The following is a 56,937-nucleotide window of genomic DNA, read 5'->3' as shown; positions in this document are numbered from 1 at the left end:
TCATGTATGGTCCCGACTGGGATGCCGGATGCCCCGGCTGCTCCTTCATGGCGGACCATGTCGATGGCATGCTGCCGCATCTCAACAACCACGACGTCACGATGATCGCCGTCTCCCGCGCTCCACTGGAGAAGCTTGAGGCCTACAGGAAGCGCATGGGCTGGAAATTCCCCTGGGTATCCGCCTATGGCAGCGATTTCAATTTCGACTATCATGTCTCCTTCACGAAGGAGGAGCTGGCGAGCGGCAAGGTCATCTACAATTACCGCGAGACGGACGCGGCCGATGCACATGACGAGCTTCCCGGCCTCAGCGCCTTCTTCAAGGACGGGGACGGCACCGTCTACCACACCTATTCCGACTATGCCCGCGGCGGCGAGGAGGCGCTCGGCACGCTCATGATCCTCGACCGTGCACCGAAGGGCCGCAACGAGACCGGCACGCTCAGCTTCGTCAAGCGCAAGGATGAATATGCAGGGGCGCAGAAGACATCATCCTGCTGCGACTGAACCCGCCGACCGAGAGAAGGCCAACCGAAAGAAGGGACCACCGCATGCACAAGGACTATGGCATGTTCTGCTGGTACGAGCTGATGACGCCGGATGTTCCGGCCGCCGAACGGTTCTACGCGTCGGTCGTCGGCTGGTCGATGCGCGATTCCGGCATGAAGGGCATGGACTACATCCTCGCCTATGCCGGCGAAAGCCAGGTGGCCGGCCTGATGACGCTGCCGGCGGAAGCGGAAGGCATGCCGCCGATGTGGATGGGCTACATCTTCACAGACCGGATCGAGGAGACGCTGCGGGACATCGAGGCCAATGGCGGAAAAATCTGTCGCCAGCCGCAGGACATTCCCGGCATCGGCCGCTTCGCCGTCGCGAGCGACCCGCACGGCGCCGTCTTCTCGCTCTTCTCCACCGAGGATGAAGGCCCCGACCGGCCCGCGATGATGACACCCGGCCACATCGGCTGGAACGAGCTGATGGCCGGCGATCTCGACAGCGCGTGGGACTTTTATGCCAGGACCTTCGGCTGGACGAAGGATACGGCCGTCGACATGTCCGACGCCGGCCTGGGCACCTACCAGACATTCGCCGTGCGCGGCGGCGACGCAATCGGCGGCATGATGACCAATCCTCCCGGCTCGCCCATGCCCTTCTGGGGCTATTACTTCGTCGTCGAAGGCCTCGATGCTGCCGGAAAGCGCGTGACGGACGGCGGCGGCCAGATCGTCATGGGCCCGATGGAGGTGCCCGGCGGCGCCTGGATCCTCAATTGCGTCGACCCTCAGGGCGCCTTTTTCTCGCTGGTCGCCATGGCGCGTTGATCGACGCAAGGCCGGGGTGCGCAGGTCCGCGCGCACCCCGCGCCATTCCCGCTTGCAATCTCTCTTCGCATTGCACAAACTCCCGTCGATGGCGGCAGAAGACCGTCACCGAGGGGAACAAGAGAGCGCATGTCGATCAAGGCCGGTATCTACCACCTCACCCATTACAAATACGACAACCCGGTCCGTCTCGGACCCCAGATCATCCGGCTGAAGCCGGCGGCGCATTCCAAGACCAAGGTCATCAGCCATTCGCTGAAGGTCTCGCCGGAAAACCACTTCGTGAACCTCCAGCAGGATCCCTACGGCAACTACCTCGCCCGCTACGTCTTCCCCGATCCGGTCACGGAACTGAAGATCGAGGTCGATCTCGTCGCCGACATGACGGTCTACAATCCGTTCGACTTCTTCGTGGAGGAGGAGGCGGAACACTGGCCCTTCGACTATCCGGAGGACCTGCGGGAAGACCTGAAGATCTACCGAACGCCCGAGCCGATGGGGCCTGCGCTGCAGGCCTTCATGGCGGGCGTCGACCGCTCGCGCCAGCGCACGGTGGACATGGTCGTCGGCCTCAATGCGCGTCTCCAGCAGCAGGTGGGCTACGTCATCCGCATGGAGCCGGGCGTGCAGACGCCGGAGGAGACGCTGACGACCGCAAGGGGCTCCTGCCGCGATTCGAGCTGGCTGCTCGTGCAGATCCTGCGCAATCTCGGCTTTGCCGCCCGCTTCGTCTCCGGCTATCTCATCCAGCTGACCCCGGACCTGAAGGCGCTCGACGGCCCCTCCGGCACCGAGGTCGATTTCACGGACCTGCATGCCTGGTGCGAGGTCTATATTCCCGGCGCCGGCTGGATCGGCCTCGACCCGACCTCGGGCCTTTTGACCGGCGAAAGCCACATCCCCCTTGCCGCGACCCCGCACTACCGCAACGCCGCCCCCATTTCCGGCGGCTATTTCGGCGTGGCGAACACCGAGTTCGACTTCGCCATGACGGTGGATCGCGTCGCCGAGCATCCGCGCATCACCAAACCCTTTTCCGACGAGAGCTGGGAGGCGCTGAACGCGCTCGGCCACGAGGTGGATTCGGTCCTCGCCGCAAACGACGTCCGTCTCACCATGGGCGGCGAGCCGACCTTCGTCTCCATCGACGATTTCGAATCCGACGAATGGAACACCGCCGCCGTCGGCCCGACCAAGCGGGAGAAGGCCGACACCCTCATCCGACGACTGCGGGAGCGCTTCGCCCCCGGCGGCTTCCTGCATTACGGCCAGGGCAAATGGTATCCCGGCGAGAGCCTGCCGCGCTGGACCTTCTCGCTCTACTGGCGGCGCGACGGCAAGCCGATCTGGCAGAACCCGGAGCTGATCGCCGAGGAAGGCAGCGATTCGGGCGTCGGGGAAACCGATGCGAAGGCCGTGCTCACCGGCATCGCCGAGGAGCTCGGCATCGAGCCGGACATGGTGCAGCCGGCCTATGAAGACCCCGCCGAATGGATCATCAAGGAAGGCAATCTTCCCGAAAATGTCGATCCGTCGAACTCGAAGCTCGAAGATCCGGAAGAGCGCAGCCGCATCGCCCGCGTCTTCGAACGCGGCCTCACCGCGCCGACCGGCCATATCCTGCCGGTCCAGGCGTGGAATGCCCGCGCCGGTGACCGGCGCTGGGTCAGCGAAAGATGGCGCACGCGCCGCGGCAAGATCTTTCTCGTACCCGGCGACAGCCCCGTCGGCTACCGCCTGCCGCTCGGCGCCCTGCCCTATCTTTCGCCCTCCAGCTACCCCTACATCAACCCGGCCGACCCTTCCGAGGACAAGCCGCCGCTGCCGGATTATTCCGAACCCGGCCGCACGATGGCCGCGGCCTCGTTCCAGGCAAGCGAGGCCGGGCAGGACCGCATCGAGCAGGTCCGCAGCGAAATCGTCGGCGCGGTGCGCACGGCGATGAGCGTCGAGGCGCGCGACGGCCGGCTCTCGATCTTCATGCCGCCCGTCGAGCGGGTCGAGGACTATCTGGAACTGGTGACCGCCACCGAGCGGGCGGCCGACCGGCTCGGCCTGCCCGTCCATATCGAAGGCTACGCACCGCCGCAGGATGAGCGCCTCAACGTCATCCGCGTCGCGCCCGATCCCGGCGTCATCGAGGTCAACATCCATCCTGCATCCGGCTGGCAGGACTGCGTCGACATCACCAGCGCCGTCTACGAGGAGGCGCGCCAGTCCCGCCTCGGCGCCGACAAGTTCATGATCGACGGCCGCCACACCGGCACCGGCGGCGGCAACCATGTGGTCGTCGGCGGCAGGAACCCGAACGACAGCCCGTTCCTGCGCCGCCCGGACCTCCTGAAGAGCCTCGTGCTGCACTGGCAGCGCCATCCCTCGCTCTCCTACCTATTCTCGGGCCTCTTCATCGGCCCGACCAGCCAGGCCCCGCGCATCGACGAGGCCCGGCACGATTCGCTCTATGAGCTGGAGATCGCGCTCGCGCAGGTGCCCGCGCCCGGCGAGGGCGTTCCCCCGCTGCCCTGGCTCGTCGACCGGTTGTTCCGCAACCTCCTGACCGACGTCACCGGCAACACGCATCGCTCGGAGATCTGCATCGACAAGCTGTTCTCGCCGGACGGACCGACCGGCCGGCTCGGCCTCGTCGAATTCCGCGGCTTCGAAATGCCGCCGAACGCCCGCATGAGCCTTGCCCAGCAATTGCTGATCCGCGCGCTCATCGCCCGGTTCTGGCTGAACCCGGCCAAGGGGAGCTTCGTGCGCTGGGGCACCACGCTGCACGACCGCTTCATGCTGCCGCATTACGTCTGGCAGGATTTTCTCGACGTCATCGCCGACCTCAAGGCGAATGGCTTCGACCTCAGGCCCGAATGGTTTTCCGCCCAGCTCGAATTCCGCTTCCCCTTCTGCGGCGAAGTCGAGTACGAGGGCGCGAACCTTGAGGTGCGCCAGGCGCTGGAACCCTGGCATGTCATGGGCGAGCAGGGCGCGATCGGCGGCACCGTGCGCTATGTCGATTCGTCCGTCGAACGGCTGCAGGTGAAGCTGGAGACCACCAATCCGGAGCGCTACACCGTTGCCTGCAACGGCCGGCCCTTGCCGCTGAAGCAGACCGGCACGAAGGGCGTTTCCGTCGCGGGCGTGCGATACAAGGCCTGGCAGCCGGCCTCGGGCCTGCATCCGGTGCTGCCGGTCAACACACCGCTTACTTTCGACATTTATGATACATGGTCGCGGCGGGCGATCGGGGGATGCATTTACCACGTTGCCCATCCGGGTGGACGCAACTATGACACGTTCCCGGTCAACGGCAACGAGGCCGAGGCGCGCCGGCTGGCGCGGTTCGAGCCCTGGGGGCACAGGACGGGCGGCTATACGCTGTGGCCGGAAACACCGTCGGCGGATTTCCCGCTGACGCTGGATCTGCGCCGGCCGCCCGGCATCTGACCTCCGTTAGGAGTGAATGGATTGAAAACCACGAGTGCGGAGGCGGAACGCAGGACGGCCGAGGCGGCACGCATCTACGCCCCGTTTCCTGGCGTGGCCGACGAGATGGTCGGCACCGAGGGCGTGGTCCGCCCCGTCTGGCGGCATTTCCTGAACGCGCTCGGCCGCATGGACGAGGCCGACCTTGCCGGCCGCTTCGCCCGTGCCGACCGCTACCTGCGCGATGCCGGCGTCTTCTACCGCGCCTATGGCAAGGAGGCGGGCAGCGACCGTGCCTGGCCGCTCTCGCACATTCCGGTGCTGATCGACGAAGCCGAGTGGGAAACCCTCTCGCGCGGCCTCATCCAGCGCGCCGAGCTGCTGGAAGCCGTCGTCGCCGACATCTATGGCAAGAACGAGCTCGTCGCGAACGGCCTGCTGCCTCCCGCGCTTGTCGCCTCCAACAGCGAGTTCCTGCGCCCGCTCGTCGGCGTGCATCCCGCCGGCCGGCATTTCCTGCATTTCGTCTCCTTCGAGATCGGCCGCGGGCCCGACGGCAACTGGTGGGTGCTTTCCGACCGCACGCAGGCCCCCTCCGGCGCCGGCTTCGCGCTGGAGAACCGCGTGGCGACGACCCGCGCCTTCTCCGACGTCTATGCGGAAACCCATGTCCACCGCCTCGCCGGTTTCTTCGGCGCCTTCCGCACCACGCTGCAGGCCAACAAATCGGCCGAGGACCGCATCGCCGTCCTGACGCCGGGCCTTGCCAACGAGACCTATTTCGAACACGCCTACATCGCCCGCTATCTCGGTTTCATGCTGCTGGAGGGCGAGGACCTGACGGTCGTCGGCGGCAGGGTCATGGTGCGCACCGTCGCGGGCCTCAAGCCCATCGGCGTGCTGTGGCGGCGGCTCGACGCCGCCTTCGCCGACCCGCTGGAACTGAACCAGAACTCGCATATCGGCACGCCCGGCATGGTCGAGGCGCTGCGCGCCGGCTCCGTCACCTTCGTCAACGCGCTCGGCGCCGGCATCGTCGAGACCCGTGCCTTCCTCGCCTTCCTGCCGAACATCTGTCGCCAGCTGCTCGGCGAGGACCAGCTCCTGCCGTCCGTCGCCACCTGGTGGTGCGGCCAGAAGGACGAGCGGGAGCACGTCGCGGCCCATATCGAGCGCATGGTCATTGGCCCCGCCTATTCGACCCGCCCCTTCTTCGACGACAACGAACAGTCCGTGCTCGGCTCGACGCTGCGCGACACCGCCAAGCAATCGATTGCCGAGTGGCTGGCGAGCGATGGCGCAAAGCTGGTCGGCCAGGAGGCCGTCACGCTCTCCACCACGCCCGCCTTCGTCGACGGCAAGCTCGTGCCGCGGCCGATGTCGCTGCGCGTCTTTGCCGCCCGCACGCGCGACGGCTGGCAGATCATGCCCGGCGGCTTCGCCCGCATCGGCGCCGGCGACAATGTTGCGGCCATCGCCATGCAGAAAGGCGGCTCGGCCGCCGATGTCTGGATCGTCAGCCAGAAGCCCGTCGAGCGCACCTCGCTGCTGCCCGCCGAAGAGGTCTTCATCCGCAACATGCCCGGCAGCCTGCCGAGCCGCGCGGCCGACAACCTTTTCTGGCTCGGCCGCTACATCGAGCGGGCGGAAGGGGCCTTGCGCATCCTGCGCGCCTGGCACGGCCGCTACGCCGAATATGCCAATCCCGAGCAGCCGCTGCTGAAGGACGTCACCGACTATCTGGAAGCGCTCGACATCGACACGTCGGAGGCCGTGCCGACGAGCCTCATCCGCAACATCGACAGCGCGGTCTTCTCCGCCAGCAATATCCGCGACCGTTTCTCGCCGGATGGCTGGCTGGCGCTGAACGACCTGTCGAAGACAGCCCGCCGTTTCCATGTCAACGTCCAGGCCGGCGACGACGCGACGCGCGCCATGACCGTCCTGTTGCGCAAGCTCGCGGGCTTCGCCGGTCTCGTGCACGAAAACATGTACCGCTTCACCGGCTGGCGTTTCCTCTCCATCGGCCGCTATCTCGAACGCGGCCTGCACATGACGCGCCTGCTCGGCCACATGTCCGGCGAGGATGCGCCCGACGGCGCGCTCGACATGCTGCTGGAGATCGGCGACAGCGTCATGACCCATCGCCGCCGCTACAATGTCGCGACCGCGCGCCTCACCGTCACGGACCTCCTCGCGCTCGACCCGCTCAACCCGCGCTCGATCCTCTACCAGCTGAACGAGATCAAGAACGAAGTCGAGCAGCTGCCGAACGCCTATGCCAACGGCCAGATGTCGCCCTTCTACCGCGAGGCGATGCGGCTGCATGCGGGGCTCGCGGTGATGACGCCGGAAACGATGACGGACGCGGTCTACAAACGCTTCGAGACGGAACTCGAGAAGCTGTCCGACATTCTTGCGCAAACCTATCTGAGCTGAGCGAGGGGGAGGCGCCGAAACCATGCTCTACGACGTCAACCTCCATATCAGCTACCTCTACGACACGCCGGTTTCCGGCGGGCGGCATATCGTGCGCGTGCTGCCGCTGTCGATCGGCGGGCGCCAGCGGCTGATTGCCGGCACGGTCGGCGTCACACCAAGCCCCGGTGAGCGGGTCGACCACACCGACTTCTTCGAAAACCCGATGAGCGCCATCCTCTTCCGCAACGCGCATGAGCGGCTCGACATCCGCATGCAGGCGCGCGTGCATGTCGACATGCCGGAGCCGGCCGCCGACTTCTCCCCGCGCGTCGCGGACCTGCCGGAGGATATCGCGAACTACTGGTCGCTCGATGCCGGCTCGCCGCACCACTATACGGGGCCGAGCCCGCGGCTGAAAGACTGCCCTGAAATCGCCGAATACGCCCGGTCCATCGTCAAGCCAGACATGACGATCCGGGCCATCGCGACGGCCATCTGCGCGCGCATCCACAAGGACTTCACCTACGACCCGAAGGCCACCAATGTCGACACGACCCCGCGCGAGGCCTTCAAGCTGAAACGCGGCGTCTGCCAGGATTTCAGCCATGTGATGATCGTGGCGCTGCGCAGCCTCGGCATCCCCGCCGGCTATGTCAGCGGGTTCCTTCGCACCATTCCGCCGCCGGGCAAGGAGCGGCTGGAGGGGGCGGACGCGATGCATGCCTGGGTGCGCTACTGGTGCGGCCGGGTGAACGGCTGGATGGAACTCGACCCGACCAACAACATCCCCGCCGGCACCGACCATATCGTCGTCGCCTGTGGCCGCGACTATGCCGACGTCGCCCCCGTCATCGGCGTCCTGAAGGGCTACGGCCAGCACAAGACGAACCAGGCCGTCGACGTCATCCCGGTGCGCCAGACGGCATGAAATCCCGTTTGGAAACAGCCGGAAAGGCCGGATTTTCAGGGTCCGCGCAATTTTACGAAAACTATACCACGCGCCCGAACCGTTAAATAACACTTCGCTGCTAGCGTCGCCCCACATTATGAAGATGGTGGGTGAACTCTCATGACGAAGAACACGGAAAGAAAGACCTGGATCTCCCGCCTCCGGCGTGACCGCGGCGGCAATTTCGGCATGATGACGGCGCTCGTCTTCCCGGTCATGCTGGCAGCCGGCGGTGTCGCCATGGACCTGACCAGCATGGTGCTGGCGAAGGCCGAACTGCAGGACGCGACCGATGCGGCCGCACTTGCCGCCGCCTCCGCCATGGCCAATGACGGCATGCTGGCCTCGGACGCCAAGCTCCTGGCCTTGTCGTTCATCAAAACGCAAATGGCGGGCGGCGCCGCCGTGGACGGTAGCGAAAAGGATCCGTCCGGGGACGATGACGCTGCCGATATCGGCGCCAACAGCGAAGTGCTCATAACCGAAGAAGCGACAGCGGGAACCGGCAAGTCCTTCAAGATCGAAGTGACGTCCAGCCGAAAGATTTACTTCACGCCCTTTACCCGGCTGCTCGGCCAGGAATCAGCGACGCTGACGACAAAGAGCTTCGCCGAGAGCGCGACCGAATCCAAGAACGCGCTTTCGATGTATCTCGTCCTGGATAAATCCGGCTCGATGCTCGCGAACACCACGGAGAAGAACACCTCCGTCAACAGCTGCTATCAATATGACGACACTGGACGGCTGATAAAGAACAACCCGATCAGCCCCTGCTACATCAAGAAGATCGAGGCATTGAAGCTGGCGGCGGCAAGTCTCTTCACCCAGCTCAATGCTGCCGACCCGAGTACGAAGTTCGTGCGAACAGGAACGGTGTCGTACAATATTGAAATGTCGACGGCCTACAACCTCGCTTGGGGTACGACGGCATCGCTCACCCAGGTCAACGCCCTCTCCGCCGGCGGCGGGACGAGTTCCAGCGACGCCATGGCCGCAGCCTACAACAAGCTCAACGCATCGACTGAAAACACCGAGCACAAGAAGAAAAACGGCCAGGTACCGACCAAGTACATCATCCTGATGACGGACGGTAACAACAACTACACCGCCGATGACACCACGACGAAGCAAACCTGCACCAAGGCGAAAGCCGCCGGAATGGTCGTTTATGGCGTGGCCTTCATGGCGCCGACCCGCGGCCAGCAGCTGCTGCAGGCCTGCGTGAGCTCGCCGGAGAACTACTTCGCCGCAGAGCGCATGGACGAGCTGGTCGCTGCGTTCAAGGCCATCGGCGAACGCGCATCGGCAGTTGTGTCCCGCTTGACCCGTTAAGCACAAAAGCCCTCCCGACAACGAACCCGCTGTGCCGGCACAGCGGGTTTTTTAGCATATTCAACGTGTTTCAGGCATGTCGAAAATGCATGCGGCCCTTCTTGAAAAGCATGTTGCAAGCGCTTCGGATAGATGCATAAATTGATTTAAACGCGACTTTCGCGAGAATAGACGCACAGAATGCGAGGGGGCAAAGTTCGCCGATGATGAACCGGGTTACCAACAACGATCTCGCCCCGGCCCTCCGATCGTCGGATCGCGAACAGCTCGCGACGGAACTCCTGGAGCGCCTCAAATACCGTATCGGCAAGGACCCGAAAGTCGCCAAGCCGCATGACTGGCTGACGGCGGCCATCCTTGTGGCGCGTGACCGCATCACCGACAAGTGGATGGATTCCACCCGCCGGACCTATTCGACGGGTGCGAAGCGGGTCTACTACCTCTCGCTCGAATTCCTCATCGGCCGCCTGATGCGCGACGCCATGACGAATATCGGTATCATGGACGAGATGCGCCACGCGCTCGCCTCGCTCGGCGTCGATCTCGACATCATCGCCGAGCTGGAGCCCGATGCTGCCCTCGGCAATGGCGGCCTCGGGCGCCTTGCCGCCTGTTTCATGGAGAGCATGGCGACCGTCGACGTGCCGGCCTATGGCTACGGCATCCGCTACGTGCACGGTCTCTTCCGCCAGCAGATGGCGGACGGCTGGCAGGTGGAGCTGCCGGAAACCTGGCTCGCCCACGGCAATCCCTGGGAATTCGAGCGGCGCGAGAGCTCCTACGAGATCGGCTTCGGTGGCTCCGTCGAGACGATCAATATCGGCGAGGACAAGCAGCGCTTCGTCTGGAAGCCGGCCGAGCGCGTCATCGCGACGGCCTACGACACGCCGGCCGTCGGCTGGCGGGCCAAGCGTGTCAACACGCTGCGCCTGTGGGCCGCCAACCCGATCGATCCGATCCTGCTCGACGCCTTCAATGCCGGCGACCATATCGGCGCGCTGCGCGAGAGCAACAAGGCGGAAAGCCTGACGCGCGTCCTCTACCCGGCCGACGCCACCTCCGCCGGCCAGGAGCTTCGCCTCAGGCAGGAGTTCTTCTTCTGCTCCGCCTCGCTGCAGGACATCCTGCGTCGTCATCTCCAGCAATATCCGGATTTCTCCTCGCTGCCGGATGCCGTGGCGATCCAGCTCAACGATACGCATCCGGCCATTTCCGTCGCCGAACTGGTGCGCCTGCTCACCGACGTGCACGGCATCGCGTTCGACGTCGCCTGGGACATCGCCCACCGCACCTTCTCCTACACCAACCACACGCTGCTGCCGGAAGCGCTGGAAAGCTGGCCCGTGCCTCTGCTCGAGCGGCTGCTGCCGCGCCACATGCAGATCGTCTACGCGATCAACGCCAAGATTCTCGTCGAGGCGCGCAAGGAGAAGGGTTTCGAGGACCAGCGCATCCGCAACATCTCGCTGATCGAGGAATCGGGCGAGCGGCGCGTGCGCATGGGCAACCTCGCCTTCGTCGGCTCGCACTCGATCAACGGCGTCTCGGCGCTGCATACCGAATTGATGAAGGAAACGGTCTTCGCCGACCTGCACAATCTCTATCCGGACCGCATCAACAACAAGACCAACGGCATTACGCCGCGCCGCTGGCTAATGCAGTGCAATCCGGGTCTCTTCAACCTGATCCGCGAAGCGATCGGCGATGCCTTCATGGACGACGCCGAAGCGCTGAAGGCACTCGACGCCTTCGCCGACAACCGGGATTTCCAGGAGCGTTTCGCAGCGATCAAGCGGGAGAACAAGAACCGCCTCGCCAATCTCGTCGGCAGCCGCATGGGCGTCAGGATCGACCCCGCCGCGATGTTCGACATCCAGATCAAGCGCATCCACGAATACAAGCGCCAGCTTCTCAATATCATCGAGGCCGTGGCGCTCTACGACCAGATCCGCTCGCATCCCGAACTCGACTGGGTCCCCCGCGTAAAACTCTTCGCGGGCAAGGCGGCGCCGAGCTACCACAATGCCAAGCTGATCATCAAGCTCGCCAACGACGTGGCGAAGGTGATCAACAACGACCCGGCCGTGCGCGGCCTGCTCAAGGTCGTCTTCGTGCCGAACTACAATGTCTCGCTCGCCGAGATCATGGTGCCGGCCGCCGACCTCTCGGAACAGATTTCCACCGCCGGCATGGAAGCGTCCGGAACCGGCAACATGAAGTTCGCGTTGAACGGGGCGCTGACGATCGGCACGCTCGACGGGGCCAATGTCGAGATGCGCGACCATGTGGGCGAGGAGAACATCGTGATCTTCGGCATGACGGCGGAGGAAGTGGCGAAGGTCAGGGCCGAGGGGCACAATCCGCGCGCCATCATCGAGCAGTCGAAGGAGCTGTCGCAGGCGCTCGCCGCGATCTCCTCGGGCGTCTTCTCGCCCGATGACCGCAACCGTTTCGCCGGTCTCGTCGACGGTCTCTACAATCACGACTGGTTCATGGTGGCGGCCGATTTCGACGCCTATGCCAAGGCCCAGCGCGATGTCGACGCCATCTGGACCGACAAGGCATCCTGGTACTCCAAGACCATCCGCAACACGGCCCGCATGGGCTGGTTCTCGTCCGACCGCACCATCCGCCAATACGCCAAGGAAATCTGGAGAGCTTGATGACCGCATCGCCAAAAACAGGCACGACGGGTGGGCCGTCAGAGCTTCTGGCGAAGGCGGACATCGACGCGATCTTGGAGAGCCGGCACTGGGACCCGTTCGCCGTGCTCGGCCTGCATGCGGCCGGCGGGGGCTATGTCGCCCGCTGCTTCCTGCCCGGCGCGGCTGAGGTGACCGCCGAGACGCTCTCCGGCAAGGAGATCGGCGAGCTGACGCAGGTCGATCCGGCCGGCATCTTCGCCGGCGAGGTCTCCGTCAAGAAGCTCCAGCCGATCCGCTACCGCGCCAGAAATGTCGGCGGCGAGTGGGTGGTGATCGACCCCTATTCCTTCGGCCCGGTGCTCGGCCCGATGGACGACTACTACATCCGCGAGGGTTCGCACCTTCGCCTCTTCGACAAGCTCGGCGCCCATCCGATGACGCTCGACGGCATCGAGGGGTTCCACTTCGCCGTCTGGGCGCCGAATGCCAAGCGGGTCTCCATCGTCGGCAATTTCAACAACTGGGACGGCCGGCTGAATGCGATGCGGCTGCGCCGCGACACCGGCATCTGGGAAATCTTCCTGCCCGGCATCACCATCGGCCACGCCTACAAATACGAGATCGTCGGCATCAACGGCGAGGTCCTGCCGCTGAAGGCCGACCCCTTTGCCCGCCGCTCGGAGCTGCGCCCCGCCAACGCCTCCATGACGACAGGGCCGATCGACCAGACCTGGGAAGACGCGGCGCACCTTGCGCACTGGGCCGCAGCCGACGCCCGCCGCCAGCCGATCTCGATCTACGAGGTGCATGCCGGCTCCTGGCAGAAGAACGACAATGGCGACTTCCTCACCTGGGACGAGCTGGCGAGCCGTCTGATCCCCTATTGCGTCGACATGGGCTTCACCCATATCGAGTTCCTGCCGATCACCGAATACCCCTTCGACCCCTCCTGGGGCTACCAGACGACCGGCCTCTATTCGCCGACCGCCCGCTTCGGCGAGCCGGAAGGTTTTGCCCGCTTCGTCAACGGCTGCCACAAGGTGGGCATCGGCGTCATCCTCGACTGGGTGCCGGCGCATTTTCCGACCGATGCGCACGGCCTGCGCCATTTCGACGGCACCGCGCTCTACGAGCACGAGGATCCGCGGCAAGGCTTTCACCCGGACTGGAACACCGCGATCTACAATTTCGGCCGCGCCGAGGTTCTGGCCTACCTCATCAACAACGCGCTCTACTGGGCGGAGAAGTTCCATCTCGACGGCCTGCGCGTCGACGCGGTCGCCTCGATGCTCTATCTCGACTATTCGCGCAAGCACGGCGAGTGGGTGCCGAACGAATATGGCGGCAACGAGAACCTGGAGGCCGTGCGCTTCCTGCAGTCGATGAACAGCCATGTCTATGCCGCCCATCCCGGCATCCTGACCATCGCGGAGGAATCGACCTCCTGGCCGAAGGTTTCGGCGCCGGTGCACGACGGCGGTCTCGGCTTCGGCTTCAAGTGGAACATGGGCTTCATGCACGACACGCTGCAGTACCTGTCGCGCGAGCCGGTGCACCGCAAGTTCCACCACAACGACATGACCTTCGGCCTCATCTATGCCTTCACGGAGAACTTCGTTCTGCCGCTCAGCCATGACGAGGTCGTGCACGGCAAGGGCTCGCTGATCGCCAAGATGGCGGGCGACGACTGGCAGAAATTCGCGAACCTGCGCGCCTATTACGGCTTCATGTGGGGCTATCCCGGCAAGAAGCTGCTCTTCATGGGCCAGGAATTCGCGCAATGGCAGGAATGGAGCGAGGCGCGCGCCCTCGACTGGAACCTGCTCGAATATCCGCTGCACGAGGGCATGCGCCGGCTGGTGCGGGATCTCAACGGCACCTACCGCCGCAAGGCGGCGCTGCATGCGCGCGACTGCGAGGGCGACGGCTTCGAATGGCTGATCGCCGACGACCGGGAGAATTCCGTTTTCGCCTGGCTGCGCAAGGCACCGGGCGAGAAGCCGATCGCCGTCGTCACCAACTTCACCCCCGTCTACCGCGAGAACTACGGGGTCCCGCTGCCGGTGGAGGGCCGCTGGCGGGAAATCCTCAACACCGACGCCGAGATCTACGGCGGCAGCGGCAAAGGCAATGGCGGCGCGGTGCAGGCCAAGAAAACCGCAAATGGAAGAATAGCAGCCACGATCACCCTGCCGCCCCTGGCGACGCTGATGCTCGAGCTGGACGCATAATTTCGACTGTCGGGAGGACACTATGGAGCAAAAGCGGATTCAACCCCTCGCCCGTGACGCGATGGCCTATGTTCTGGCGGGGGGCCGCGGCAGCCGCCTCAAGGAACTGACCGACCGGCGCGCCAAGCCCGCCGTCTATTTCGGCGGCAAGGCGCGCATCATCGATTTCGCCCTCTCCAATGCGCTGAATTCCGGCATCCGCCGCATCGGCGTCGCCACCCAGTACAAGGCGCATTCGCTGATCCGCCACCTGCAGCGCGGCTGGAACTTCTTCCGGCCCGAGCGCAACGAGAGCTTCGACATCCTGCCCGCCAGCCAGCGCGTGTCCGAAACGCAGTGGTACGAGGGCACCGCCGACGCCGTCTACCAGAACATCGACATCATCGAGGACTACGGCGTCGAATACATGGTCATCCTCGCCGGCGACCATATCTACAAGATGGACTACGAGCTGATGCTCCAGCAGCACGTCGATTCCGGCGCGCAGGTCACCATCGGCTGCCTGGAAGTGCCGCGTATGGAGGCGACCGGCTTCGGCGTCATGCATGTCGACGACAAGGACCAGATCATCGCCTTCGTGGAAAAGCCGGCCGATCCGCCGGCCATTCCCGGCAATCCCGACATGGCGCTCGCCTCCATGGGCATCTATGTCTTCCACACCAAGTTCCTGATGGACCTCCTGCGCCGCGACGCCGCCGACCCGACGTCGAGCCGCGACTTCGGCAAGGACATCATCCCCTATATCGTCGAGCACGGCAAAGCCGTCGCCCATCGCTTCACCGCCTCCTGCGTGCGTTCGGATTTCGAGCGCGAGGCCTACTGGCGCGACGTCGGCACGGTCGATGCCTATTGGCAGGCCAATATCGACCTCACCGACATCACCCCGGAACTCGACATCTACGACGGGTCCTGGCCGATCTGGACCTTCGCCGAGATCAAGCCGCCGGCAAAGTTCGTGCATGACGACGAGAACCGCCGCGGCTCGGCGATCTCCTCGCTCGTCTCGGGCGATTGCATCATTTCCGGCTCGACGCTGCACCGCAGCCTTCTTTTCACCGGCGTGCGCGCCAACTCCTATTCCCGCCTCGAAGGCGCCGTCGTGCTGCCCAACGTCCTGATCGGCCGCCATGCGAACCTCCGGAACGTCGTCATCGACCGGGGCGTCGTCATTCCGGAAGGCCTCGTCGTCGGCGAGGATCCGGTACTCGATGCCAAGCGCTTCCGCCGGTCGGAGGGCGGCGTCTGCCTCATCACCCAACCCATGATCGACAAGCTGGAGCTCTAGTCGTCCTCATGAACATCCTTTCGGTGGCATCCGAAGTATTCCCGCTGATCAAGACGGGAGGCCTCGCCGACGTCGCCGGCGCATTGCCGATCGCACTCGCCGGGCATGGAATGCACATGCGCACGCTCATGCCCGGTTATCCCGCGGTCATGCAGCGGCTGGGAAGCGTCGAGGTGGTTGCCACCTTCGACGACCTTCTCGGCGAACCCGCACGCATCCTCGCCACCCGGCACGAGGGCCTCGACATCCTCGTGCTCGATGCGCCCGGCTTCTTCGACCGGCCGGGCGGGCCCTATACGGATGCCACGGGCAAGGATTTCATCGACAACTGGCAGCGCTTTGCCGCGCTGTCCTTCGCGGGCGCCGAAATCGCCCGCGGCCTGCTGGCGGACTGGCGGCCGGACATCGTGCATGTCCATGACTGGCAGGCGGCGATGACCGCGGTCTACATGCGCTATACCGGCCTGCAGCACATTCCCACCGTGGTCACCGTGCACAACCTCGCCTTCCAGGGCCAGTTCGGTGCCGACATCTTCCCGGCCCTCGGCCTGCCGCCGGAAGCCTTCACCGTCGACGGGCTCGAATATTACGGCGACGTCGGCTTCCTCAAAGGGGGACTGCGCACCGCCTGGTCGATCACCACGGTCAGCCCCACCTATGCGCACGAGATCATGACAGCGGACTACGGCATGGGTCTCGAGGGCCTGATCAATGCCCGCGCCAGCGACCTCGTCGGCATCGTCAACGGCATCGACACCGCCGTCTGGAACCCCGAGGCCGACACGAACATCGCCCGCCCCTATGCCGCCGGCTCGCTGAAGCAGCGCGCGGTCAACCGGCGGGCGCTCGCCGAGCGCTTCAATCTCGAACAGGACGACGGCCCGGTCTTCTGCGTCATCAGCCGCCTCACCTGGCAGAAGGGCATCGACCTCATCGCCGAGGTCGCCGACTGGATCGTCGACCAGGGCGGCAAGCTCGCCGTGCTCGGCTCCGGCGACCAGGGCCTGGAAGGCGCGCTGCTCGCCGCGGCCTCCCGCCATCGCGGCCGCATCGGCATCGTCATCGGCTACAACGAGCCGCTGTCGCATCTCATGCAGGCCGGCGCCGACGCCATCCTCATCCCTTCCCGCTTCGAGCCCTGCGGCCTCACCCAGCTCTATGGCCTGCGCTACGGCTGCATCCCCATCGTCGCGCGCACCGGCGGCCTCGCAGATACCGTCATCGACGCCAACGAGGCCGCCCTTTCCGCCCGCGTCGCCACGGGCTTCCAGTTCACGCCGATCAATGCCGAGGGCCTGCGCCAGGCGCTGCGCCGCGTCTTCAAGGCCTGGCGCGAGCCGAAAATCTGGGCCCGCATCCAGAACCAAGGCATGAAGTCGGACGTTTCCTGGGAAAACAGCGCCGCGCGCTATGCCGACCTCTATTCCAGCCTGCTTTCGCGAGCCAACCCTTCCTGACGAGTATGAGCCGATGACCATCAAGACCGTATCGACCACGCCCTATTCCGACCAGAAACCCGGCACCTCGGGCCTGCGCAAGAAGGTCCCCGTCTTCCAGCAGACGAACTATGCGGAGAACTTCATCCAGTCGATCTTCGATTCCCTGGAGGGGTTTGCCGGCGAGACCCTGGTGATCGGCGGTGACGGCCGCTACTACAACCGCGAGGTCATCCAGCTCGCCATCAAGATGGCGGCGGCCAATGGCTTCGGCCGCGTGCTCGTCGGCCGTGGCGGCATCCTTTCGACGCCCGCCGCCTCCAACGTCATCCGCAAGTACAAGGCCTTCGGCGGCATCGTGCTGTCGGCCAGCCACAATCCCGGCGGCCCGACCGAGGACTTCGGCATCAAGTACAATATCGGCAATGGCGGCCCGGCGCCCGAAAAGATCACCGATGCGATCTTCGCCCGCACGAAATCCATCGACAGCTACAAGATCGTCGACGTCGCGGACGTGAACCTCGATCTTGAAGGCACGCACGAGATCGAGGGCATGACCATCACCGTCATCGATCCCGTCTCCGACTATGCCGAGCTGATGGAGCAGCTCTTCGACTTCGCCGCCATCCGCGCCCTGCTTTCCGGCGGTTTCCGCATCGTCTTCGACGCGATGAGCGCCGTCACCGGCCCCTATGCCAAGGAGATCCTGGAAAACCGCCTCGGCGCCACCAAGGGCTCGGTGCTGAACTTCATGCCGCTGCCGGATTTCGGCGGCCACCATCCGGACCCCAATCTCGTGCACGCCCGCGCCCTCTACGAGACGATGATGGCCGACGACGCGCCGGATTTCGGCGCGGCCTCCGACGGCGACGGCGACCGCAACCTCATCATCGGCAAGGGCATCTTCGTCACCCCCTCCGACAGCCTCGCGCTGCTCGCCGCCAATGCCCATCTCGCCCCCGGCTATGCCAAGGGCCTTGCCGGCATCGCCCGCTCCATGCCGACCTCCGGCGCGGCCGACCGCGTCGCGGAAAAGCTCGGCATCGGCATCTACGAGACGCCGACCGGCTGGAAGTTCTTCGGCAACCTGCTCGACGCCGGCCTTGCGACGATCTGCGGCGAGGAAAGCGCCGGCACCGGCTCCAACCATGTGCGCGAGAAGGACGGCCTCTGGGCCGTGCTGCTCTGGCTCAACATCCTCGCCGTGCGCAAGGAGAGCGTTCTCGACATCGTGAAGCAGCACTGGGCGACCTATGGGCGCAACTACTATTCCCGCCACGACTACGAGGAAGTCGACACCGAGGCCGCCAACGGCCTCATGGCGAACCTTCGCGACCAGCTCGCTACGCTGCCCGGCAAGACCTTCGGGGCCCTCACCGTCGCGACGGCCGACGATTTCGCCTACAACGACCCGGTCGACCAGTCCGTCAGCAAGAACCAGGGCATCCGCATCCTCTTCGAAGGCGGCTCGCGCGTCGTCTTCCGCCTCTCCGGCACCGGCACGTCGGGCGCGACGCTGCGCGTCTATATCGAGCGCTTCGAACCCGACGCCGCGCGCCACGACATCGACACGCAGGAGGCCCTTGCCGACCTTATCGCCGTTGCCGACACGATCGCCGGCATCAGGAGCCGTACCGGCCGCGATGCGCCGACCGTGATCACCTGAGATGGCGATGACCGCTCCCTCCTTCGCGCCGGGCGCCACGCTCTCCGGGGACGGGGTGGAGTTCGCGGTCTATTCGCACGACGCCGCCCGCGTCGAGCTTTGCCTGTTCGACAATGACGGCGACAGGGAGCTCGCCCGCCTGGCCATGGGACGGGACGAGAACGGCTTCCACCGCGTCTTCGTGGAAGGCGCGACCGCCGGCACGCGCTACGGCTTTCGCGCCGATGGCCTCTATTCGCCCGACCACGGCCTGTGGTTCGACCCGTCGAAACTGCTCGTCGACCCCTATGCCAGGGAGATCGACCGCCGCTTCGTCCATGACGGCCGGCTCGCCCGCTTCGGCGTCGAGACGGCGCAGATCGTGCCGAAGGCCATCGTCACGCGCGACCGGCCCGTCAGCGTGGCGCCGCCGCTCTTCCGCCCCGGCGGCTTCATCTACGAAATCGCGGTACGGGCCTTCACCATGCTGCACCCCGACGTGCCGGAGAGGATGCGCGGCACCGTGGGCGCGCTCGCCCATCCCGCCGTGCTCGCCCATCTCAAGCGGCTCGGCGTCGACGCCGTCGAACTGATGCCGATCACCGCCTGGATCGACGAACGCCACCTGCCGCCGCTCGGCCTTTCCAACAGTTGGGGCTACAACCCGATCGCCCTGATGGCGCTCGACCCGTGCCTCGTGCCCGGCGGCATGCGGGAGCTCGCCGACACGGTCGCGGCGCTTCGCGCCGAAAACATCGGCGTCATCCTCGATCTCGTCTTCAACCATTCCGGCGAGAGCGACCGCCATGGCGCCACGCTTTCCATGCGCGGCCTCGACAATCTCACCTACTACCGCCATGTGGAAGGCCGCCCCGGCGAACTGATCAACGACACCGGCTGCGGCAACACCATTGCCGGCGAGCACCCGGTCGTGCGCCAGCTCGTGCTCGACAGCCTGCGCCATTTCGTACGCCATGCCGGCGTCGATGGTTTCCGCTTCGACCTCGCAACGATCCTCGGGCGCGAGGCGGACGGCTTTTCCGCCCATGCCGCACTGCTCTCCGATATCTGCGCCGACCCGCTCCTGAAGGACCGCGTGCTGATCGCCGAACCCTGGGACATCGGCCCCGGCGGCTACCAGCTCGGCAATTTCCCGGCGCCGTTCCTCGAATGGAACGACCGCTACCGCGACGACACCCGCATGTTCTGGCGCGGCGACAGCCATCGGCTGGGATCCTTCGTCACCGCCTTTGCCGGCTCCTCGGACATTTTCTCCCGCCATGGCGGCGACATGACGCGCTCGGTCAATTTCCTCGCCGCCCATGACGGCTTCACCCTGATGGACCTCGTCTCGCATGCGGTGAAGCACAACGAGGCGAACGGCGAGGACAACCGCGACGGCCACAACGAGAACCACTCCTGGAACAACGGCGCCGAGGGCGAGACGACGGACGGCGCGGTGCTTTCCGCCCGCCGGGCGGACACGAAGGCGCTGCTGGCCAGCCTCTTCCTGTCGCGGGGCACGATCATGCTGACGGCGGGCGACGAGGGCGGACGCAGCCAGGAGGGCAACAACAACGCCTATTGCCAGGACAACGCCATCACCTGGATGCATTGGGACAAGCTGGACGAAGGGCTGATCGAACACACCGCCATGCTCTCGGCGATCCGCAAGCGCTTTCCCGCGCTCGGCGAAACGACCTTCCTCAGCGGCGCCGGCGATGTCGAATGGCTGACGCTCGCGGGCGTGCCGATGACGGCCGGCGACTGGGAAGCGCCGTTCGCCGGAACCCTGCTTGCCATCCTCAAGACGCCCGATCTACAGCAGCAGCGGATCGTTCATCTCGCGATCGCCATCAACCGGACGCACGGCGAGCAGGCGCTCGCCCTGCCGCCGCCGGAGGGGCGCGGCTGGACGAGCCTGCTTTCCGCCAACCGTCCCGCGACCAGCCTTCTTCATCCGCGCAGCGTCGAGATTTTTGTCGAAAAGCATTGATCTTCACAGCCCGGACAAACCGGGTCTTTAAGGATGTCGCGAATCGAGCGGCGGGAAAGCCTCATGCCAAGCAATATTCACCTGAAAGACATCGCCGCCCTCGTCGGCACGGAGCTCGGCCTGTCGCGCTGGTTCACCGTCGACCAGACGATGATCGACCGTTTCGCCGATGCGACCGAGGACCATCAGTTCATCCACACCGACCCTGTCCTTGCCGCAGAAACCCCCTTCGGCGGCACGATCGCCCACGGTTTCCTGACGCTCTCGCTGCTGTCGGCGATGAACTACGATTGTGTACCGCGCATCATCGAACAAACCATGGGCATCAACTACGGCTTTGAAAAAGTCCGCTTCATGACCCCGGTAAAAAGCGGGGCGCGCGTGCGCGGCCGCTTCGTGCTCGCCGAGGCCCGCTTTCGCGGCGCCGGCATGCTGACCATCCGCTACGACGTCTCGGTCGAGATCGAGGACGAGCGCAAGCCGGCGCTCACGGCCGACTGGATCACCATCATCCAGTTCGATCCGAAGGATCGGCCGGAAGACGTTTAAAGCGCCCCTCATCCGGCCTGCCGGCCACCTTCCCCCCGTAAACGGGGCGAAGGGGATATGCCGCACCGTTTTCCCCAATCACTCCCGTTCGTGGGGCACGTCCCCTCTCCCCGCTTGCGGGGAGAGGGCTAGGGTGAGGGGCGAACCCGTATCTCGGGCGTCAGAGCCCGGCATCCTCCGCGCCTTCCACCAGCAGGCCGAAGGCGTAGGGCGAGAACGAGCGCCAGCATTCCACGCGATAGTCTTCCTCACCCGAACGGAAGAGCACCACCTCGATCTTGCCGAGCACCGTGCGCGCGGCGGCGCCGACCGGGAAGATCGCGTTGCCGAGATCGAGCGGGCAGGCGCTGGCGATCGCCCCGGCCGCATCCGGGCCGGAGACGAGGATCGCCGTGTTGCGGTGCGAGACGTCCGTCGCCGAATGCAGCGCGGAAACGCCTGATGCGATCCCCATGAGATCCGCCCCGTTCTCGTCGATCAACAGCCATTCGTCCGGGCCGAGCCAGAGCGCATGACGGCCGCTGACGGAGGCCGAGGTCTTGGGCCGCCTTGGCAGTTCGAGGCCGAAGGCCAGCGAGAGCGTGCCGATGGCATCCTCGCCGGCACGCAGCGACAGGCGGGTTGCGGGAGCGGCGGGCGTGACGCGCGCACCGGCCGAGCCGCCATGGTGGCGGCCAAGCGGCGCCTTGCGAAGAGCGTGATCAGCCATTGAGGCGTCCTCCTTCCTTGTCGATGAAGACCATGTCGCTGACCTCGACCGCGATGGTGCGGTCGGGCATCGGCACGTAGAGCGTCTGGCCCATGCGCGACTGGCCGCCGGCGACGAGCGCCATGGCGATCGACCGGCCGCAGTTTTCCGACCAGTAGGACGAGGTCACATGGCCGAGCATCTTCATCGGCTTCGGCTCGTTCGGATCGGCGACGATCTGCGCGCCCTCCTCCAGAACCACCTTCGGATCCTTCGTCAGAAGGCCGACGAGCTGCTTGCGGCCTTCCTTGACGAGATCCGGCCGCTTCAGGCCGCGGATGCCGACGAAGTCCGTCTTCTTCTTGGAGACGGCCCAGCTCAGGCTGGCGTCGTGCGGCGTGACGGTGCCGTCCGTATCCTGGCCGACGATGATGTAGCCCTTTTCGGCGCGCAGCACGTGCATGGTCTCCGTGCCGTAGGCGCAGGCGCCGAGCGGTTCTGCACGAGCCCAGATGGCTTCCCAGACGGCCTCGCCGTAATCGGCCGGCACGTTGACTTCGTAGCCCGCTTCCCCTGTGAAAGACATGCGGAACAGCCGGGTCGGCACGCCGCAGATCTTCCCTTCACGCACGCTCATATGCGGGAAGGCTTCGTTGGAGATGTCGATGCCCTCCACGAGGGGTTCCAGAATTTCGCGCGCCTTCGGGCCCTGCACGGCGATGACCGCCCACTGTTCGGTGGTGGAGGTGAGCCAGACCTTCAGGTGCGGGAATTCCGTCTGGAGATAGTCTTCCATGTGGTGCATGACGCGCGGCGCGCCGCCCGTCGTGGTGGTAACGTGGAAGCGGTCTTCCGCCAGACGCCCGACGACGCCGTCGTCATAGACGAAACCGTCCTCGCGCAGCATGATGCCGTAGCGGCAGCGGCCGGGCTTCAGCGTGTCCCAGGCGTTGGTGTACATGAGGTTCATGAACGTGCCGGCATCCGGGCCGACGACCTCGATCTTGCCGAGCGTCGAGGCGTCGAACAGGCCGGCGGTATTGCGCACCGTGCGGCATTCGCGGTTGACGGCATCGTGCATGGTCTCGCCGGCGCGCGGATAGTACCAGGCGCGCTTCCAGTTGCCGACATCCTCGAAGACCGCGCCATGCGCCTCTTCCCAGGCATGCATCGGCGTCTTGCGGGCCGGGTCGAAGAGATCGCCGCGCGAATGGCTGATCAGCGCGCCGAAGGTGACGGGCGTATAGGGCGCGCGGAAGGTGGTGAGACCGATCTTCGGGATCTCGCGGTTGAGGACTTCCGAGGCGATGGCAAGGCCGTGGATGTTGGACAGCTTGCCCTGGTCCGTCGCCATGCCGTTGGTGGTGAAGCGCTTGATGTGCTCGATCGAGTGCATGCCCTCGCGCACGGCAAGGCGGATGTCCTTGGCGCAGACGTCGTTCTGGAAGTCGACGAAGGCCTTGACGGTCGTGTCGACCCCGGCCCCCTCGCCGCTGCCGGCCATGCCGCCGGTCCAGTCGAAGGCGTTCTCGCCGGAAAGCTCGACCTTGCCGCCGCCCTCGTTGCCGGTGGCGCGGGCCATCAGCTCGCCGGCTGCCAGCGATTCCTCGATGGTCGCCTGGAGAGCGTCCGTGCCGTTGCACGAACCGACCGAAAGGCAATCCTGCGCATAGGTGCCCGGCAGGAAGCGGCCGGAGGCAGCGTCATAGGCCACCTTGCCGCGCGACTGCGAGAAGAGGTGGACCGAGGGCGTCCAGCCGGCGGACATCAGGAGCGCATCGACCGGGATCGCGCGAGCCGAGCCGCCGCCATTGCGGGCAACGGACATGGAGGAGACGCGCAGCTTGCCCTTGGTATCGACCACCGAGTGCCCGGTCAGCACCTCGATGCCGAGCTTGCGGGCCTCGGCGAGCACGGCCTCGCCGGGCTTGTCGCGATTGTCGACGATGGCGGCGATGGTGACGCCGGCCCGCTTCAGGTCGAAGGCGGCCTCATAGGCCGAGTCGTTTGCCGTATAGACACCGACCTTGCGGCCGACCGCGACGCCGAAATGGTTGAGATAGGTGCGCGCCGCAGACGCCAGCATGATGCCCGGCCGGTCGTTGTTGGCGAACACCATATGACGCTCGATCGAGCCGGTGGCGAGGATGACGCGCTTGGCACGCACCTGCCACAGACGCTCGCGCGGCAGCTTCCTGTCGGGACGCGTCAGGTGATCGGTGACGCGCTCGACGAGGCCGACGAAATTGTGGTTGTAGTAGCCGAAGGCCGTGGTGCGTGTGAGGACGGTGACGTTCTCCATCGCCTCCAGCCTGGCGGCCGTCGCCTGCGCCCAGTCGTAGCCGTTCTGGCCGTCGATCTTCACCGACGTATCATAATGCAACGCGCCGCCGACTTCCGGCTGCTCGTCGCAGAGGATGACACGGGCGCCCGCTTCCGCGGCGGCAAGCGCTGCGGAAAGACCGGCCACGCCGGCGCCGGCGATGAGCACGTCGCAATAGGCGTAGCGGTTGGCATAATGGTCCGGATCCTCCTCCGTCGGCGCGACGCCGAGGCCGGCGGCACGGCGGATGAAGGGCTCGTAGACCTTCTCCCAGGCCGCCTTCGGCCACATGAAGGTCTTGTAGTAGAAGCCCGCGGCGAAGAAGGGCGACAGGAGGTTGTTCACCCCGCCGACGTCGAAGGCGAGCGAGGGCCAGCGGTTCTGCGATTCCACCTTCATGCCGTCGAAGACTTCCTGCACCGGCGCGCGCACGTTCGGCTGGCGGCGGGCGGCATCGCGCGAGACATCGACCAGCGCGTTCGGCTCTTCCGGTCCGGCGGAGAGAATGCCGCGCGGGCGATGATACTTGAACGAGCGGCCGACGAGGTGCACGCCGTTGGCGAGCAGCGCGGAGGCGACGGTATCGCCTTCCAGCGCGTCGAACGTCTTTCCGTCGAAGGTGAAACGCGCCGTCCTGGCAGGCGTCAGGCGGCCCTGACCGGCAATGCGATTGGCGCCGCTCATTTCGCGATTCCTTCCACGGCTTCATAGGTTTCGACGGTTTTTTCGGTGGCGGTCGGCTCACCGGAAAGGTTCGGCTTCGGTTCGCCGGCCTTGTAGCTCATGACGAACTTGTCGCTCACCGTGTCGCGCGCCGCGTTGAAGAAGCGGCCGCAGCCATGGATATGGCGCCAGCGTTCGAAGATCAGGCCCTTCGGGTTGTCGCGCAGGAAGAAGTAGTCCTGGAACTCCTCATCCGTGATATCGGCGATGTTCGCGGGCCGGGCGATGTGCGCGTCGCCGCCGTGGCGGAATTCGAGCTCCGAGCGCTCTTCCTCGCAGTAGGGGCAGTAGATCAGCAGCATTTTATCCTACCTGTTTAAAGCTCTGGTCCCGACACGAACGTGCCCGGAGCCTGATCGCAAAGTCGCTGGCCCATCGTGACGAAGGGAGCAATCCGCCTCACGAGTTGCTCGGCATTGTCGTAAGGGGCCAGAATGTCTGTCATTCCGAAATTGACCATGCTCATCGCAAAGACGTTCACATCGAGATTGAAGGCGCGGTTCATGTCCGTCTCGTCGGGAAGGAAATAGACCGCCCGACCGCCGAACACCTTCGCACATCCCAGCATCCCGCTCTTCGCGACGAAGGGCCAATCCGTCTCGCCCGCTGCCTTCTGGATCTTCTGAAAGCGAAAGTCTCCCGGCATCGGAAGAATGTCGCCAGCCGGCAGGATGCCGGCCGTCACAAGAAAGCCTGCAAGCAGCGCGCCGTTCATCAGTGGGCCACGGCCGCCGCCGCCGCCTCGTCGATGAGGCGCCCGGTGCGGAAGCGGTCCAGCGTCAAGCCGGCCGCCAGCTTGTGCGGCTCGCCCCTGGCGATGAGATGGGCGAAGAGATGCGCCGAACCGGGCGTCGCCTTGAAGCCGCCGGTGCCCCAGCCGCAATTGACGAAGAGGTTCTTCACCGGCGTCACGCCCTGGATCGCCGAACGGTCCGGCGTGTTGTCGGTGATGCCGCCCCACTGGCGCATCATCTTGACGCGGCGGAACATCGGGAAGAGTTCGCAGATCGCGTCGAGCGTATGCGTGATGATCTGCAGGCCGCCGGTCTGGGAATAGGAGTTGTACTGGTCCGTGCCCGCGCCGATGACGAGTTCGCCCTTGTCCGACTGCGAGATATAGGCATGCACCGAGTTGGACATGACCACGCAGGGGAAGATCGGCTTCATCGGCTCGGAGACCAGCGCCTGCAGCGGCACGGAATGCAGCGGCAGCTTGACGTCGGCCATCGCCATGATGACCGAGTTGTGGCCGGAGGCCGACACCGCGATCTTCTTCGCGCCGATGAAGCCCTTGGAGGTCTCGACGCCCGTCACCGCGCCGTCCGGCCCGCGGCGGATGCCCTTAACCTCGCAGTTCTGGATGACATGAACGCCCCGGTCCGAGGCAGCGCGCGCATACCCCCAGGCCACGGCGTCGTGGCGGGCGGTGCCGCCGCGGCGCTGAAGGGCCGCGCCGTTGATCGGGTAGCGGGCGGAGGCGGAGATATCGAGAACCGGCACGAAATCCTTCGCCTGCTGCGGCGTCAGCCATTCATTGTCGATGCCGTAGAGCCGGTTGGCGTGGACGTGGCGCTGGAAGGACTGCTTGTCATGCACATTGTGCGACAGCATCATCACGCCGCGCGGCGAGTACATGACATTGTAGTTGAGGTCCTGGCTCAGGCCCTCCCAGAGCTTCAGCGAGTGCTCGTAGATATCCATGCTCTCGTCATAGAGATAGTTCGAGCGGATGATGGTCGTGTTGCGGCCGGTATTGCCGCCGCCGAGCCAGCCCTTCTCGATCACCGCGACATTGGTGATGCCGTGCTCCTTGGCGAGGTAATAGGCCGCGCCGAGGCCATGGCCGCCGCCGCCGACGATGATCACGTCATAGTCCTTGCGCGGCTCGGGCGAGGTCCATTGCGCCTCCCACCCCTTGTGGCCGCGCATCGCCTCGCGGGCGACGGCGAAAACCGAATATTTGCGCATATCCAAGTCCTCAAAGTCTCGCCGGTCCGGCCGGCCTGTTTCCTGCCCCGATAGAAAGCAAATCCTGGCGCGGCGCGCCGTATCCTTTGCGACGCATTCAGGCGTACCTTGTACCACATGCGACATGCGCGTCATCGAAGGTTTTGCGATGGTTTCAGGAAGGCCTGTCGCAAATATCCTCAGCTTCCCGGCGCTTCAGGCTGGACTTCACTGCTGCGATCTGGTATCCGACACGCCAATCGTCAGCCTTCTGGGCTGCGCGAACGTCATCTGTTTGCCTGACGACCCATAGAATCGCCGGGCGGCAACAAACAAAGGAACGGGATTCTCGTGCAGGTACTTGTCCGCGACAACAACGTTGATCAGGCTCTCCGCGCTCTCAAGAAGAAGATGCAGCGCGAGGGTATTTTCCGTGAAATGAAGATGCGCGACTATTATGAAAAGCCGTCGCAGAAGCGTGCGCGTGAAAAGGCCGAAGCCGTTCGTCGCGTCCGCAAGCTGGCCCGCAAGCGCGCCCAGCGCGAAGGCCTCATCGGCGGTCGTCCCGGCGCCCGTTGATCGGCCGTCTTTTCGACGTTTTCGGATGCAAGACCGGGCGGGGGCGAACATTTCGCCGCCGCCTTTTTTGACGTGACCGGTCGTTTCTTCACGGATGTGAAAGACTTCCCGTGCAATTCCGGGCGCTATCGCTACGCCCCTTCGCCGGAATTGCCGGTTCGCTACGCTGGAATTCGACCGCGATTTCAAGCGTAACGGGCAGATCGAGAGGACCACAGCGTCCTTTGCGCGCCAAATGACGCGCGGGCTGTGGAGGCGTAGTGTTTTCATCGCGTATGAGGCGCGATAGAAGCCCACTTTGAGGATTCGCACTTGGACATGGCTGCATCTACCGGGTTCCCGACCGCTCGTTTCTCCTCCGCATCGGTCCGCCTGCGCCGTCCGCTGATGGCCGCCGTCGCCACCGCGTCGCTCGCGCTCCTCATGGCAGGCTGCCAGTCGACGACATCGACGGACGTGTTGAAGGTGGAGCGCGCGCAAGGCTCGGAAGAGAACATCTCCTCGCTCTCGGCCGTCATCGCCGCCAATCCGCAGGATCCCGCGGGCTACAATGTGCGCGGTTCTGCCTATGGCCGCGCCGGCCAGTACCGCCGCGCGGTCGACGACTTCAACCGCGCGATCGAGCTCAACCCGCGCTTCTACCAGGCCTATGCCAACCGCGCGCTCGTTCAGCGCAGCCTGGGCGATCAGGCGCAGGCGGCGAGCGACTACAACACGGCGCTGCAGCTCAACCCGAACTATGACGTCGCCTATATCGGCCGCGGCAACCTCTATCGCCAGGCCGGCCGCCTCGATGAGGCCTTCCGCGACTTCAACCGCGCCATCCAGCTCGACACGACCGATCCGCGCGCCTATCACAACCGCGGCCTGATCTACCAGGCACGCCGCCAGCACGACAAGGCGATCGAGGACTTCTCGAAGGCCATCTCGCTCTCGCCGAATTCGGCCGAACCCTATAACGGCCGCGGCATTTCCTATGCCGCGCAGGGCGACGACGACAACGCGTTCCAGGATTTCAATACGGCGATCAACCTCGACGGCAAGCTTGCCGAGTCCTGGGCGAACCAGGCCCTGATCTACGAGCGCCGCGGTGACATGGCGCGCGCCGCGAAGTCCTATTCGCATGCGCTGAAGCTCGACCCGAACTACAAGCCCGCCAAGGACGGCCTTGCCCGCACCCGCGGCGTCGCCAGCGCCGCCAAGCCGGCCTGATCCGGCAGGGATCCTTCCAACAAAAAGCCCGCGATCATCTCGCGGGCTTTTTCGTTCCGGGCTTTGCCGATCAGTGGTTCATCGCCTTGACGATGTCTTCGGTCATCTTCTTGGCGTCGCCGAGCAGCATCATCGTGCCGTCCTTGTAGAACAGCGTGTTGTCGATGCCGGCATAGCCCGAGCCGAGTGAGCGCTTGACGAAGAGGCAGGTCTTGGCCTTGTCGACGTCGAGGATCGGCATGCCGTAGATCGGCGAGGACTTGTCGTCGCGCGCGGCCGGGTTGGTCACGTCGTTCGCGCCGATGACATAGGCGACGTCGGCCTGGGCGAATTCCGAGTTGATGTCCTCAAGCTCGAACACTTCGTCATAGGGTACGTTCGCCTCGGCGAGCAGCACGTTCATGTGGCCAGGCATGCGGCCGGCGACCGGATGGATCGCGTATTTCACCTCGACGCCCTGCTTCTTCAGCGTATCGGCGAGCTCGCGCAGCGCATGCTGGGCCTGGGCCACCGCCATGCCGTAGCCCGGCACGATGATGACCTTGGAGGCGTTCGCCATCAGGAAGGCCGCGTCGTCGGCAGAGCCCTGTTTTACCGTGCGCTGCACGCCGTCGTCAGCCGCTGCCGCCGTCTCGCCGCCGAAGCCGCCGAGAATGACGGAGATGAACGAGCGGTTCATGCCCTTGCACATGATGTAGGAGAGGATCGCGCCCGAGGAGCCGACCAGCGCACCGGTGATGATCAGCGCGAGGTTGCCGAGCGTGAAGCCGATGCCGGCCGCAGCCCATCCCGAATAGGAGTTGAGCATGGAGACGACGACCGGCATGTCCGCTCCGCCGATCGGCACGATGAGCAGCACGCCGAGCGCCAGTGCCAGCACGACGATCAGCCAGAAGTCCATATGGCTTTCCGACAGCGTCAGGCCGACGATGAAGAAGACGATCGCGGCGAGCAGCACGACGTTGATGACATGCCGGTAGGGCAGCATGATCGGCTTGCCGGACATGCGCCCGTCGAGCTTGAGGAAGGCGATGATCGAACCGGTGAAGGTGATCGCGCCGATGGCGGCGCCGAGCGCCATTTCGACGAGCGCCTGGCCATGGATTTCGCCCACCGCGCCGATGCCGAAGGAGACCGGCGAATAGAGCGCGGCGGCCGCCACCAGCACGGCGGCAAGGCCGACGAGCGAATGGAAGCCGGCGACGAGCTGCGGCATGGAGGTCATCGGAATGGAGCGGGCGATCCAGGCACCCGCGCCGCCGCCGATGGCAAGGCCGAGCACGATGAGCACGAGGCCGCCGAAGGATGGGGTCGCGAGCAGCAAGGTCGTGCCGATGGCGATGCCCATGCCGACCATGCCGAGCATGTTGCCGCGCCGGCTGGTCGTCGGATGCGACAGGCCACGCAGCGCCATGATGAAGAGCACGCCGGAGACGAGATAGAGGAAGGCTGCGAAGTTTGCGTTCATCGGGCCGGCCTCACTTGTCTTTTTTCTTGTACATCGCCAGCATGCGCTGGGTGACGAGGAAGCCGCCGAAGATGTTGACGGAGGCGAGGATCAGCGCCACGAAACCAAAACCCGTAGCAACGCCCGAAAGCGAGATGCCGACGGCCAGCAGCGCACCAACCACGATGACCGAGGAGATCGCGTTGGTGACGGCCATCAGCGGCGTGTGCAGGGCCGGCGTCACCGACCAGACGACATAGTAGCCGACGAAGATCGACAGCACGAAGATCGCCAGGCGGAAGACGAAGGGATCGATCGCCCCGCCGGAAACGCCATGCGCCACGGCAGCGGCCGCGTCCGGCACATATTCGGAGGCGGTGCGCACAGCCTCCACGGCACGTTCCAGATCGGTGATCGCCTTGTCGAGAAGTTCGTTCGCCATCACTTGCCCTCCCCTTGCTGAACGGCGCCGCCGAAGTTCGGATGCACCACGGCGCCGCCGTTGGTCAGCATCGTCGCCTTGACCAGCTCGTCCTCGACATTGACCGCAACCGACTTCGTCTCCTTGTCGACCATGGTCTCCAGGAAGGTGAGAAGGTTCTTGGCGTAGAGCGCCGAAGCGGAGGCCGCGATGCGGCCGGGCACGTTGAGATAGCCGATGACCTTGACGCCCTCGACCTCGGCGACCTTGCCGGCCTCGGCGCCTTCGATATTGCCGCCGCGCTCGACCGCGAGGTCGACGGCGACGGAACCGGTGCGCATGGCCGCCAGCATCTGGCGCGTCACGAGCCGTGGCGCCGGGCGGCCGGGGATGAGCGCCGTCGTGATGACGATGTCCTGCTTGGCGATGTGGTCGGCGACGAGCGCGGCCTGTTTCGCCTGATATTCCTTGGACATTTCCTTGGCATAGCCGCCGGCGGTCTCGGCTGCCTTGAACTCGTCGTCCTCGACGGCGATGAACTTCGCGCCGAGCGAGGCGACCTGTTCCTTGGCCGCGGGGCGCACGTCCGTCGCGGAGACGGCCGCGCCGAGGCGGCGTGCGGTCGCGATGGCCTGAAGGCCGGCGACACCGGCACCCATGACGAAGACCTTGGCGGCCGGCACGGTGCCGGCGGCGGTCATCATCATCGGCATGGCGCGGTCGAATTCATGGGCGGCGTCGATGACGGCCTGGTAACCGGCAAGGTTGGCCTGCGAGGACAGGATGTCCATCGACTGGGCGCGCGTGATGCGCGGCATCAATTCCATGGCGAAGGTGGTGAGACCGGCATTGGCCATCTCGGCGATGGCCGCTTCGTTGCCATAGGGGTCCATCGTGGCAATGACGATGGCGCCGGGCTTGTAGGTCGCGATCTCGGCGGCGGTGGGCCGGCGGACCTTCAGGACAACGTCGGCGATATTCGCTTCGCCGGGGCCGACGATACGGGCGCCGGCGGCCTCGTAGTCCGCATCCAGGATGCGCGAGGCAAGGCCTGCACCGGCCTCCACCAGCACATCGAGCCCGAGGCCCTTCATTTTCTTGACCGTTTCGACGGAACCCGCGACGCGGCCTTCGGCCGGGTCACTTTCCCTTGCTACAAAAACACACTGACTCAAACCGTGGTCCTCCCCCCGAGACTGGCCGTGTTGGATCACGGCGCCGGGTGGCGCCGCATGACAAACCGCGGACGCGGTTGTTCAGGTCAACGCAGCAGGAAGTAGCCGACGACGTTGAGAATGATGAGGAGCAGAAGGCTCGAGAAGAAACCGGCGCTCGTGAAGAAGCCGGCGGCCATGGCGACCAGCAGCGCGACGCAGAACAGCGTGCCGTATTTGGCACCGGCGATGAAGAGGTCGTAGGTCTTCTCGTGCTCCGGGTAATCCATCGCAGCGCCCGTTTCGACCGGTCCGGAATGATGTTCAGCCATAGTCTACCTTCTCCTAAGCACCCGCACCCGTCAGCCGGAAAGCCCACGACGAGCGCCAAAACAGATTCCCTCAAGCGTGAAGACACGCGTCTTTCTGGCCATACACAATGGATCGGCAAAGCGCAACGGCAAGGCGGGCAGCGCGTTTCGACTTGTATCGTTTCCGAAACAGAACGGGCCGGTTTCAGACGAAACCGGCCCGGCATGCGACATCAGAACGCGGGCGCCTCACCCGGCATAGGCATTGCCGGAAAGCTCGATCCGCCCGCCGCCGAAATGCGCGCGGCGCGCCGTCGGGCGCACGGTTAGCGGGCTGAACGGCAGGTCGTCGCCGCGCGCGAACATCATGCGGCGCTCGTAGGGCTCCGACTTGAAGAACGGGAAGCGCTGGTAGAGCGAGGGCAGCGTCTCCTTGACGTTGGTCGCCAGCAGCATCAGGTCGATGATGAACTTGCCCTGGTTGCTCTTCGGCGAGGCGACGAAATCGGCATCGAAGACGCGCTTGTAGAAGGCCGAATGCGCGGGCTTGACCATTTGCACGCAGCGATCCGTCTGGAAATAGTCCGTCGCCATCGTGGCGATGCGCAGCGTCAGATACGGAATGGCCGGCATCTCGCTCCAGATCTCCGGGTCGGCGGCAAGGCGCACCGGATCGATCAGCGACATGCCCGCATCGAGGAAGGCATTGATCTCGTCCGGGAAGACCTTTCCCGACGAGGTGACGCGGTGCTCGGGCGTCACATGATGCAGGCGCACCGTGGAGATCAGCCGCTCCTCGTAATAGATGCCGAAGACATAGGCATGGCTGTCGAAATCCACCTCGTCGATGAGGACCGCCTGTTCATCGAGATGCATGACGGCGCCGGCCTTGTAGGCCTTGTAGCGGATGCGGGCGACGTCTTCCATGTCCTCGCCCGTCTCCACGCGGCGATACTCGATCCTGTCGAGCAGTCCCAGAAGCTTGTCCGAAAAGCGGTTGGTCGCCGTCTCTACGCTGGCCATTGTCCCCGTACCCCGATTGAAAAACACCGGCAGCCACCGCGCTGCCGTCACTACAATCGTCGATATAAGACAATTTGTGTAAAATACCATTCATTAACCTTAATATATGGTTAACACTAATTTTGAATAAGCTGATATATCGTGTCGAATTCACACGTTACGAGATTGGGCGTGGAAAGGATCAGGCGACGCGACGGCCGCGGCGGCGGGATTCGCCGGATTTGCGGGCAAGGGTCTCGTAGAGATCGCGCAGTGCATCCGGCGACATGGGTGCCGCAAAGACATAGCCCTGCACGAGATCGGCACACTGGTACTTGTTGATGAGGGCGAGCTGCTCGCGCGTCTCGACGCCCTCGACGACGATGCGCAGGCCGAGCTCGCGGGACAGGTTGACGGTGCCGCGCAGGAGCTTGAAGCGGCGCGCGTCCTCGCCGATGTTGCGCACGAAGGAGCGGTCGATCTTGATGACATCGAGCGGCAGCTGGTCGAGATAGCTGAGGCTGGAATAGCCGGTGCCGAAATCGTCGATGGCGATGGTGATGCCGCGGGCGCGCAGCTCCTGCAGGATCGCCTGCACCTTGACCGGCTCTTCCATGAGGCAGCTTTCGGTGACTTCCAGATGCAGCCGGTGCGGCGCGAGCCCGGCCGCCTCCAGCGCCTCGGTGACGAGGTCGATGATGCCGGTGCCGCGCAGGTCCTGCACGGAAAGGTTCACCGATATGCCCATATGCGCCGGCCAGCCCGCGCAGTCGGCGCAGGCGCGCATGATCATGAAGCGCGTGATCTCGGAGACGATGCCCATCTCCTCGGCGAGCTGGATGAAGACATTCGGCGGCACCGGGCCACGCTCGACATGCGTCCAGCGCGACAGGGCCTCGCAGCACTCGATGCGCGAACCGTCCGGCACGAACATCGGCTGGTAGGCGACGGAGAGCGTGTTGCTGGCGAGCGCCTCGCGCAGGTCGTCCTTGAGCTTCTGACGATCCATGTAGCGCGCGTCCATCTCCTGCTCGAAGACGGTGACGCTGCCCTTGGCGCGCGATTTCGTCTCGAAGAGCGCAAGGTCGGCGCGGATCTGCATTTCCTCCAGCCGGAAATCGTCGCTCGGCACCATCACGGCACCGGCACTGAAGGAGACGAGGAACGTCATGCCGTCGAATTCGTAGGTGCCGCGCAGTTGTTCGTGGAAGCGGCGCATGCGCGTTTCGAGGTCGCGGCGATTCGTCTCGTTGGGGAAGAAGAGGATGAACTCGTCGCCCATCAGATGGCCGACGAACACCTTGTCGCCGGCAAGCCGGCGCAGGCGCTCGGCAATGGCGCAGAGCAGCCGGTCGCCGGTGACGTGGCCCTTCATGTCGTTGACATGCTTGAAGTCGTCGATATCGAGCACCATGAAGCCGACCGTGCCCGGCTTCTTGCGCTCGCCCAGCGCCTCCTGCACGAGATCGGCGAAATAGGTGCGGTTAGGCAGGCCGGTGAGGCTGTCGTAGCGCACCATGTGCAGGATCTTGTTTTCCGCCCGCACACGTCCGGTCACGTCCTCGAAAATGAGGACGGCGCCGCCGTTCTCGCGCGGCGAGGCGGTGAATTCCAGATAGAGCCCGTCCGTGACCTGCACCAGCGCACGGGACCGCTCGCCCTTCAGGAGCTCGTCGAGCTGGCGCAGGATCGTCTTGCTCTGCTCGGCGTTGAGGAAGGTATTGCGCACGCCGAACCTGAGCACCACGTCGAGATGGCAGTCCTTCAGCCGCTCCTGGTTGCCGAGATGCAGGAGTTCGCAGGCCCGGCGGTTGGCGACGAGGATCCGGTGGTCGGCGTCCAGCATGAACAGGCCGTGCGGCATGTTGTTCAGCGCCGTGTCGAAACGGTCGGCGATGATGGAGACCTCGCGGGTCGCCAGCACGTTCTTGTAGAGGAATTCGCGCACGCCGTTCGCCATCATGCGCGTCGTCATCACGAAGGGCAGGATGAGCACCGCAAGCACCGCATGGTAGAAATCCTGCAGGCCCAGGAAGCCCACGACCATCGGGAAACAGGCGGAAAAGGTCATGTAGTCGACCGCCCGCTTCGAGCCGCAATTGCGCCCGACGACGGAAACCATGGTGGCGAGCGTCACCGCGATACAGGCGAGTTCCGCAAAGCTGTCGCGGCTGAAGAGCAGGCTGTAGCCGCAGGCCGTGCCGAGCGCCAGCGTCGTGCCGACGGCGCCGAGATTGTACCAGTTCTCCCAATAGCGGATGCCGTCCATGTCGAGCGCCGCATGGTCCACCCGGTCGAAATGGCGCATGCCGACGGCGCGCAGCGACCAGATGGCGACGACGAGGCCGCTCCAGATCAGGAAGAAGGGGTCGGCGGTCTTGGCGTAGACGAAGGAGAACGTGATGACATGGGAGATCATGCCCACGAAAAGGGTCTGGCGGTTTCCGTACAGCGAGCTGACGAACGATAGGTACACATCAGCCGGCAGTGTGTTTTGACCCTTATCCTTCATGGATTCGGCACTCCCTATACCAAGAGAGGGTTACCGACCAAAATTTAATGAATGATTTCGGGAAATTACCCAATAACAAGGGTAGTGCCCGGCATCATTGCACGCCCGTTCAACCCATGGAAGGTACATTCAACCCAATATTGCAATATTGCCGATTTTCGCGCAGCAAACTCAACCTGACATGAGTCATGCGTATAATTTCCTGTCTCCGGCACGACACAGTATTACGCAGCAGCGGGGCGAGAAAAATTTAGCGTGCAATCGCTGTTTGCAAGCCTTTGGTTAACGGAGCGTGGCTTGCGGACCTCGAATCCTGTCGAATCTCGATGGAGCCGCGAGCCTCCTGTCCCCTGGAAACAGGGCATCCGTCGTCATTTCGCCGAAATGGGGGAATTGACTGATGCTGGATTTGATAGCAAATCCTCATTTGGTATTTCTTTTTCCGGAGCCCACCATGTCGAAACCCGTCGTCGCCATTCCCGCCGATATCAGGGAAATCGAAGGCAACGTCTGGCAGGCCACCCCGAACCAGTATGTGCGCGCCGCCGTCAAGGGTGCGGACGTCACGGTGTTCCTCGTGCCGGCGCTCGAAACGGACACCGATTTCGACGGCATTCTCGACCGGGTGGACGGGCTCCTCGTCAGCGGCTCGCGCACCAATGTGCATCCCTCGCTCTATGGCAAGGAAGCGACCGAGGCGGAAGGCCCTTATGACACCGCGCGCGACGCCACCAGCCTGCCGCTGATCAGCCGCGCTCTGGAACGCGGCATTCCGCTGCTCGCCATCTGCCGCGGCATCCAGGAGTTGAACGTCGTGCTCGGCGGTACGCTCGCCAACGAGATCCAGGAACAGCCCGGCATGTGGGATCACCGCAAGCCGGACACGCCCGTGCTCGACGTCGCCTATGGCATCCGCCAGACGGTCATCGTCAAGGAGGGCAGCTGCCTTGCCGCCGTCGTCGGCGCCGGCGAGGTGCAGGTCAATTCGCTGCACCGGCAGGCGATCTCCGACATCGCGCCGCGCCTTGCCGTCGAAGCCGTCGCCGAGGACGGCACGATCGAGGCCGTCTCCGTCATCGGCGCCAAGGCCTTTGCGGTCGGCGTGCAATGGCATCCGGAATATTGGGTCGGCTCCGACCAGCCGTCGAACAGGCTTTTCGCGGCCTTCGGCCAGGCCGTGCGCGACTATGCCGCCTCCAAGCAGGTGACCGCGCACCGGACCGCTGCCGAATGATCGCTCAGTCGGCAGAAATCATCGTGATCATGGCGTCGGCGGGCTCGACGGCCTCGTAGGCAAGGCCGTCGCCGTCGACGACGGTCAGGATGGGCTCGCCCTGCGCATCGGCGACGACCACCGTGCCGTCGCCATTGTTGACCCAGGTCCGCGCCGCGGAGAGGCGTGGCCAGACCGCATCGCAGTCGATGTTGGCGGCAAAGCGTTCACTGCGGCTCGAGATGCGGCCGCCGCGCTCGGCAAGGCAGGCGGTGTTCGCCACGACGTTGGAAATGGTATAGCTATGCGTTCCCGCCGGCGCGGGAATGGACCGCGTCGTCACCGGGTCCACAGCCGGCGTCCGGTCCGCGGCAACGCTCCAGAGCCCCAGCGACAACACGCCGGCCACGGCGGCAAGCATCAGCGTCTTCATGGGGCTCTCCTTCGCAAGCGACTCGATGGCAAAAGCATGCGCCCGCAAACTTGCCGAAAGGTTAACGAAGGCTTTCCGGACCGTTCCCCGCTTTTCGCGTAAAGGGCGTTTCGGGCACCGGCGTCACGGCCGCGCCGCGCTCGAACCAGGCGAAGAGATTGTCCGCCACAAGGTCGGCCATGGCATCGCGTGTTGCCACCGAAGCCGAGGCGACATGCGGCAGCAGCGAGACGTTCGGCAGGTCGAGCAGCGCCGGCGGCACGTTCGGCTCGTCATAGAACACGTCGAGCCCGGCCGCCGCGATCACGCCGTCCTTGAGCGCCGCCGCGAGCGCCGCTTCGTCGACCGTCCAGCCGCGTCCGACGTTGATCAGCACGCCGTTCGGCCCCAGCGCCCGAAGGATGTCCGCACCGATCGTCCGGTGCGTCTCGGCCGTCTTGGGTACGATGGCGATGAGGATGTCCACCGCGCCCGCCAGTTCCGCCAGAGACGGATAATAGGCAAAGGGCACGCCCTCGCGCGGACGTCGCGTGTGGTAGGCGATCTCGATGCCGAAACCCTTCAGCCGTTCGGCGATGGCCATGCCGATGCGCCCGAGGCCGTAGATGCCGGCCTTGCGGCCGCGCAGGCTGAGCGGCGTCAGCGGGAACGCACCCTCGCGCGCCCAGCGGCCCTCGCGCAGCCAGGCCTCGGCCTGCGGGAAGCGGCGCACCGTGTTGAGCAGCAGGCCGATCGTCGTATCGGCCACCTCGTCGTTCAGCACATCCGGCGTGTTGGTGACGGTTATGCCGCGTGCCGCGGCGGCAGCGACATCCACACCATCATAGCCGACGCCGAAGCTCGCGATGATCTCCAGCGCAGGCAGATGTTCGATCATCGCCGCGCCGAGCCCGCCGGAGACGGCAATGCCGGAAATGCCTGCCGCCTCGGACCGCGCAAGCAGCGCCGGATCCGCCCGCTCGATGCGCACCACATCGAAGGCATCCTTCAGCCGGTCGAGCACCCGCTCGCGGATCGTGCCCGGCACGAGAATGCGCGTCTTGACCACCATGGCGAAATCTCCGTTTGCCCGGTTTGCCTCAGCCTTCCGGGTGGGGCTTCAGCGGCCCCGTGGACTGGCGAATGCGCATTTCCGGCTTGATAAGGTGAATGCCGTCCGGCTCGTGGCTGCCCGAAAGCTTGTCGAGCAGCGCGCGGGCGGCATTGCGACCGACCTCGGACTGGCCGTTCCAGACGGTGGTGAGCGCGGGCGTCGCGATCGCCGCCTCCTCCAGGTCGTCGTAACCCGTGACGGAGACATCGCGGCCGGGCACGAGGCCGGCGCGGGCGATGCCGTTCATCAGGCCGATCGCCACGAGGTCGTTCCAACAGACCGCCGCGGTCGGCTTTTGCGGCAGGGAGAGGAAATGCACCGCCGCCTCGAAGCCGCCCTGCTTGGTACGCGGGCCGGGGATGCGCAGGCCGGGATCCATCTCGATATTGGCCTTGCGCAGCGCGTTGACATAGCCCTGGTAGCGGTCGCGGCCGGTCGACGTCTGGTCCGTGCCGCCCACCATGGCGATGGTGCGGTGGCCGAGACCGATCAGGTGGTTGGTGGCGAGCGAGATGCCGTAGCTGTCGTCGCCGCGGAAGATCGGCACGTCCAGCCCCTCGATCGAGCGCGCGATCAGGATCGCCGGCATGCCGTTGTCCTCGGCAAGCTGGATATCCTCCGGCGGCGTGCCGATGGCCGGCGACATGATGACCCCGTCGCCGCCGAGCTGCAGCAGCGTCTCGACGAAGTTGCGCTGCTTTTCGACCGAATCGTAGTGGTTGGAGAGGATGAAGGTCTGCCGGTCGCGATCGAGCTCGCTCTCGATGGCTTTCAGTATCTCCGCGTAGAACGGGTTCATGATGTCGTGCACGACGACGCCGATGATGCCCGACCGGGAGGTGCGCAGGCTGGCGGCGCGGCGATTGTAGATATAGCCGAGCGCGCGGGCCTGTTCCTTGATCCTGTCGCGGGTGGAGGCTGCAACCAGCGGGCTGTCCCTGAGCGCAAGCGATACCGTCGCCGTGGAAACGCCGAGCGTCTCCGCGATGGTGGAAAGCTTGATTTTCTGTGCCACGACCCCTCCCCGACGAACGCCAAGCAACACGGCGTTTAAAACCGTTTATTTAAACAGTTTAAATCTCGTCGGCAACTGCCTTTTCGCTATCGCGCGGCGCATCCGGCAGGCCGCCATGCAGGTTTTCGTCCACGGCGCGAAGCAGCTTGAGCAATTGGCGCACGTCCTTCTCGCTCAAACCTTCCGCCGCCTGCTGCTCGCTGAGCCGGCCCGCCTCGGTGATATGACCGATGGAAGCCTCGCCGGCGGGCGTGAGGTGCACGACGGTCAGGCGGCCGTCCGTCTCGTCCGGCCGGCGCTCCACGAAACCCTGCGCCTCGAGGCGTCCGATCGTGCGCGTCATGGTCGGCGCCTTGACGCCGAGCCGGGCGGCGAGCGCCCCTGCGGTCAGGCCCCCCTCCTCGGCAAGCGCCAGGATCACCCCATCCTGGCCGGCATAGAGACCGGTGGCGAGAAGATTGCGCGACAGTACCGTGCGCATGGAGCGGGCCGCATTGACGACGGCGGCGGCAAGACCTGCGCCCGAGACATCCGCGTGCCCCTTCTTCTTCTTGCCCTTCTTGCCGTCCTTGTGCTTCTTGCCCATCGATTGCCTCCGCCTCACCGTTCCCTGCGTTACCCTTGCATCGCGGGCATGGCCCTGTATGACTCATGTGACAGTCGGGCGGCAAGACGGGACGAGAGGCAGGCAATGGCGCATCCAAAGATGCGATGGAGCGAGAACGACCCGGCCTTGACGGCAGGGGACCGCGCCGACTGGATCGCCGTCCTGCCGCTCGGCGCCCATGAGGGCCACGGCCCGCACCTGCCGCTCGAAACCGACACGCTGATCGCCGAGGGCATCGTTTCCCGGTTGATGGCCGTGCTGCCGGCGCACCTGCCCGTGACCATCCTGCCCGCGGAGCCCGTCGGCTATTCGCCGGAACATCTCGATGTGCCGGGCACGCGTTCGCTCGGTTACGCGGAGGCGGTGGAACGCTGGCTGGGCATTGCGGGGGACCTCAAGGCGAAAGGCATCCGCAAGCTCGTCCTGCTCAACGCGCATGGCGGCAACGCGCCGCTGATGACGATTGTCGCGACCGAGGCACGCGTGCACCTCGACATGCTCGTCGTCGCCACCGCCTGGACCCGCTTCGGCCAGCCGGAAGGCTGGATTACGCCTGAGGACAAGGCGCTCGACATCCACGGCGGCGACATCGAGACCTCCGTCATGCTCGCCCTGCATCCGGAACGTGTCCGGATGGACAGGGCGGAGCGCTTCGGTTCGCGGCAGGCGGAATTCGCCGCGCGCTTTGCCCATCTGCGCGCCTATGGCCCGCATGCCTTCGGCTGGAAGATGTCCGACCTCAACCCCAAGGGTGTTGCCGGCAACGCCGCCGCGGCAACGGCGCAAAGGGGCGAGGTACTGCTCGCCCATGCCGTGCGCGGCCTCCTCGCCCTTCTTGAGGACGTCGCCGCCTTCGACCTGCAAACGCTGCGTTAAAGCGGCTCCGGCAAAGGCACGGGGCGATTTTGCATGACGACAAAGGCCGGATCGCATTTGCGCTGGCCCGTCCGATCTCCTATATCAGACGCCAACCGGACGCCGCACGCGTCCCCGCCATCGCTCGAGGTTCCCATGACCGAAACAGCCCTCCCCAAGCCCATTCCCGTCACCGTGCTCACCGGCTATCTCGGCGCCGGCAAGACGACGCTGCTCAATCGCATCCTGACCGATAACCACGGCAAGAAATATGCCGTCATCGTCAACGAATTCGGCGAGATCGGCATCGACAACGACCTCATCGTCGAGTCCGACGAGGAAATCTACGAGATGAACAACGGCTGCATCTGCTGCACCGTGCGCGGCGACCTGATCCGCGTGGTGGAAGGCCTGATGCGCCGCCCCGGCCGGTTCGATGCCATCATCGTCGAAACGACGGGCCTTGCCGATCCGGTGCCGGTCGCCCAGACCTTCTTCATGGACGACGACGTGCGCCAGAAGACTGAGCTCGACGCCGTCGTGGCGCTGGTCGATGCAAAGCACCTGCCGCTGCGCCTGAAGGACAGCCGCGAGGCGGAAGACCAGATCGCGTTTGCCGACGTCGTGCTGATCAACAAGACCGATCTCGTCAGCCCGGAAGAGCTGGCCCGGATCGAGGCGACCGTGCGCGTGATCAACCCGTCCGCCCGCATCCACCGCACCACCCGTTCGGAAATCGACCTTTCCAAGGTTCTCGACCAGGGTGCGTTCAACTTGGAGCGGGCGCTGGAAAACGACCCGCACTTCCTCGACCACGACCATCCGGACCATGTCTGCGGCCCCGATTGCGGCCACGACCATCACCATCATGGTCACGACCACGACCATGATCACCACCACCATGATCACGACCATCACCACCACGATCATGATCATGATCATGACCACCATCACCACGACCATGGCGTCTCGCCGATCCATGACGTGACGGTGCAGTCGATCTCGCTGCGCGGCGGCGAGATGAACCCGGACCGCTTCTTCCCCTGGATCCAGAAGATCACCCAGACGGACGGCCCGAACATCCTGCGTCTCAAGGGCATCATCGCCTTTGCCGGCGATGACGAGCGCTATGTCGTGCAGGGCGTGCACATGATCGTCGAGGGCGACCACCAGCGTGCCTGGAAGGACGGCGAGACGCGCGAAAGCCGGCTTGTCTTCATCGGCCGCGATCTCGACCGCGAGAAGATCGAGCGCACCTTCAAGGCCTGCGAGGCCCAGAAAGCATGATGCCGGACCGTGTGAAGCGACTTTCGGATACCGTCCTGCGCATGAAAGACAAGACCTGATGCCGACAGTCGCGCCTCTTGATCTCGACGGGCACGTCGTCGCGGCCGCCTTCCTCGGCGACGTGCCGTTCTTCGCCACCGCCTCCGGCGCCATCCACCGCCTCGACCACGGCGAGAAGGTCACCGAGGCGCATGACGGTCTGCTCGCCTGCATTCGCGACGAGGCGAGCGGCACGCTGATCACCGGCGGCGAGGACGGCAAGGTGCAGCGCATCGCCGCCGACGGCACCGCGACGCTTCTCGCCGAAGTGCCACGCAAATGGATCTCCATCGTCGCCGCCGGCCCGCAGGGCGCGGTCGGCTTTGCCGAGGGGCGCACGGCGCGCGTCCGCCTTGCCGACGGCACGATCAAGGAATTCGCCGAAAGCCGCTCGGTCGAGGGCATCGCTTTCGCGCCGAAGGGCCTGCGCATCGGCGTGGCGCGCTACAACGGCGCCTCGCTGCACTGGGTGGCAATGGCCGGCCAGCCGGTCGATCTCGAATGGAAAGGCGCCCATACCGGCATCACCTTCTCGCCCGACGGCCGCTTCGTGGTCACCAGCATGCAGGAAAACGCCCTGCATGGCTGGAAGCTCGACACCAAGCCCGGCGCCGAGACGCGCCACATGCGTATGACGGGCTATCCGGCCAAGGTGAAGTCGCTGTCCTGGTCGGTGAAGGGCAAATGGCTCGCCTCGTCCGGCGCACCGGCGGCGATCGTCTGGCCGTTCTCCGCCAAGGACGGGCCGATGGGCAAGCCGCCGCTGGAACTCGGCACCCGCGCCGACGTGATGGTGACCTGCGTCGCCTGTCATCCCGCGGAAGAGGTCGTCGCCATCGGCTATTCCGACGGCATGGTGCTGGCCGCCCGTTTTGCCGATAGCCGCGAAGTGCTGCTGCGCCGCCCCGGCAAGGGCGCCGTCACCTCCCTGGCCTGGAGCGGCAACGGAAAGCTCCTCGCCTTCGCCAGCGAAGCCGGCGATTGCGGCGTCATAGACCTGGCCGGCTGAGCCAGGCACCATCATCAGCTTGAAGCAAGCCTGCGCCTCTAGAGGTCCCAAGGGGATTTCCGGGGGCCGGGCAGCCATGCGCTCGCGAAACAACCTTGCTTTTTTACCGGGATCGGGCCCGACGGGCCGCGATCCCCCGCGCAGCCGTCTCCCACGCGAAGGCGGCCAATCGCGCGTACCAAAGGACGGTTCGGATGATTGAGAAATACCAATATTATGCGAGCATCTCCGGCTCGGTGGAAAGCGCGATAGAAACCATCCGCAACCTGCCCAGCGCAAAATGCTACGACATCCAGTACATCGAGCGGCAGCTGATCCCCGAACTCGGCCTGAACGACGAATATCTCGAACAGCAGCCGAACGAGCTTTCCCCCTATTTCGGCAAGGGCCTGCACCTGTGGCAGTATCCTTCCCAGCTCGCCCGCTATCTTGTCTGGCTGTCCCACAATGCCCGGCAGGTCCGCAACTTCACGGAAATCGGCTGCCGGTGGGGCGGAACGTTCATCCTGGTGAACGAATGGCTGAAGAAGATCGGCGCGCCGCTGGAGTTTTCCCTCGCCATCGATCCGATCGAGCCGACGCCGTTCATCGAAAAGTATCGGGAAATCTCCTCCACGCCCGTGCACTACATCCAGGACCTGTCGACCTCCCAGCAGGTTGGCGACTACCTGCGCTCGTTCAAGCCTGACATGGTGTTCATCGACGGCGACCATTCGCTGCACGGCGTGATGTACGACCACCTAATGGTGCGCAAGCAGGCCGGTATCATCGTGCATCACGACATATCCTCGCAGGCCTGCGCCGGCACGACGCTCTTCTGGAACTACATCAAGCAGGCCGAAAGCGAGTTCGAAGCCTGGGACTTCACCCAGCAATACGAATCGGTCGACGGCCATTTCCTCGGCATCGGTGTCCTGAAGCGCAGGTAACCGCCGCACCGAACGGTTAAAGCCCGGGAGAGCAGCGCTCTCCCGGGCCCACGGACCGCAAGGGCGGGATGGTGCGGTCAGTGCTTGCGCTTCTTGCAGCCGCAGTCGCTGCCGCCGAGAATGCCCAGCGTATTGCCGTTGAGGATGCCCGACAGGGTGCCGTTGAGCACGCCGTTCAGCACTTTGTTGTTATCGTTGTCGCTGAGAATTTCGCCGACGCCGACACTCGGGGCGATCACCACGCTGCCCGTCTTGTTGTTGTTCAGGATGCCGAGGCCGCCAAGCAGGCCACTGGCCGATGCCTGGCCTGCGCCAGCGATTGCGAAGACGGTTGCGATGGCGATGATGCGGGTCTTGTTCATGCTCTCTCTCCTTCGGTTGTGTACCTCTCTGGTACGCAATCGAAGGTAATATAAGCATCGATTTACTCAACCCGATTTCCCAATCATAGCAAAGAGTTAACCATAACGTAGAAAAGTTTAACAATTCCCAACCAAAATCAATTTCAGGTAGCATAAATTGCGCTATCAAGTTTAATATCAACCATTGAGGGAATTTTTAACCATGCAACCCTAGGATTCTGTTCCAGAAACGGACAGGAACAGGATCTGATGCGCTTTCTTGGTGGCTTCGTTTGTGCAGCTGCGATGCTGGCCGGACACAACCCGGCAAAAGCCGATTCAACCGTCGATTACAAGACCGGCATGGGCTGGACGTCGAATATTTTTCAGGATCCGACCCATCTTTCGGCCGCCTTCGGCGAGGCGAAATTCGGCTTGCGCGGCAGTCTGGCGCTGGAGGACTCCCAGTTCGCCTACGCGCTGAACATGAGTGCCCGGCGTGTGCCGAAATATCGTTTCGCGGACCAACGCACGGCCGGGATCGAATTCGGCTACGCCCATGATCTCAGCAAGTCGGCGAAGCTCACCCTGAAGGGCGGACTTGAGCACCGGCGCACGGGCGATATCTTTCTCGCCCTGCCCGGTGCGTTGATCGGCTATCACAAGGACGATGTCTTCGCGACGGCGGGCGCCGGCCTGACGGTCGACCATTGGGGTGGCCGCAACCACCTGACCGCGACCCTCTCGAACCTTGACCGCGGCAAGGCGCATTTCACGCTTGCCGGCCTGAAGCCGACCCAGCTCGACGCCGGCTACAGCCTGCTCGACCTCACAGGCGGCCAGATCCGTCCGCTGCTCGGCGGCGAGGCGGGCGCCACGCTGCAATACAGGGCGAGCCGCATTGCCGGCTCCGAGCGCAGGACGTTCGGTCGATTTCCGGCCGAAACGTTGCGCGGGTCGCTCGCCTATGGCCGGGCCTACGGCAACGGCATCACCCTGATGGCCGAGGCCGGCGTCGTCGGCATCGCCAGCCCCTATCTCGGCACGACCGTCGAACGCGCCCGTCCCTTCTTCAAGGGCGAGGCGACCTGGCAATTGCCGCACAAGGCCGTGCTGAAGGCAAAACTGGCACGCGACCTCCGCCTCGTCGATATCGACGATCCGCTCGCCGAGGATGTGCGCACGGTCGGCCTTTCGCTGGAAAAGGCGGTGACGGAAAAGCTGAAGCTGACACTCGCCTACGAGCAGGCCTATAGCGACTGGCTCTACTACGACTACCGCACGCGCACGAAGTCGGTCGCCGCCACGCTGACCTATACGCTGCCCAGGGGCGCAACGATGGCGCTGGAATACAGCCATCTCGTGCGCCGCGAAAACGACAAGGCCGCCGATTTCAAGATCGACGGCCTTGCAGTGCGGTTTGCCGGTTCGTTTTAGACCATTCCCGCTTTTCTTCGAATCGCGAAAACGCTGCAATTCTTTGTCTTCACGCTTTTGCATGAAGCCGAAAGGCCTCACCATTCGAGTTCGAGATGCGGCCGGCCGTTCGAGGTCTTTTCCATGGTCCTGCCCGTTTCATCGACGGTGCAATGCACGCGCTGGCGAAAAGCGGAAAAGCTGTCGAAGGTCACCACATCGACCGGCTCGTCGAAATGCAGCACCATGCGGTAACGGCCAGGCTGACCGGTCAGCGCCTGCACGCCCAGCACCTGCGCGTCGAAAGGCTGGCCGAGATAGTGGCCGCGCACGCGCGCGCCAAGCATCCACGGATTGAACGGCGGCCGGTTGCCGGCCGCCGCATTCAGCGTGTTCCAGTCGCGAAAGCCGTATTGGGCGGCGACGAGTTCAAGGGCGCGCGAATGGGAAAGGGCCTGGCCGTCCTCGCAAAAGCGGGCGCGCAGCCGCTTTGCCTGGTCTTTCAGGGCGTCAAGCGATGGAAGGGGCGTCGATGATGAACGCATGTCGAATCTCCAGTCGGTGCATGCGTCTTTTCGGAGGGAGCCCGCATTGCCACCGGTTCGCATGCCTGATGCTGGAAGACCGATTTTCCGAAGGAGAGACTTCACCAAAGCTTGCGCTCGCGGACGGCAGGGGCTCTCACCCTTGCCCTCGCACATAAGGCCTTGCCGGCCTTCTGTCAAATCCGCCGCCGGCTCGACCGCGTCTGCGGCACGCTGCCGGCGCTTGCCGGATGCCTTGCCTTTCACCGCCGCGCGGCGACCTGGCAGCCTCAGCCCTCCGCCGTGCCGATGATCTTCGCCAGGAGGTCGTGCAGCTCGTCGCGGTAGCCGGAGCGCGCGGACGGCCCGCTCTCGTCGGAGGTCATGGCGACCGTCAGGCCGAGATCGGGCACGACATAGAGCATCTGGCCGCCAAAACCCCAGGCGAAATGGACCGTCCTGCCGGCGATCACGCGTTCGAACCAGCCATAGCCGTAGCCGTCGTTGGAGAAGCGGGAATTGGTGCGCGACGTCCAGGACCGGCGGATCCAGTCTTCCGGCACGAGTTGCTCGCCCTTTGCCGTGCGCCCGCCATTGCGATAGAGCTCGCCGAAGGCCAGCAGCGAGCGGGTGCTCATCGCCATCTGGTTGCCGCCGAGATAGACGCCCTGCGGGTCGCGGTCCCAGGCTCCGATGCGAAAGCCCTCGACCGGCTCCAGCCAGTCGCGCGCAAGCTGCAGGGTGGATTTGCCGCCGACCTTCGTCAGGATGGCCGAAAGCAGATGCGTGGAGCCGGTCGAATAGAGCATGCGGCCGCCCGGCTCGTCGACGAAGGGCATGGCGAGCGCGGCACGTACCCAGTTGCGGCTGGCGATCCAGCGCCCGTAATTGCCGCCGGAGGTGCGATCCAGCCCCGCCTGCATGGAGAGGAGATGGCCGATCGTGATGCGATCGAGCCGCGGATCGCGTTCCGCCGGCAGGTCGCCGGAAAGGATGGGCGCGATCGGCTGGTCGACGCCTTCCAGCAGGCCCTTGTCGATCGCGATGCCGACAAGGGCGGAGATGATCGATTTGGAAGCGGACTTGATATTGGTGCTTTCGGCCGGCGTATGGCCGCCATAGCCCCGCTCGGCGACGATCTCGCCGTCCCGCGCCACGACGACGGCTCTTAGCTGCAACAGCGCGGCGGCAGCCTCCAGCGTCTCGGCAATCGTCTGCGCCGGCTGCACGACGGCCGGTTGCTGCGCATGAACGGCAGGCGGCGACGAGATGGCGAGCGCGAGCGAAAGTCCGGCGATAAGAGCGTGCGTCCTCATGTCATGGCACATAGGCGCAGGCCGGCGCGAATTCATGACCGATCGCCGGCTTTCACGCAATGTTGAAGGCGCCCACCCTGCCGGGCGGCGGGCGGGCGCTTCGGAATCCCACCGTCAGAAGCGGTAGGTGACGCCGGCACCGACGAGCCAAGGATTGAGCTTCGCCTTGCCGGTGAGCGGCGCGCCGTCGAAATCGACCTTCCATTTGGGCTCGAGGAAGATCTTCTTCACGTCGAAGTTCACGCCCCAGTGGTCGTCCAGCATATAGTCGAAGCCGACCTGCAGGGCCGCGCCCACCTTGTTCTCGATGTCGAGATTGGAGAACCTGCCCGAGCCGGACTGTTCATAGAAAAGGCTGTAGTTCACCCCGGCGCCGACATAGGGCTTGAAGGCGCCGAAATCGGTGAAGTGATATTGCAGGGTCACCGTCGGCGGCAGCAGCCAGGCCTTGCCCACCTTGCCGAGGCCCTCGATCGCGCCGTCCGCATGGACATTCGCATAGGTCGTGCCGAGAATGAGTTCGGCCGCGATGTTGTCGGTGAAGAAATAGGAGATGTCGAGCTCCGGAATGACCGTATCCGTATAGGAGAGGTCGGAACCCGGGATACCGTTCACCGAGCCGGAATCGTTCGTGATGACGCCGAGGCCGCGCACGCGGATCTGCCAGGGGCTCTGCGCCGCGAAATCAACGGTCGCCTCCGACGGCGCCATGCGCTCCTCAAGATCGGCAGCAAACGCCTGCCCAGCCAGCAGCGCCAGACCGGCGGCAAGGGCGGCACGCCCCATCCAATTTCCCTTCATGTCGTCTCTCCATCAAACGCGACTCGTCTTTGCGAGGGCGACTATGGAGCGGCAGGGTGCGACGCTCCTTTGAGATGGATCAAACAGCGGCAGGCGAATGGGAAGATTGGCGCGATATTCGCGCCAATCTTGACGATCATCCAATTAAAACAATGACACGTATCAAACGGTAAAGGGCCGGCAGGTTGCCGGCCCCGTCCTCAGGCCGCCTTGCGCAGCTCCGCCGCCACCCGGCGGCGACCGCTTGGGACGAGCACGCCGGCGGCACCGGTCAGCCAGCCGTCCTTCAGCTCCAGCCCGAGGAAGCGGCGGCGCTCGAACGGGCCAGGCATGACGAGATGCCGCGCCTTGTCGGCGAAGAAGCCGAAGCGCTCGTAATATTCCGGATCGCCGACCAGCAGCACCGCACCGTGGCCGCGGCCCCGCGCCTCGGTGATCGCCGCCCGCATCAGCGCGCCGCCGATGCCCTTGCCCTCGTGTTCGCAATCGACGGCAAGCGGGCCGAGCAGCAGCGCCGGCACGGCGTTTCCGTCCGGATCGACGCCCGCCTCGACATTCCACAGCCGAACGGTGCCGATGACATGGCCATCCGCATCGCGGGCGACGAGCGCGAGGCCTTCGGCCGGCATGCGGCCCCGGCGGATCTTTTCCGACGACTTGCGGAAGCGAGCCTCGCCCATGACGCGGTCGAGCAGACGTTCGCGCGCAACGACGTCGCCGTTGTTTTCCAGGTCGATGGTGAAAGCGGCATGCGCGAAGAACGCGCGGACAGAATCAAGAACAGTGGCCATCTCTGGGCCTCCCGCACTCAAAACCGATTCAAACGGTATCCGGAACGAATTGTGAAGGCCGGCGCTCCCGCAGGGACGGGAGCGCCGGGTGGTCAGATGACGTAGGCCTTGAGCGGCTCGAAGCCGTTGAAGGCGACGGCCGAATAGGTCGTCGTGTAGGCGCCGGTGCCCTCGATCAGGACCTCGTCGCCGATCGAAAGGGTGATCGGCAGCGGATACATGTTCTTCTCGTACATCACGTCGGCCGAATCGCAGGTCGGGCCGGCGAGCACGCAGGGCTCCATCTCGTCCTGATCGCGCACGGTGCGGATCGGGTAGCGGATCGCCTCGTCCATCGTCTCGGCGAGACCGCCGAACTTGCCGATGTCAAGGAAGACCCAGCGGTGGTTGTCGTTGTCGGACTTCTTCGAGACGAGAACGACTTCCGCCTTGATCACACCCGCATTGCCGACCATGCCGCGGCCCGGCTCGATGATGGTTTCCGGGATCTGGTTGCCGAAGTGCTTCTTCAACGCGCCGAAGATCGCCTGGCCATAGGCTTCGGCGGACGGAACGTCGCGCAGGTACTTCGTCGGGAAGCCGCCGCCCATGTTGACCATCTTCAGCTCGATGCCCTGCTTGGCAAGCTGCACGAAGACGCGCTTGGCATCGGCAAGCGCCGAATCCCAGGCATCGAGCTTCGTCATCTGCGAGCCGACATGGAAGGACACGCCGTAGGACGTCAGGCCCAGCTGGTGGGCGTAGACGAGCACGTCGACGGCCATCTGCGGCACGCAGCCGAACTTGCGCGACAGCGGCCATTCGGCACCTTCGCCATCCGTCAGAACGCGGCAGAACACGCGCGCGCCAGGCGCGGCACGGGAAATCTTCTCGACTTCCTCATGGCTGTCGACGGCGAAGAGCGAGACGCCGAGCGCATGCGCCTTGGCGACATCGCGCTCCTTCTTGATCGTGTTGCCGAAGGAGATGCGGGAAGCGGTCGCGCCGGCGTCGAGCGCCATTTCGATCTCGGCGACGGACGCGCAATCGAAGTTGGAGCCCATGGAGGCGAGCAGGCGCAGGATTTCCGGCGCAGGATTGGCCTTGACGGCATAGTAGATGGCGCTGTCGGGCAGCGCGTGGCGGAATGCCTTGAAATTGTCGCGCACGACATCGAGGTCGACCACGAGGCACGGGCCGTCGGGACGTCGGGTGTTCAGGAAGTCGATAATACGTGCAGAGGTCATCTCGGTATTCCCCATATCCAGGTTGCTCCGGGAAAACCCGGAGGACAAAGGGCAGAATGCAGGCACGCTCTGGAACCAGCCGGTGGAGACCCCGGAACCAAGCATGCGCATCATGCGCGAACGGTGAACCGAAGCCCGCCTAGGCTTCAATTCGGCTTTGTCTGCCATGGATTGGTGGGAGAACCCGACCGCACGTCCGGCAATGAAGGTGTGCCTCTTCAGTAACCCCGGCTGTTGGAAAGCCGGCAGACACCAGAAAGGCCCGCACCGTCGTTGCTTCAAGATGTCCTCGCTCTTCCGGTTGGCCGGAGAAACGACTGGAGGGGTTAATTCCAGGTACCTTACCGATTTCCTCACCAATTCGAGGGTCGGCGGACACCCACAGGCACGTGCGACTTTGGGCAAGGCGGGAGATAAGAAGAATCGCTGTCGTAATCAAGAGGTTTTTTGCGGAACGCTATTGAAAATATTCCGGCAGCCACGACATTCGCCGGACTGGTTTTCTAGAGCATGTTGATAACGCACCGGCCACCGTTTCGGCCGCAGCCGAATGGGGACACATGGATACTCTGACCCGAATTCGCGCCTTCATCGACGTCGTCGATGCCGAAGGCTTCTCCGCCGCCTCGCGCAAGACCGGCCGGTCCAAGGCGCTGCTTTCGAAATATGTGCGCGAACTGGAAGACGAACTCGGCACGCTGCTGCTCAATCGCACGACCCGCCAGTTCTCGATGACCGAGGCCGGCCATACCTATTACCGCACCGCCTCCGACATCCTGAAGGAGATCGACAACCTTGCCGATCTCGTGCGCGAGAAGAACACGGACCTGCGCGGCAAGCTGAAAGTCTCCGCCCCGCGCACCTTCGTCGACGCCGATATCGGCCAGTCGCTCATCGATTTCGGCAAGGAGCATCCGGAACTGTCGCTGGAAATCGTCTCGGACGACCGTTTCGTCGATCTCGTCGAGGAAGGCTTCGACGTCGCCGTCCGCATCACGCGGCTCGAGGATTCCGCCCTCATCGCGCGCAAGCTTGGCGATTTCTACCTGAAGATCTGCGTGAGCGAGGAATTTCTCGAACGGGTCGGCCCAATCAACCATCCAAGCGACCTCGCCCGCCTGCCCTGCATCATCGACACCAACGGCAAGTCGCACAGCAACTGGCGCTTCATCGACGAGAAGGGCACGGGCTTTTCCGTGCCGGTCGGCGGCCATATCGAGGTGAACAGCCCGACGGCGGCGGTGCGCGCGGCGGCGAGCGGCCTCGGCGTCGCGCAGGTGCCGGCCTTCATCGCCCGCCATTGCCTCGACAGCGGCAGGATCGTCTCGATCCTGGAGGATTACCTGCCGACGGACCGCGGCATCTACGCGATCTATCCGCACCGCCGCTACCTGCCGGCGAAGGTGCGCACCTTCGTCGATTTCCTGCACGGCTGGTTCCGCCGCAATCCCGGCATCGAGGCTTGAGGCGGCCGAGGAGAGGTCCCAATTCCGACCCATTTGCGTTACATTCAACCGGTCGATTCTGAACGCCGCCGCGAGAGGACATACCCCATGCGATTCCTCCCCCTCCTCGTTGCCGGAGCAGCCATCATCGCCCCGGCTGCGGCCCTCGCCCATCCGCATATCTTCGCGGAGGCGCGGCTGGAGGTGGTGGCCGGCGAGGACGGTACGGTCAGCGAACTGCGCAATGTCTGGCGTTTCGACGAGATGTTCTCGGCCAGCGTCGTGATGGACTTCGACAAGAACAGCAACGCCGAACTCGACCCGGACGAGCTGGCCGAAGTCGGCCAGACCGTTCTCGAATCGCTGGAAGAGTTCAGCTACTACACTACGATCACCGAAGACGGCAAAACCATCAAGGTCGCCAAGCCCGACGCGATCAACGTCGACTACAAGGACGGCCAGCTGCTGATGTTCTTCACCGTCAAGCCGGGCGAGGCCATGCCGCTCAAGGGCAAGCTCACCTTCGGCGTCTACGATCCCACCATGTATGCCGCGATGGACTTCGCCTCGGATGACGACCTCATCGCCGTCGGCGACAAGTTCGCCGCCTGCAAGCGGGCCGTCGTGCGGCCGGACCCGGACGAGGTGCTCGCCCAGAACCAGGACAGCCTGACAGAAGCCTTCTTCAACGACCCGGCCGGCACCGACATGTCGAAACTCTTCGCCACCCGTCTGGAGCTGACATGCTGACCCGCAGCCGGGCTCTCGCCCTTCTCACGCTGACGCTCGCGATCGCCGCGGCCGCCGGCCTTGCCCACGCCCAGTCGCCGCTCGGTATCGGCTCGGCCGAACCCGGCTTCAACACGACGGGCACCTTCGGCAGCCTGTTCGGCTGGATCAACGCGCAGCAGCAGGGCTTCTACCGCGCCATGACCGGCGCACTGAAGGAGATGCGCGAAAATCCCTGGGCGGCCTCCACGCTGGTCGGCCTCTCCTTCGCCTACGGCGTCTTCCATGCCGCCGGCCCCGGCCACGGCAAGGCCGTCATCTCCTCCTACATGCTGGCGAACGAGGTCGAGCTGAAGCGCGGCGTCTTGCTCTCCTTCCTTTCCTCGATGCTGCAGGGCATCGTCGCCATCCTGCTCGTCGGCGCGGCCTATCTCTTTCTGCGCGGCACCACGGTCTCGATGACCGATGCCACCCGGGCGCTCGAAATCGGCAGCTATGCCCTCATCGCCCTTTTCGGCGCCTGGCTGCTCTTCAGGAAGCTGCGGCCGGCGGAACGCCGGGCCTCGGCGCTCGGCGCCCAGGCGGTCGAGGTGCACAATCATGGCCATGCGCACCACCACCACCATGCCGGTGAAATCTGCTCGACCTGCGGCCATGCCCACGCGCCGGATCCCTCGCTGCTGAAGGGCGAACGCTTTGCGCTGCGCGAGGCCTGGTCGGCCATCGTCGCCGTGGGCCTCAGGCCCTGCTCGGGCGCGCTGATCGTGCTCAGCTTCGCGCTTCTGAACGGTCTCTATCTCGGCGGCGTGCTCGCCGTCGTCGCCATGTCGATCGGCACGGCCATCACCGTCTCCATCCTCGCCACCCTCGCCGTCACGGCCAAGGGCGCGGCCGTGCGTTTCGCCGGCAACGGCGCGGCGGCCGCCCGCGTCGGCAGCGCCATCGAGATCGGCGGCGCCGCGCTGGTCATGGTGCTGGGATTGCTGCTGCTCGGCGCCGCGTTGCAGGGCTGAGACAGCCGCGCTAATTGCCGCGGCTGCGCTGGTAGCGCGCCCGGAGCCAGAAGAGCAGGAAGAAACCGAGCACGAGCAGCGTGCCGAAGACGCCCGCCAGCCACGGCGAGACGTCGCCGAGCGCGATCATTGCGCGCGGCAGGAAATAGAACACCACGCCCGTTCCGAGCAGGATGAAGAGCGCTGCCAGCGCCGGCGACTTGCCCTTGCGCTCCCCGCTCATGCCGCGCCCGCCTTGATCTCGGCGCGGATGTCTTCGAGGCGACGTTTCTGCTGGCCGCCGGCATCGAAATTGCCGGGCGAGAGCCAGGCGTCGAAGGCCTTGGCAAGAACAGGCCATTCGCCGTCGATGATCGAGAACCAGGCGGTGTCACGGTTCTCGCCCTTGGACAGCATGTGCTGGCGGAAGACACCCTCGAAGGTGAAGCCGAGGCGGGCGGCGGTGCGCTTGCTGGCCTCGTTGCCGTTGTGGCACTTCCACTCGTAGCGGCGATAGCCGAGATCCTCGAAGACATGCCTGGCGAGCAGGTATTGCGCCTCGGTGGAAAGCGGCGAACGGGACATGCCGCCGCCATGGGCGATGCCGCCGATCTCGACGACGCCGTTCGCCGGATCGGGCCGCATGTAATGCGCCATGCCGACGACCTTGCCGGCCGCCTTGTCGATGATGACCTCGCGCACCCAGCCGGACTTGATGACCGATTCCGACCAGGCGTCGAAATCCTCGATGCCGGCAAAATCGGCCTGCGTGAAATAGCGCAGCAGCGGATTGATCTGCATGCCGCCGAACGCATCCCAGAGCGCCTGGAGATGTTTCGCGCGCTCATAGGGCTCCAGACGCACGGTGCGCCCTTCGAGGACGACGGGCGCCGGTGGCGGGCACCCTTTCCAGTCTTTGAGATCGCGCATGAGAATTCTCCTTCGGTCTTGCCGAAGGGATAGAGCAGGCGCCCTGCCCGCGCAATGCGCAAAACGGGGAGCGGCGTTCGGCCGCCCCCGAAAGGTTCAGACGGTGGCGGCGGAAACCGTCGCCTCGATATGGTCGACCAGCGCGTCCGGCAGGCCGAGGCGGCCGGCGAGCAGGTCGAGATAACCGCGTTCGGCGCGCGACTTCGGCTCGATGGCGAGGCGCGAGGCGGTGTAGAGCTCGACGCGCTGCTCCTCGGTCTTCGCCGCCCCGATGATCGCGTCGAGGTCCACCGGATTGGCAAGCTCGTCCTCAAGGAACTGCGCCGCGTCGGCGCCAAGGCCGGACACTTTCAGCTTGTCCATGATGCGGGCGCGTTCGGCCTCGTCGATATGGCCGTCGGCGCGCGAGGCGGCGATCATGGCGCGCACGAGGATGAGGGCGAAGTCGGTGCTGACGGCCTCGGGATGGAAACCGGAATCGGTCGGCGGCGGCAAGAGTTCCGGTGTCGTGCCCTGCGTGGTCTCGACCGGGTTCTGGCCGGCCTTGTAGTTCTTGTAGGCCTGGTAGCCGAGGCCGGCGATGGCGGCGAGGCTGCCGAGCTTGAGCGCGGAACCGGCGACCTTGCGCCCGCCATCCGTTCCGAGCAGGACGCCGGCAATCGCGATGGCGGCAAGCGGGTTGTCCTTGGCGAGCTGCGTCACCTGGCCGGCACGGTCGCGCACGGACCCGCCGGCGCCGGGCACCTGGGAACCGAGGAACTGGTCAAGCAACTTCTTGGCGTCAAACATGGGCGGTCTCCGTTTCGCTTGTTCTCTTGTCATCGCAAGGGCCGACAGCAAGGCAAGATAGGAATGCACGACCGCAATTACAAACGCATAACGGGCGACCAAGGGCCGCCCGTCTGCAAATCCGCTGAACCTGCCTCAGCCCTTCAGCGCCGCCGCTTCCGCGGCGAGCTTCGTGATGCCCGCCCAGTCGCCCTTGGCGACGAGGTCCTTCGGCGCCACCCAGGAGCCGCCGACGCAGACGACATTGGGGAGCGAGAGATAGTCGCGGGCATTGGCAAGCGAAATGCCGCCCGTCGGGCAGAACAGCGTACCGGCCAGCGGCGAGGACAGCGACTTCAGGTAGGCGGCGCCACCGGCCTGCTCGGCCGGGAAGAACTTCAGCACCTGGTAGCCCTCTTCGCGAAGGCCCATGACCTCGCTGGCCGTGGCGGCACCCGGCAGCAGCGGGATATCGCTGTCGGCAGCCGCGTCGATCAGCTCCTGCGTCGTGCCGGGGCTGACGATGAACTGCGAGCCTGCCTCGACCGCCGCCTCGAATTGTGCGGCATTGAGGATCGTGCCGGCGCCGGCGACGGCGCCCTCGACCTCGTTGGCGACCGCACGGATCGCTTCCAGCGCGGCGGGCGTGCGCAGCGTGATCTCGATGGCCTTGAGGCCGCCCGCCACCAGGGCGCGCGCCAGGGGAACGGCGGTCGAAAGGTCATCGATGACCAGCACCGGCACAACCGGCTGCAGCTTCAGGACGGAAAGGAGCTTGGCGTTCTTCTCGCTCATGGCACGACCTTTTAAAACGATTGAATTGAGATCCGAATAGCGCGTCTGCGACGTCGTGTCGAGCCTAAAGCATGAAGGCTTCTCTTGTCATGACAGACTTATCGTGCAAGTCTTCCCCTCGCCCAAGCCCATCTCCAACAGCGAAAGCGAGCCTATGGCGAAAGAGATCGAGCGGAAGTTCCTGGTGTCGGGCCAGCGGTGGCGCACCTTCGCAGACGAAGGCATCGCCATCCGGCAGGCCTATATTGTCGCCCAGGACGACCGGTCGCTACGGGTCCGCATCTACGGCAACGGGCAGGCACGCATCACCCTCAAGGTCGGGCATACCGCGCTGGTGCGCGACGAATACGAATTCGAGATCGACCGCGACGAGGCCGAGGACATGCTGCGCCATGCCATCGGCAATGTCATCCGGAAGGTCCGCTACAAGGTGCCGCATGAGGGCCACATCTGGGAAGTCGACGTCTATGAAGGCGCCCATCGCGGGCTTGTGATCGCCGAGGTCGAGCTAGCCTCGATCCATGACGAACCGGAGCTGCCCAACTGGGTGGGGCGGGAAGTGACGGGCGAAAGCCAGTATTCCAACCAGTCCATGGCGCTCGGCATCAGCGATGGCGCGCGGCTGCACCAGCTCGCCTGAGCCGCCGCGCCGCATTGCCTGAAAAGCCGCGAGGTTGTATGTGGCGGCCATGACCCAAGAGATTTCCTCGCCCGTCCCCGCCAGCGGCTTTCTTGTCGCCGCGCTCTATCACTTCGTCGCGGTTCCGCGCTTTGCCGCGCTGCGCGCGCCCTTGCAGGCGCTCTGCGAGGAGAACGGCGTGC

Annotated in this window: 51 protein-coding genes (2 of these 51 running past the window's edge); 26 read left to right on the top strand and 25 right to left on the bottom strand. The window is 64.9% G+C overall.

What is annotated here, in order from left to right:
• The 13 genes from MUU56_RS15845 to MUU56_RS15785 all read left to right on the top strand — a co-directional run.
• Positions 1 to 509 carry the 3' portion of a DUF899 domain-containing protein gene (locus MUU56_RS15845; RefSeq protein WP_244768261.1) on the top strand. The gene continues 226 nt to the left of window position 1, outside the view, so only the last 509 of its 735 coding nucleotides appear in the window; its start codon lies beyond the left edge, outside the window; its stop codon occupies positions 507 to 509.
• Between the two features lie 44 nt (positions 510 to 553).
• Positions 554 to 1,327 (top strand): VOC family protein, encoded by a 774-nt coding sequence (locus tag MUU56_RS15840; protein WP_244768260.1) that lies wholly within the window; start codon positions 554 to 556, stop codon positions 1,325 to 1,327.
• Between the two features lie 129 nt (positions 1,328 to 1,456).
• Positions 1,457 to 4,774 (top strand): transglutaminase family protein, encoded by a 3,318-nt coding sequence (locus MUU56_RS15835; RefSeq protein WP_244768259.1) that lies wholly within the window; start codon positions 1,457 to 1,459, stop codon positions 4,772 to 4,774.
• 21 nt (positions 4,775 to 4,795) lie between these two features.
• Positions 4,796 to 7,192: a circularly permuted type 2 ATP-grasp protein gene (locus MUU56_RS15830; RefSeq protein ID WP_280531078.1), complete on the top strand. Its 2,397-nt coding sequence runs from the start codon at positions 4,796 to 4,798 to the stop codon at positions 7,190 to 7,192.
• A gap of 22 nt (positions 7,193 to 7,214) precedes the next feature.
• Positions 7,215 to 8,102 (top strand): transglutaminase family protein, encoded by an 888-nt coding sequence (locus MUU56_RS15825; RefSeq protein ID WP_244768258.1) that lies wholly within the window; start codon positions 7,215 to 7,217, stop codon positions 8,100 to 8,102.
• Between the two features lie 141 nt (positions 8,103 to 8,243).
• Entirely contained in the window at positions 8,244 to 9,455 is a 1,212-nt protein-coding gene (locus MUU56_RS15820) for a vWA domain-containing protein (RefSeq protein ID WP_244768257.1), read from the top strand.
• A 203-nt stretch (positions 9,456 to 9,658) separates the two neighbouring features.
• A complete protein-coding gene (locus MUU56_RS15815; RefSeq protein WP_244768256.1) occupies positions 9,659 to 12,118 on the top strand; it encodes a glycogen/starch/alpha-glucan phosphorylase in 2,460 nt (819 codons plus the stop codon).
• Entirely contained in the window at positions 12,118 to 14,331 is a 2,214-nt protein-coding gene (gene glgB, locus MUU56_RS15810; RefSeq protein ID WP_244768255.1) for a 1,4-alpha-glucan branching protein GlgB, read from the top strand. The genes MUU56_RS15815 and glgB overlap by 1 nt, the downstream gene beginning before the upstream one ends.
• A 22-nt stretch (positions 14,332 to 14,353) precedes the next feature.
• On the top strand, positions 14,354 to 15,616 hold the full coding sequence (gene glgC, locus MUU56_RS15805) for a glucose-1-phosphate adenylyltransferase (protein ID WP_244768254.1): 1,263 nt from the start codon (positions 14,354 to 14,356) through the stop codon (positions 15,614 to 15,616).
• Positions 15,617 to 15,624: 8 nt separating this feature from the next.
• Entirely contained in the window at positions 15,625 to 17,073 is a 1,449-nt protein-coding gene (gene glgA / locus MUU56_RS15800; protein ID WP_244768253.1) for a glycogen synthase GlgA, read from the top strand.
• A 13-nt stretch (positions 17,074 to 17,086) separates the two neighbouring features.
• Entirely contained in the window at positions 17,087 to 18,718 is a 1,632-nt protein-coding gene (locus MUU56_RS15795) for an alpha-D-glucose phosphate-specific phosphoglucomutase (protein WP_244768252.1), read from the top strand.
• Positions 18,719 to 18,725: 7 nt separating this feature from the next.
• Entirely contained in the window at positions 18,726 to 20,693 is a 1,968-nt protein-coding gene (gene glgX, locus MUU56_RS15790; RefSeq protein ID WP_244768251.1) for a glycogen debranching protein GlgX, read from the top strand.
• A 63-nt stretch (positions 20,694 to 20,756) separates the two neighbouring features.
• On the top strand, positions 20,757 to 21,242 hold the full coding sequence (locus tag MUU56_RS15785) for a MaoC family dehydratase (protein ID WP_244768250.1): 486 nt from the start codon (positions 20,757 to 20,759) through the stop codon (positions 21,240 to 21,242).
• 160 nt (positions 21,243 to 21,402) lie between these two features.
• Here MUU56_RS15785 and MUU56_RS15780 read toward each other — a convergent pair whose 3' ends face one another.
• From MUU56_RS15780 to MUU56_RS15760, 5 genes are read right to left on the bottom strand one after another with little or no spacing between them, the layout of a single operon-like run.
• Positions 21,403 to 21,951 (bottom strand): sarcosine oxidase subunit gamma, encoded by a 549-nt coding sequence (locus MUU56_RS15780; protein ID WP_244768249.1) that lies wholly within the window; start codon positions 21,949 to 21,951, stop codon positions 21,403 to 21,405.
• On the bottom strand, positions 21,944 to 24,937 hold the full coding sequence (locus MUU56_RS15775) for a sarcosine oxidase subunit alpha (RefSeq protein ID WP_244768248.1): 2,994 nt from the start codon (positions 24,935 to 24,937) through the stop codon (positions 21,944 to 21,946). The genes MUU56_RS15780 and MUU56_RS15775 overlap by 8 nt, the downstream gene beginning before the upstream one ends.
• The gene (locus MUU56_RS15770) at positions 24,934 to 25,278 is read right to left on the bottom strand and encodes a sarcosine oxidase subunit delta (RefSeq protein ID WP_244768247.1); all 345 of its coding nucleotides are present in this window, start codon (positions 25,276 to 25,278) and stop codon (positions 24,934 to 24,936) included. Before MUU56_RS15770 ends, MUU56_RS15775 begins: the two co-directional genes overlap by 4 nt.
• Before the next feature lie 14 nt (positions 25,279 to 25,292).
• Entirely contained in the window at positions 25,293 to 25,691 is a 399-nt protein-coding gene (locus MUU56_RS15765) for a hypothetical protein (protein ID WP_244768246.1), read from the bottom strand.
• A complete protein-coding gene (locus MUU56_RS15760) occupies positions 25,691 to 26,944 on the bottom strand; it encodes a sarcosine oxidase subunit beta family protein (protein ID WP_244768245.1) in 1,254 nt (417 codons plus the stop codon). Before MUU56_RS15760 ends, MUU56_RS15765 begins: the two co-directional genes overlap by 1 nt.
• Before the next feature lie 330 nt (positions 26,945 to 27,274).
• Here MUU56_RS15760 and rpsU point away from each other — a divergent pair, with 330 nt between their 5' ends.
• Together rpsU and MUU56_RS15750 are read left to right on the top strand one after the other, a co-directional pair.
• Positions 27,275 to 27,502 (top strand): 30S ribosomal protein S21, encoded by a 228-nt coding sequence (gene rpsU, locus MUU56_RS15755; protein WP_119256642.1) that lies wholly within the window; start codon positions 27,275 to 27,277, stop codon positions 27,500 to 27,502.
• A 318-nt stretch (positions 27,503 to 27,820) separates the two neighbouring features.
• On the top strand, positions 27,821 to 28,714 hold the full coding sequence (locus MUU56_RS15750) for a tetratricopeptide repeat protein (protein ID WP_398432656.1): 894 nt from the start codon (positions 27,821 to 27,823) through the stop codon (positions 28,712 to 28,714).
• A 70-nt stretch (positions 28,715 to 28,784) separates the two neighbouring features.
• On the opposite strand, the gene MUU56_RS15745 is transcribed toward MUU56_RS15750, so the two are convergent.
• The 6 genes from MUU56_RS15745 to MUU56_RS15720 form a co-directional block, all read right to left on the bottom strand.
• Positions 28,785 to 30,182, bottom strand: coding sequence for an NAD(P)(+) transhydrogenase (Re/Si-specific) subunit beta (locus MUU56_RS15745; RefSeq protein ID WP_244768244.1), 1,398 nt, complete (start codon positions 30,180 to 30,182; stop codon positions 28,785 to 28,787).
• Positions 30,183 to 30,192: 10 nt separating this feature from the next.
• Positions 30,193 to 30,603 carry a proton-translocating transhydrogenase family protein gene (locus tag MUU56_RS15740; protein ID WP_064331212.1) on the bottom strand — a complete coding sequence of 137 codons (411 nt, stop codon included), beginning with the start codon at positions 30,601 to 30,603 and terminating at the stop codon, positions 30,193 to 30,195.
• Positions 30,603 to 31,757, bottom strand: coding sequence for a Re/Si-specific NAD(P)(+) transhydrogenase subunit alpha (locus MUU56_RS15735; RefSeq protein ID WP_244768243.1), 1,155 nt, complete (start codon positions 31,755 to 31,757; stop codon positions 30,603 to 30,605). The genes MUU56_RS15740 and MUU56_RS15735 overlap by 1 nt, the downstream gene beginning before the upstream one ends.
• A gap of 86 nt (positions 31,758 to 31,843) precedes the next feature.
• On the bottom strand, positions 31,844 to 32,068 hold the full coding sequence (locus MUU56_RS15730) for an aa3-type cytochrome c oxidase subunit IV (RefSeq protein ID WP_244768242.1): 225 nt from the start codon (positions 32,066 to 32,068) through the stop codon (positions 31,844 to 31,846).
• Between the two features lie 228 nt (positions 32,069 to 32,296).
• Positions 32,297 to 33,070, bottom strand: a complete 774-nt coding sequence (locus MUU56_RS15725; RefSeq protein ID WP_244768241.1) for an N-acyl amino acid synthase FeeM domain-containing protein — start codon at positions 33,068 to 33,070, stop codon at positions 32,297 to 32,299.
• Between the two features lie 181 nt (positions 33,071 to 33,251).
• Positions 33,252 to 35,561, bottom strand: coding sequence for a putative bifunctional diguanylate cyclase/phosphodiesterase (locus MUU56_RS15720; RefSeq protein WP_244768240.1), 2,310 nt, complete (start codon positions 35,559 to 35,561; stop codon positions 33,252 to 33,254).
• 454 nt (positions 35,562 to 36,015) lie between these two features.
• On the opposite strand from MUU56_RS15720, the gene MUU56_RS15715 reads away from it, so the two are divergent.
• A complete protein-coding gene (locus tag MUU56_RS15715) occupies positions 36,016 to 36,795 on the top strand; it encodes a gamma-glutamyl-gamma-aminobutyrate hydrolase family protein (RefSeq protein WP_244768239.1) in 780 nt (259 codons plus the stop codon).
• A 4-nt stretch (positions 36,796 to 36,799) separates the two neighbouring features.
• On the opposite strand, the gene MUU56_RS15710 is transcribed toward MUU56_RS15715, so the two are convergent.
• The 4 genes from MUU56_RS15710 to MUU56_RS15695 all read right to left on the bottom strand — a co-directional run bounded on the left by MUU56_RS15710 (position 36,800) and on the right by MUU56_RS15695 (position 39,901).
• Complete coding sequence (locus tag MUU56_RS15710) at positions 36,800 to 37,207, bottom strand: hypothetical protein (RefSeq protein WP_244768238.1); 408 nt, start codon at positions 37,205 to 37,207, stop codon at positions 36,800 to 36,802.
• A gap of 61 nt (positions 37,208 to 37,268) precedes the next feature.
• Complete coding sequence (locus MUU56_RS15705; protein ID WP_280531077.1) at positions 37,269 to 38,258, bottom strand: 2-hydroxyacid dehydrogenase; 990 nt, start codon at positions 38,256 to 38,258, stop codon at positions 37,269 to 37,271.
• Between the two features lie 28 nt (positions 38,259 to 38,286).
• Positions 38,287 to 39,315 carry a LacI family DNA-binding transcriptional regulator gene (locus MUU56_RS15700; RefSeq protein WP_244768237.1) on the bottom strand — a complete coding sequence of 343 codons (1,029 nt, stop codon included), beginning with the start codon at positions 39,313 to 39,315 and terminating at the stop codon, positions 38,287 to 38,289.
• Between the two features lie 58 nt (positions 39,316 to 39,373).
• Complete coding sequence (locus tag MUU56_RS15695) at positions 39,374 to 39,901, bottom strand: MarR family winged helix-turn-helix transcriptional regulator (protein WP_244768236.1); 528 nt, start codon at positions 39,899 to 39,901, stop codon at positions 39,374 to 39,376.
• A gap of 105 nt (positions 39,902 to 40,006) precedes the next feature.
• Between MUU56_RS15695 and MUU56_RS15690 the strand changes: the two genes are divergently transcribed.
• The 4 genes from MUU56_RS15690 (at position 40,007) to MUU56_RS15675 (ending at position 44,041) form a co-directional block, all read left to right on the top strand.
• Positions 40,007 to 40,798, top strand: a complete 792-nt coding sequence (locus MUU56_RS15690) for a creatininase family protein (protein ID WP_244768235.1) — start codon at positions 40,007 to 40,009, stop codon at positions 40,796 to 40,798.
• A gap of 135 nt (positions 40,799 to 40,933) precedes the next feature.
• The gene (locus tag MUU56_RS15685) at positions 40,934 to 42,064 is read left to right on the top strand and encodes a CobW family GTP-binding protein (protein ID WP_244768234.1); all 1,131 of its coding nucleotides are present in this window, start codon (positions 40,934 to 40,936) and stop codon (positions 42,062 to 42,064) included.
• A 58-nt stretch (positions 42,065 to 42,122) separates the two neighbouring features.
• Positions 42,123 to 43,112, top strand: a complete 990-nt coding sequence (locus MUU56_RS15680) for a WD40 repeat domain-containing protein (RefSeq protein WP_244768233.1) — start codon at positions 42,123 to 42,125, stop codon at positions 43,110 to 43,112.
• Between the two features lie 194 nt (positions 43,113 to 43,306).
• Complete coding sequence (locus MUU56_RS15675; protein WP_244768232.1) at positions 43,307 to 44,041, top strand: class I SAM-dependent methyltransferase; 735 nt, start codon at positions 43,307 to 43,309, stop codon at positions 44,039 to 44,041.
• A 77-nt stretch (positions 44,042 to 44,118) separates the two neighbouring features.
• On the opposite strand, the gene MUU56_RS15670 is transcribed toward MUU56_RS15675, so the two are convergent.
• Positions 44,119 to 44,403 (bottom strand): hypothetical protein, encoded by a 285-nt coding sequence (locus MUU56_RS15670; protein WP_244768231.1) that lies wholly within the window; start codon positions 44,401 to 44,403, stop codon positions 44,119 to 44,121.
• A 249-nt stretch (positions 44,404 to 44,652) separates the two neighbouring features.
• Here MUU56_RS15670 and MUU56_RS15665 point away from each other — a divergent pair, with 249 nt between their 5' ends.
• Positions 44,653 to 45,819, top strand: coding sequence for a hypothetical protein (locus tag MUU56_RS15665; protein ID WP_244768230.1), 1,167 nt, complete (start codon positions 44,653 to 44,655; stop codon positions 45,817 to 45,819).
• Positions 45,820 to 45,896: 77 nt separating this feature from the next.
• Here the strand turns inward: MUU56_RS15665 and MUU56_RS15660 are convergent, their stop codons facing one another.
• The 5 genes from MUU56_RS15660 to odc2 all read right to left on the bottom strand — a co-directional run bounded on the left by MUU56_RS15660 (position 45,897) and on the right by odc2 (position 50,456).
• Positions 45,897 to 46,343 carry a glyoxalase superfamily protein gene (locus MUU56_RS15660; protein ID WP_244768229.1) on the bottom strand — a complete coding sequence of 149 codons (447 nt, stop codon included), beginning with the start codon at positions 46,341 to 46,343 and terminating at the stop codon, positions 45,897 to 45,899.
• A gap of 269 nt (positions 46,344 to 46,612) precedes the next feature.
• The gene (locus MUU56_RS15655; RefSeq protein WP_244768228.1) at positions 46,613 to 47,638 is read right to left on the bottom strand and encodes a serine hydrolase domain-containing protein; all 1,026 of its coding nucleotides are present in this window, start codon (positions 47,636 to 47,638) and stop codon (positions 46,613 to 46,615) included.
• Positions 47,639 to 47,752: 114 nt separating this feature from the next.
• Complete coding sequence (locus MUU56_RS15650) at positions 47,753 to 48,439, bottom strand: OmpW/AlkL family protein (RefSeq protein ID WP_244768227.1); 687 nt, start codon at positions 48,437 to 48,439, stop codon at positions 47,753 to 47,755.
• Positions 48,440 to 48,639: 200 nt separating this feature from the next.
• A complete protein-coding gene (locus MUU56_RS15645; RefSeq protein ID WP_244768226.1) occupies positions 48,640 to 49,230 on the bottom strand; it encodes a GNAT family N-acetyltransferase in 591 nt (196 codons plus the stop codon).
• Between the two features lie 92 nt (positions 49,231 to 49,322).
• Positions 49,323 to 50,456: an ornithine/lysine decarboxylase gene (gene odc2, locus MUU56_RS15640; protein ID WP_244768225.1), complete on the bottom strand. Its 1,134-nt coding sequence runs from the start codon at positions 50,454 to 50,456 to the stop codon at positions 49,323 to 49,325.
• Positions 50,457 to 51,016: 560 nt separating this feature from the next.
• Here odc2 and MUU56_RS15635 point away from each other — a divergent pair.
• The 3 genes from MUU56_RS15635 (at position 51,017) to MUU56_RS15625 (ending at position 53,643) form a co-directional block, all read left to right on the top strand.
• Positions 51,017 to 51,922, top strand: a complete 906-nt coding sequence (locus MUU56_RS15635) for a LysR family transcriptional regulator (protein ID WP_244768224.1) — start codon at positions 51,017 to 51,019, stop codon at positions 51,920 to 51,922.
• Positions 51,923 to 52,009: 87 nt separating this feature from the next.
• On the top strand, positions 52,010 to 52,651 hold the full coding sequence (locus tag MUU56_RS15630) for a DUF1007 family protein (RefSeq protein WP_244768223.1): 642 nt from the start codon (positions 52,010 to 52,012) through the stop codon (positions 52,649 to 52,651).
• On the top strand, positions 52,645 to 53,643 hold the full coding sequence (locus MUU56_RS15625; protein WP_244768222.1) for a nickel/cobalt transporter: 999 nt from the start codon (positions 52,645 to 52,647) through the stop codon (positions 53,641 to 53,643). The genes MUU56_RS15630 and MUU56_RS15625 overlap by 7 nt, the downstream gene beginning before the upstream one ends.
• Positions 53,644 to 53,653: 10 nt before the next feature.
• On the opposite strand, the gene MUU56_RS15620 is transcribed toward MUU56_RS15625, so the two are convergent.
• From MUU56_RS15620 to MUU56_RS15605, 4 genes are all read right to left on the bottom strand, one after another.
• Positions 53,654 to 53,866 (bottom strand): hypothetical protein, encoded by a 213-nt coding sequence (locus MUU56_RS15620; RefSeq protein ID WP_244768221.1) that lies wholly within the window; start codon positions 53,864 to 53,866, stop codon positions 53,654 to 53,656.
• Positions 53,863 to 54,552 carry a GNAT family N-acetyltransferase gene (locus MUU56_RS15615; protein WP_244768220.1) on the bottom strand — a complete coding sequence of 230 codons (690 nt, stop codon included), beginning with the start codon at positions 54,550 to 54,552 and terminating at the stop codon, positions 53,863 to 53,865. The genes MUU56_RS15620 and MUU56_RS15615 overlap by 4 nt, the downstream gene beginning before the upstream one ends.
• 96 nt (positions 54,553 to 54,648) lie before the next feature.
• Complete coding sequence (locus MUU56_RS15610) at positions 54,649 to 55,341, bottom strand: tellurite resistance TerB family protein (protein ID WP_244768219.1); 693 nt, start codon at positions 55,339 to 55,341, stop codon at positions 54,649 to 54,651.
• Between the two features lie 135 nt (positions 55,342 to 55,476).
• Positions 55,477 to 56,115 carry a 2-dehydro-3-deoxy-phosphogluconate aldolase gene (locus tag MUU56_RS15605; protein ID WP_244768218.1) on the bottom strand — a complete coding sequence of 213 codons (639 nt, stop codon included), beginning with the start codon at positions 56,113 to 56,115 and terminating at the stop codon, positions 55,477 to 55,479.
• 154 nt (positions 56,116 to 56,269) lie between these two features.
• Here MUU56_RS15605 and MUU56_RS15600 point away from each other — a divergent pair, with 154 nt between their 5' ends.
• The gene (locus MUU56_RS15600) at positions 56,270 to 56,755 is read left to right on the top strand and encodes a CYTH domain-containing protein (RefSeq protein ID WP_244768217.1); all 486 of its coding nucleotides are present in this window, start codon (positions 56,270 to 56,272) and stop codon (positions 56,753 to 56,755) included.
• A 49-nt stretch (positions 56,756 to 56,804) separates the two neighbouring features.
• Positions 56,805 to 56,937: the start of an oxygen-dependent tRNA uridine(34) hydroxylase TrhO gene (gene trhO / locus MUU56_RS15595; RefSeq protein WP_244768216.1), read on the top strand. The gene runs 806 nt beyond the window's last position; the window shows 133 of its 939 coding nt (coding positions 1–133); its start codon is at positions 56,805 to 56,807; its stop codon lies off the right edge, out of view.

The organism is Shinella yambaruensis (genome assembly GCF_022899355.1).
GTDB classification, from domain to species: domain Bacteria; phylum Pseudomonadota; class Alphaproteobacteria; order Rhizobiales; family Rhizobiaceae; genus Shinella; species Shinella yambaruensis.
The sequence above is the reverse complement of the archived record's forward strand: the minus strand, read 5'-3'. Positions and strand labels throughout refer to the sequence as shown.

Excerpts from the sequence above, each read along its gene's own strand:
- MUU56_RS15840 (WP_244768260.1), top strand. The coding sequence starts at position 554 with ATGCACAAGGACTATGGCATGTTCTGCTGGTACGAGCTGATGACGCCG.
- MUU56_RS15835 (WP_244768259.1), top strand. The coding sequence starts at position 1,457 with ATGTCGATCAAGGCCGGTATCTACCACCTCACCCATTACAAATACGAC.
- MUU56_RS15825 (WP_244768258.1), top strand. The coding sequence starts at position 7,215 with ATGCTCTACGACGTCAACCTCCATATCAGCTACCTCTACGACACGCCG.
- MUU56_RS15820 (WP_244768257.1), top strand. The coding sequence starts at position 8,244 with ATGACGAAGAACACGGAAAGAAAGACCTGGATCTCCCGCCTCCGGCGT.
- MUU56_RS15815 (WP_244768256.1), top strand. The coding sequence starts at position 9,659 with ATGATGAACCGGGTTACCAACAACGATCTCGCCCCGGCCCTCCGATCG.
- glgB (WP_244768255.1), top strand. The coding sequence starts at position 12,118 with ATGACCGCATCGCCAAAAACAGGCACGACGGGTGGGCCGTCAGAGCTT.
- glgC (WP_244768254.1), top strand. The coding sequence starts at position 14,354 with ATGGAGCAAAAGCGGATTCAACCCCTCGCCCGTGACGCGATGGCCTAT.
- glgA (WP_244768253.1), top strand. The coding sequence starts at position 15,625 with ATGAACATCCTTTCGGTGGCATCCGAAGTATTCCCGCTGATCAAGACG.
- MUU56_RS15795 (WP_244768252.1), top strand. The coding sequence starts at position 17,087 with ATGACCATCAAGACCGTATCGACCACGCCCTATTCCGACCAGAAACCC.
- glgX (WP_244768251.1), top strand. The coding sequence starts at position 18,726 with ATGACCGCTCCCTCCTTCGCGCCGGGCGCCACGCTCTCCGGGGACGGG.
- MUU56_RS15785 (WP_244768250.1), top strand. The coding sequence starts at position 20,757 with ATGCCAAGCAATATTCACCTGAAAGACATCGCCGCCCTCGTCGGCACG.
- MUU56_RS15780 (WP_244768249.1), bottom strand. The coding sequence starts at position 21,951 with ATGGCTGATCACGCTCTTCGCAAGGCGCCGCTTGGCCGCCACCATGGC.
- MUU56_RS15775 (WP_244768248.1), bottom strand. The coding sequence starts at position 24,937 with ATGAGCGGCGCCAATCGCATTGCCGGTCAGGGCCGCCTGACGCCTGCC.
- MUU56_RS15770 (WP_244768247.1), bottom strand. The coding sequence starts at position 25,278 with ATGCTGCTGATCTACTGCCCCTACTGCGAGGAAGAGCGCTCGGAGCTC.
- MUU56_RS15765 (WP_244768246.1), bottom strand. The coding sequence starts at position 25,691 with ATGAACGGCGCGCTGCTTGCAGGCTTTCTTGTGACGGCCGGCATCCTG.
- MUU56_RS15760 (WP_244768245.1), bottom strand. The coding sequence starts at position 26,944 with ATGCGCAAATATTCGGTTTTCGCCGTCGCCCGCGAGGCGATGCGCGGC.
- MUU56_RS15750 (WP_398432656.1), top strand. The coding sequence starts at position 27,821 with ATGGCTGCATCTACCGGGTTCCCGACCGCTCGTTTCTCCTCCGCATCG.
- MUU56_RS15745 (WP_244768244.1), bottom strand. The coding sequence starts at position 30,182 with ATGAACGCAAACTTCGCAGCCTTCCTCTATCTCGTCTCCGGCGTGCTC.
- MUU56_RS15740 (WP_064331212.1), bottom strand. The coding sequence starts at position 30,603 with ATGGCGAACGAACTTCTCGACAAGGCGATCACCGATCTGGAACGTGCC.
- MUU56_RS15730 (WP_244768242.1), bottom strand. The coding sequence starts at position 32,068 with ATGGCTGAACATCATTCCGGACCGGTCGAAACGGGCGCTGCGATGGAT.
- MUU56_RS15725 (WP_244768241.1), bottom strand. The coding sequence starts at position 33,070 with ATGGCCAGCGTAGAGACGGCGACCAACCGCTTTTCGGACAAGCTTCTG.
- MUU56_RS15720 (WP_244768240.1), bottom strand. The coding sequence starts at position 35,561 with ATGAAGGATAAGGGTCAAAACACACTGCCGGCTGATGTGTACCTATCG.
- MUU56_RS15715 (WP_244768239.1), top strand. The coding sequence starts at position 36,016 with ATGTCGAAACCCGTCGTCGCCATTCCCGCCGATATCAGGGAAATCGAA.
- MUU56_RS15710 (WP_244768238.1), bottom strand. The coding sequence starts at position 37,207 with ATGAAGACGCTGATGCTTGCCGCCGTGGCCGGCGTGTTGTCGCTGGGG.
- MUU56_RS15705 (WP_280531077.1), bottom strand. The coding sequence starts at position 38,258 with ATGGTGGTCAAGACGCGCATTCTCGTGCCGGGCACGATCCGCGAGCGG.
- MUU56_RS15695 (WP_244768236.1), bottom strand. The coding sequence starts at position 39,901 with ATGGGCAAGAAGCACAAGGACGGCAAGAAGGGCAAGAAGAAGAAGGGG.
- MUU56_RS15690 (WP_244768235.1), top strand. The coding sequence starts at position 40,007 with ATGGCGCATCCAAAGATGCGATGGAGCGAGAACGACCCGGCCTTGACG.
- MUU56_RS15685 (WP_244768234.1), top strand. The coding sequence starts at position 40,934 with ATGACCGAAACAGCCCTCCCCAAGCCCATTCCCGTCACCGTGCTCACC.
- MUU56_RS15680 (WP_244768233.1), top strand. The coding sequence starts at position 42,123 with ATGCCGACAGTCGCGCCTCTTGATCTCGACGGGCACGTCGTCGCGGCC.
- MUU56_RS15675 (WP_244768232.1), top strand. The coding sequence starts at position 43,307 with ATGATTGAGAAATACCAATATTATGCGAGCATCTCCGGCTCGGTGGAA.
- MUU56_RS15670 (WP_244768231.1), bottom strand. The coding sequence starts at position 44,403 with ATGAACAAGACCCGCATCATCGCCATCGCAACCGTCTTCGCAATCGCT.
- MUU56_RS15665 (WP_244768230.1), top strand. The coding sequence starts at position 44,653 with ATGCGCTTTCTTGGTGGCTTCGTTTGTGCAGCTGCGATGCTGGCCGGA.
- MUU56_RS15660 (WP_244768229.1), bottom strand. The coding sequence starts at position 46,343 with ATGCGTTCATCATCGACGCCCCTTCCATCGCTTGACGCCCTGAAAGAC.
- MUU56_RS15655 (WP_244768228.1), bottom strand. The coding sequence starts at position 47,638 with ATGAGGACGCACGCTCTTATCGCCGGACTTTCGCTCGCGCTCGCCATC.
- MUU56_RS15650 (WP_244768227.1), bottom strand. The coding sequence starts at position 48,439 with ATGAAGGGAAATTGGATGGGGCGTGCCGCCCTTGCCGCCGGTCTGGCG.
- MUU56_RS15645 (WP_244768226.1), bottom strand. The coding sequence starts at position 49,230 with ATGGCCACTGTTCTTGATTCTGTCCGCGCGTTCTTCGCGCATGCCGCT.
- odc2 (WP_244768225.1), bottom strand. The coding sequence starts at position 50,456 with ATGACCTCTGCACGTATTATCGACTTCCTGAACACCCGACGTCCCGAC.
- MUU56_RS15635 (WP_244768224.1), top strand. The coding sequence starts at position 51,017 with ATGGATACTCTGACCCGAATTCGCGCCTTCATCGACGTCGTCGATGCC.
- MUU56_RS15630 (WP_244768223.1), top strand. The coding sequence starts at position 52,010 with ATGCGATTCCTCCCCCTCCTCGTTGCCGGAGCAGCCATCATCGCCCCG.
- MUU56_RS15625 (WP_244768222.1), top strand. The coding sequence starts at position 52,645 with ATGCTGACCCGCAGCCGGGCTCTCGCCCTTCTCACGCTGACGCTCGCG.
- MUU56_RS15620 (WP_244768221.1), bottom strand. The coding sequence starts at position 53,866 with ATGAGCGGGGAGCGCAAGGGCAAGTCGCCGGCGCTGGCAGCGCTCTTC.
- MUU56_RS15615 (WP_244768220.1), bottom strand. The coding sequence starts at position 54,552 with ATGCGCGATCTCAAAGACTGGAAAGGGTGCCCGCCACCGGCGCCCGTC.
- MUU56_RS15610 (WP_244768219.1), bottom strand. The coding sequence starts at position 55,341 with ATGTTTGACGCCAAGAAGTTGCTTGACCAGTTCCTCGGTTCCCAGGTG.
- MUU56_RS15605 (WP_244768218.1), bottom strand. The coding sequence starts at position 56,115 with ATGAGCGAGAAGAACGCCAAGCTCCTTTCCGTCCTGAAGCTGCAGCCG.
- MUU56_RS15600 (WP_244768217.1), top strand. The coding sequence starts at position 56,270 with ATGGCGAAAGAGATCGAGCGGAAGTTCCTGGTGTCGGGCCAGCGGTGG.